The following is a 57,671-nucleotide window of genomic DNA, read 5'->3' on the forward strand; positions in this document are numbered from 1 at the left end:
GATGGATATATGGAGCTTGATGAAAGCTTGTTTCATTGTATGATTTGTTCAAAAAGGTATTATAAAAATGAACTCCGGGCGCCGTGGAAAATAGCGCAAACCGGTTAAGCAGAACCCCGCGAGAGGATTAAGGCTCAACAACCTTCATGAACAATGGTAACAGGTATGGCAATATCGCCTCCCGAAGAACGGGAAGTACCAAACAGATTCCGGTCGTTTAGCCGATCAGGCTACCGGTGGAGGCGAAATGCTGAAAAGAAGTCTGGTATTGGACATAATATCGCGTATTGTCCGGCAAAAGTAAGGCAGTTTGTCCGGACGGCCAACGGAAAGTTTGTTTTTGTACCTGCAAAACAAAATGCCAGACCTGCACCGCAAGTCTGGCATTTTAACTTAAAAACTTCTCTTAATGCCGTGAGCGTACGGCCTTGCAATAGCCTCGTAATCTTCTACATAATCCCCTGCCAGCAACAAAATTTTCATCGACAAATGGTTTAAGGTTAGTGATTAAAGAAGTTGTACTACATTTAAAACTATGCGAAAAAAGGCCGTGCTGTTCCTGAAAAGGCCGATTCTTTACTTTTCATATTCTTTCAGCAGCGTACGGATGTCGCGGATGAGCTCGTAGGTACCGTCGTCGGTAGTGCCGTCGTACATGCCGCGGATGTGGCGGTCTTTGTCGAGCAACACAAAATGCCCGCTGTGCAGGAAACCGCCCGGCGATTTGGCATCCTCGGCCGCGGTAATGAGGTAGTGACGCTGCCCTATTTCGTAGATTTTGTCACGGTCGCCGGTCACGAATTGCCAGGTGGCATTGTTTACCCCGAGGTCGTTTGAATAGGTCTTGAGTACAGCCGGGGTGTCGTGTCCGGGATCGATAGTATGGGAAAGAATGCGTACGTCGGGCCGGTCTTTGATCTCATCGTACACTTTGAGCATATTCTTTTTCATCACCGGACAAATCGTCGGACAAGTCGTAAAAAAGAAGTCGGCGACATAGATTTTGTCTTTAAAATCTGCTTCCGTAACCGCCCGGTTATCCTGATTGGTAAATGAGAATGCGGGAATGGACGGGTAATCCGTTTCTTCAACGGTTTTACCTTCAACGGTCTTGACGATCGTCTGAGCTTCGCCCAAATAAGGCAATTTGCGGTCTTCGCAGGCAGTCAGCATAGCCGCTGCCAGCAAACCGACGATAATGATTCGGGTATGCACGCGCATAGAGTATTTTTTGAAAATAAAAGAAATGGAAGTTTTGGGCGCTACCGTCCGGTGCGCCGCTATCAGGTCGGGAAGTGGCTAACTAAGCCGCGGGAGGATGAAAAATATCCGCGCTCACCGTGCGGGAAAGGAATGGGGAAATGTAATCGAATGCTACCTCCAACTGCCCTTCAAAACGTTCGGGAGATTTGAAAATGAATAGCTTACCCGTATCCATGGCCTGAAAAAGCAGGTTCGCCATGAAAGTTTGCTCCGCCCGGCGCTCGTCCTGCTTTTTCGCATCGACGATTTTTTCGGCGAGGTAGCATTTACCCTCGCAGACGACGATCGGATTCTCGCGGTTCACGCAAAGGTTGGCCATGATGTACTCCTTCCGAAGCTCATAATCCAGGTACACCAACGGGATAACCCATGCTTTCACAAGCATCAGCAGCGTAAAGCCCAGGGTGATCCATTGTTTTCCGGAAGCTTTCAAGGGTTGAAATGCAGATTATAACACACCATAAACACGTCGCGAAACTAGTACCCAAACCCCGAGATACCAAATCGCCCCACCTTCATCCTCCCCTTGCTCCCTTCTTCCAAAAAAATATTTCTGTTTTTATTTTGTACCAATTAGTAAAGTATTATATCTTTGTAACATCAAACAAGGAGACAATGGCAGGCAGACCTAAAATATATGACGAAACAGCGATCCTGGACAAGGCGGTGGAAGTCTTTTGGGAGAAAGGATATGCCAACGCGACTGCCGACGACCTGCTCCATGCCATGGGAATCGGAAAAGGCAGTTTTTATTTTGCATTCAAAGGCGGCAAGGAAGAATTGTTCCGGAAATCCATGGAACGTGTCGTTGAGCTGAACTTCAAAGCCATCCGCGACGGGCTTGCAACCTGCACGGATCCGATACAGTTCATCAGAGATTTCTTTCTCTCGCTCACCGGTAACGAATCACCGGTTGGTAACAGAGGATGCTATTTTGGTAATGCGTTGATACAGGTTTCGGCCGACGATTCTGGCTTGAAAATGATAGCAGCGAAATACCTCCATTTACTGGAAGAAATATTCACGGAAGCCGTTCAGAAAGGCAAAGACCTGGGATTGCTTCAAACCGGAGAACCTGCCGGGGCGCTGGGCGCCTATCTGGTGAACCTCTGGAACGGAATCAACGTAACCCGGAGAATGGAAACGGACCAGCGCAAGCTCGCGGAACTGGTGCGCATGAACCTCACTATCCTGAACTGAAATTTTTTTAACCAATTTTGTACCATATAGTACAGTTTATTTTTAAACCATTTTTCAATTTTAAATTCTAGAAAATCATGAAACGCAAAGCAACAGCCGTATGGAATGGTGATATCAAAACAGGCGCCGGGCACATCACAACAGGCAGTACCGTCCTCAACCAAACACAATATTCGTTCAACAGCCGCTTCGCGGACGGCGTCGGCACGAATCCCGAGGAACTTCTCGCGGCCGCACATGCAGGATGTTTCACGATGAAACTCGACCTTGACCTTACGCAGGCCGGCTACACGGTGGATTCATTGGAAACACAGTCGGTTGTGACGCTGGATAATGGGAAAATCACTAAATCCGAACTGACACTGCAAGCCAAAGTGCCGGGTATTACGGAAGAAGAATTCCAGGTTATAGCCAAGGGAGCCGAACAAACTTGTCCTGTGAGCCAGGCATTTAGCTTTGAAATTGTATTGAATGCTACGCTGGTTTAATTAATCCGGCAATCCGAATGCACACCCGGCACCTGGTAATGATCCATGTGCCGGGTGTCCTTTTTTTACCGTTAGGTAACTGATAAGTTATTGAAATACAAATAAATACTACAAAAAAGTACTAAAATTGAGGGGTTACGGCGCTTTACAATCTCATGACAGATTTCCTACTTTTGTAACAGACGTAATCATTTACCAAACCACACTAGTTATGCAATCCTCGATCACCACCACTAAAAAGCAATGCAGCGGAAACCATTGGAGCTCCGCTATTCCCTCTCTGATTTCCACATCTATGGGCGGGGCCGTAATCGGCGGCAGCATTGCCCACATTTCCGGCGCATTGGCTGGCGGAGCATTTGGTATATTCATCGCTCTTTGCTCCGAATATCAAAACAGGAAGGATATCAATCATTGATTTGAATTGAATTGATAGATTTACTGAACTCGATTATCAGGGATGGTCTTGCTCCCAGAATCATCTTTGTATTGGCCGGATTGGGAAGTATCGCCTACCTGTTTACGTTCTGGTTTCAAAATCGCTTTATTCAGACGAATCTCCCCGATCTGATCAGCACAGGTTTTCAGATTGTGTCGATTACAAGCGGTTTCAAGCTGGTTCTGCATGTATTTACCGACTTATGCAGGCCAGATGCGATCATGGAAATGGACAAATTTTATACTGGCTACGGTGGTGTCGCGGTTTTATGGATTGCCATTACGACGCTGAAAAAACGGTTTCGAAGTCCAGACTGCTGATCCGTACCCGCTACTCGCATCCAATCCGAACCAATAAAATCCAGTTTGTTGTTGCATAATGACAAAACGCGACAAACATGGGTACCTGCTTCAAACAAATGGCCTCGCCAACGGGCACGCTTACGCTGATTGCCAGCGAAAAGGGATTGAGGGCGGTACTTTGGATGTATGATTCCAAAAAATCAAGTATTGACTGCGGCATAGAAGACCCAAGCCATCCCCTGTTGCTCGAAGCGGAGAGACAGTTAAATGAATATTTTGCCAAAAAACGTCAAACCTTCGAACTCGAACTCGATTTCATAGGCAGCGAGTTTCAAGTACAGGTCTGGGAAGCCATGCTCACAATCCCTTTTGGCGAAACCAGGACCTACGGCGACATTGCCCGGCAAATCGGGAATCCCGATTCGGTGCGGGCCGTGGGCGGAGCTGCGAATAAAAATCCGATCCCGATCATAGCGCCCTGTCACCGGGTGGTGGGAGCAAATGGGAAGTTGGTCGGCTTTGGCGGCGGATTGGAGAATAAAGCATTGCTGCTGGAACTGGAAGCCCCGTATCGTCAGACTACAATATTTGATTAAAAACCCACCGAATAGGTAACCGATAGTTAACCTATTACACTTTCAGGATTTCTTTTTACCTTTGCAACATTATTCACCAACCGGAAACACCAGGTGTAAGAGATCATTTCTTTCAGGAAAATAAATGCACGCGGCCGTGAAGGCGGCTGCTATTATTCATTCTCAAAAGAAATTTCTCATGCTTTTTCTTCAAGGTGTTACCTATGCACACCCGAACCGGAATGTGCTGTTCTCTGATATAAATCTTATTGTCAATAAACAGGACAAAATCGCCCTGATCGGCAACAATGGCGCGGGCAAATCGACTTTGCTAAGCATTCTGTCGGGAAAATTGAAGCCCACTTCCGGTAGCGCCGGGGCAGACTCGAAACCTTATTTCGTGCCCCAGCTTTTTGGTCAGTACAATGCGCTGACCGTCTCCGAAGCATTGGGTATCCAGGACAAGTTACTGGCGCTCAAAGAAATCCTGGAAGGGCATTTGACCGACATTAATCTCGAACTACTGGACGACGACTGGGGTATCGAGGAACGGTGCCAGGAGGCTTTCGCACATTGGCAATTACAAGGGATAACCCTTTCTCATCCCATGTCGGCGCTAAGCGGTGGTCAAAAAACGAAGGTATTCCTGGCAGGCATCATGATCCACGAACCGGACATTGTCCTGCTCGACGAACCTAGCAACCACCTCGACGCACCCGGCCGGGCGCTTTTATACGAATACATCCGTTCCACGGGCAATACATTGGTGGTCGTAAGCCACGACCGGATGTTACTGAATCTGCTTGGTACCGTCTGCGAGCTCGGCAAACGGGGCATCACCGTCTACGGCGGCAACTACGATTTTTACGCCGGGCAAAAAGCCATTGAAAACGAGGCATTGAACTTCGACGTAAAGGCGAAAGAAAAGGCGCTTCGAAAAGCCAGAGAAACAGAAAGGGAGTCGATGGAGCGGCAACAAAAGCTGGACGCGCGCGGGAAAAAGAAACAGGAGAAGGCCGGGCTGCCGACCATTGTCCAGAATGCATTCCGAAACAGCGCGGAGCGAAGTACCGCCCGAATAAAGGGCATACACGCCGAAAAAGTGGGCGGGATAGCGCATGAACTCAGCCATTTGCGCAGCGAACTTCCCGCAATCGATAAAATGAAGATCGATTTTGACAATTCTTCGCTGCATAAAGGCAAGATACTGATTTCCGCGTCCCACGTCAATTTCACTTACGACGATCAGCCGATTTGGGAGAAAAACCTTGATTTCCAGATCACCAGCGGTGAGCGCATTGCGATTAAGGGCGCCAACGGTTCCGGCAAAACGACGTTGATACGGATGATCCTCGGCGACCTGGAACCGGCGGTCGGCATTATCGAGCGGGCAAATTTTAAATCCATTTACATCGACCAGGATTACTCACTGATCGACAATGCTTTGACCGTCTACGAGCAGGCTCAAAAATTCAATTCGGGCGCGTTGCAGGAGCACGACATCAAGATCCGGCTGAACCGCTTTTTGTTTACCAGGGAATATTGGGACAAACCCTGCGCCAACCTCAGCGGCGGCGAAAAAATGCGCCTGATGCTCTGCTCGCTGGCCGTCGCCACACAAGCGCCGGATATGATCATCCTCGACGAACCGACCAATAACCTCGACATCCAGAACATCGGCATACTCACGGCGGCGATCGACGAGTACCGCGGCACGCTGCTCGTGGTATCGCACGACGCGCATTTTTTGCAGGACATCGGGATAGAAAGGGATATCCTGCTGGACTGACAAGATCCGGCAATCGAGCTACGAAAGCACCGGAGAATGCAGCGCGCTATCTGAAAATAGCGCCTCATTCTCTGGTCGCATAGCCACTTTTCGGATATTTAACGGCATACCGAAGGCTCAGTTCTTTGCTTTCACCCGCGGGCAACGAAAACGCCCAGGTCAGTTTACCCGTATTCTCATCCAATTTGGCGTCCGGGGCCGATTTGTCAAAAACTTCGACTTCCTTGCTCCGGGCTAGTGGATATTGATCTCTAACCACCACCTTAACCGGTATCGTTTTGGCATTCCGCAATGCAATGCGGTATGTACGGTTTTCGGTCACGTTATTTCCAAGGAACTGCTTTTTAGTATAGCTCTTTACCTGTTCACGCCGAACCGAAACCGATTTATCGACACCGAACGAAAGGCTGAGCGTGTCCGGCGCATTGGCCGGATCGAGGTGCGTTTTGCCGACATAACTGTTTTCCAGATACAGATTGACATCGCCCGGGAGCAGATTCAGGTTCGCCCACGAAGGCAGATAAGCATTTAAAAACACCCCCTGCCTTACTTTTGGAATGGCGAGGTATTCATAATAGCTGTCTGTAATTTGCTCCGTTTTCAAGTCGGCAATGTAAGTTTTCCCGTCGGACAGCAAAGTGTAAGCGACCGGAATTTCATAGGTTACGCTGGTAGGAGCCTCTCGTTCATTGATATTCAAACCAATAGACTCTTTTTTAACAACACTTGCGCTTGCGGCCCTGCCGTCCCGTGCGTTCCTTTTACTGCCTCCATAACCGACAACGACAACTTCTTCCAATGCATTCACATCTTCTTGCATAATGGCATCAATGCGTCGATCTGATATGGGTTTGGATTGTGTTTTAAATCCGATAAATGAAAAATCCAGCACACGCTGCGCCGCCGGCAGGTTAGCAGGGACCGATAACTGATAAAAACCATTGGCATCGGAAACCGCACCCACATTCTTTGCTTTGATTGTCACGGACACGCCCGGCAATGGCTCGTCCTGCCCGTCCTTCACAAACCCGCTGACCTCTGTAATGCTATTATCGCCCGGCAGATCGTCTTTCGTGGCCGCGCGGTATTGGCTATAATCATTCGGCAAGCCCCAGTACCATGTTCTCAACTCGGGCATCAGCGATTTGTCTTTTGGATTCGCAGAGGATAATATCAGTTTTACCTTTTTCCAGTCTTCGCCGGAGTATTGGTACATCCCGGCTTTAAACTGCAATGATAGCGGTGCCGACAAATCCGTCAGTTTTGCATCGTAGCTTGGGTACCAGCCTGCGTCGGCCACATAATAACTCAATTCCAGTTTTACCTGTGCTGCTTTCTTTGATGAAACCGTGACTATAATTTCCATAGTAGCCTTCTGCGAATCGGTAATGAGTGGCGAGAGTTCCTTTCCCACTACTTTGATACTGTCCTCCCACTTTTTAATATTGTCAGAGGTTTCAAGCTTCTTTTGCAGGACTTCAATCAGTCTTTTACGCTGAAAATCGATAGCTTCTTTTAGTTCCAATGTCTTCACAGCAACCTTATCACCACCCAGCTGCTGATTTTTAATGAGCATTTCCTCTTCCTGCTTGTAAATCTGCTCCATACCACGTTCGAAGGCTATCTTTTCTTTAATCGTCGTGCTCTTTGCTTCCAACTGCCTCATTGTCTTCGACTTTTCTCCTTCCTGATTGTAATTCATTTTGGGAAGAACCGACAATACGGTCAAGTCGGCCAGGCCGGAAAGCCGGATACTTTCCTTATCAAGTGAAGCCGATAAGCCTTTGAAAATCAATTCATGCGTCCCCTCGTCCAGCGATACAGAAATGTCCCTCGTTACCTCCGCGCCATTCCGGTAAATCGTGACCTGTTTGATGGTACTATTGACAATCTGTGTCTTTTGTGCATTCACCTGCCCAAGTGACACGAAAAAGGCTGAGATAAGCGTACTGAGAAAAAGTAGTCGCATGTTGGAGTTTTATAAAAGGTGAGTCGGGACTGCTATCACGGATATTGTTCAAAAAATAATCAAAAAAAGTAAAATACAAACACTTTAAGTAACCCTTACTTAACAAACGGCACTCTGCACTTATCCGGCATTCTCTTATCTTTAACCTCAAAAAAACACTGTCATGCTGGATATTGTAATCGAGGCCCGGAAGGCGGCAATCAGTGAGTCGGTGGTGGTGAAGCGGATACTGCCTTTCCGTCTCCGGCGAATGGTCGGGCCGTTTATATTTATGGACCATGCGGGGCCGCTGGGCACCGTTCCGGCCAATCCGTCGTCGATGGATGTGTTGCCGCACCCGCATATCGGGCTTTCGACGGTCAGTTATCTGTTTGACGGACAGGTTACACACCGTGATAGCACGGGCGTGCAACAGATTATCAAGCCCGGCGAAGTAAACTGGATGACCGCGGGTAGCGGCATTGCGCATTCGGAGCGTTTCGAAGATCCTGCGGCGTTGGCCGGCGGCCTCGAAATGATCCAGACGTGGGTGGCACTTCCCGAAAAAGACGAAGAATCCGCGCCTACTTTCAAGAACTACGCTAAAAACGAATTACCGGTATTTACGGATAAGGGCGTATGGATGCGGCTCATTGCGGGAGATGCATTTGGGTTATCCAACGGTGTCGAAACGCTTTCTCCTCTGTTTTATCTGCATGTGGTCCTGGAAGCCGGTGCGACATTCCGGATTCCCGATGGATATTCCGAACGGGCCATTTATCTGGTAAAAGGATCGGTGGAAACCGGAGGACATTTTTACCAGCCGGGACAAATGCTGGTTTTCAATAAAAACGGAGAGCCTGCTATCAAAGCGAGGGAAAACACGACGCTGATGCTGCTGGGCGGCGAACCGCTCGGCGAACGTTTCATATGGTGGAACTTCGTTTCGTCCCGGAAAGAGCGCATTGAACAAGCCAAGGAAGACTGGAAGCAAGGCCGCATTCAGCTCCCGCCTGCCGATGACCACGAATTTATACCATTACCCGAAGACTATTCGCGCCCGACAGGAGCCCCTCCCCGACCGGAGCCGCTTTCCTGAGATTTGCTATATATGTCAATAATGCCCTGCAACCGACTGATTACAGGGCATTTATTTTTAAGATAAAACTTAAACCTCTACTACGCCTGCTAGCCAGCCAACCTGGACGGCGGTACGCCAAACATCTTTTTAAATGCAAACGAGAAATGCGAAAGGTCTTCAAAACCGATTTCGAGGTACACTTCCGATGCTGCACGACCTTTTTCCTTGATCAGGTAATGCGCTTCCTGCAACCGCCGTTGCTGTAACCAGCGGCTGGGCGATGTATGGAATATATGTTCAAAATCGCGTTTGAATGTCGCCAGGCTGCGTCCCGTCAAATAAGCAAACCGGTTCATCTGCACATTGAAATGGAAGTTTTTGTTCATAAACGCTTCCAGGTCGATCTTGCCCGGCTCGCTGAAATCGAATAATATGTCTTTCATTACCGGTGACGAGCGCAAAAGGATCATAATAGCCTCCCGCTGTTTCAGGGCCTGCAAATCCGCGTCGATCAGCTGATCGTCCTCGCAGTAAGGCATCAGCGATTCCATAAAGCCCTTCAACAGGCTCCCGCCCTTCAATGCGACGATCGATCCGGCTTCCTGGCTTCGCGAATGATCGGCCTGGTAGCCGTGCTCCATCGCGAAACTTCTCAGCGTTTCCTGGTCGAGGTACACCGAAATGGATTTAAAAACACCATCTGCCGGGGGTTGTTTGACGAATTTAAGCAGTTGGTTGCGCCGGGTAAACCGGTAATCGCCCTCTTTGAAAACATACTCCTTTTCGCCGTTATTGATCGTAAGCCTCCCGGAAATCTGGTAGCTGAACACGTGCTCGGGCGCAAACTGCTCCCCTTCGCGGTTCCGCGTGAAATAGCAGGAATACGCGATGGGAGATTTTTGTTTGTTGGATTTCAGATCGGCCATGAACAAAGTTAGGAATTACGCATTCTTTTTAATGCCCGTGTACCACTTGCCCATCGACGTTTCCAGGAAATCCTCCGATTCGTGGTGGTCGGTCGAAAGGCTTACGTGCTCCCACGCTTCCATTTCCGCCGTCCGTGCCGCGTCGGCGCTCTTCAATATACCGATGGCCTCACTACCGAGTACGAGGTGCACAGGCGGCGCGGGGTGCGCCGCGAGGGCTACCATCACATCCGCTGCCCTTTCAGGATCGCCTACCGGGACGAATTTGCCGGATTTGAAATAATCGGTACGTTGGTTCACCATTTCATAGCCTTCGATCTCACGGGCGTAAGTCATGGACGCGCCGGCCCAGTCGGTACGGAAACCGCCCGGTTCCACGCTCGTCACGTGAATACCCAACGGCGCTACTTCTTTAGCCAATGCCTCCGTAAAGCCCCCTAACCCGAACTTGGCCGCCTGATACATCGTAAGTCCCGCATTACCCACCCGGCCACCTATCGAGCTGATCTGCAAAATGCGGCCGCTACCCTGCTTGCGCATATACGGCAACACGGCGCGGGTGATCTCGATCGGCGCGTAAAGATTTGTCTCCAACTGGCTGCGTACCTGCTCTTCGGTGTATGCCTCGGCTGCGCCGATAATACCGAAACCGGCATTATTCACCAGTACGTCGATCCGTCCGAAATGCGCCACGGCGTCGGCTACGGCGCGGTAAACCTGCTCGTAATCCGTCACATCGAGTGAGATGGGATAAATCTGATCACCATATTCCGCTACCAGTTCATCCAGTTGCGCGGTATTCCGTGCTGTGGCTACCAATTTATCTCCGCTTTTCAAAACCGCTTCTGCAAGGTTGCGTCCCAATCCGCGGGAGCTGCCTGTAATAAACCATACTTTTGTCATTGTCTTAGTGTTTTAAGTACAATACAAAAGTACCCGGTCCGCTTCGGTCCGGCTTTGTTGAAAAGCTCAGAGTTGCTTTGTTAAAAAGCTCACCGTTTTAATACATAAAAGAAGATCTCCGTACGGATCACAAAGCCCAGCGATTCGTACACGCCTATCGCACGCGCATTGTCCGCCTTCACGTGCAGGAAAGGCTGCTCTCCGTTCTGCTGAATGCGATTTACCTGCCGGAGCAGCAAATGCCGCGCATAACCCTTGCCCAGGTGATCGGGATGGGTGCAAACCGCGCTGATCTCCGCGTAACCCTCGGGATGCATGCGTTGGCCGGCCATCGCAACGAGCCTTCCGTCGTGGAAAATCCCTTCGTAATGGCCGAAACGGATCGTTTCCGTCGAGAATGGTCCCGGCGCGGTAAGGCTGGTCAATGCGATCATTTCGGGGACGTGCTCCGTGGTAAGTGGAATGGTTACCGGGCCCTCTGATCCGGGACGGGCGGGGCCCTGGTAAAGCATCTGGTAGCCGGGTACCGCAGCCAGCAACTGCCACGGACGCGGAATTTCCACGTTTTCATTACTTACAAATATGACGTTGTTGTCAAACGGAATGGCTTCATGCAATGCCGGCAGGCCTTCCAGTGCCGGACCGTCCACTGCCGCGAAGGGCGAAACTTCCGGGAGAAAATAGGCTAGTCCATCCTGCACGTTTCCAAGCGTGCGATTGTGCGTGCGGAGCGCGTGCCAGGCGGGGTTGTCGAGGATTTGTTTCATTTCAAATAATCAAATGCGCAGGCTGGTTTTTATCAGCTGCCTGTAAAGTCCAACAACCGGAGCATTGCCTTTGTTACACATTTTAGAATAAAAACAAAAAAGGTGGCTGCTATGAAAAAGCAGCCACCTTTGCCAAAACACACGAAAACACTATTCGAAACAGAAGGCCGCAAAGCCACTTCATGCTACTCCAATACGGGCCTCAGACCCGTGTTTTGCATACGCAAAATTGAAATGACAAATATCCGAAAAGCGGAACCGAATGGTCCGCACGATCTGTCCGAAGGTTAGGACAATCTGAACATCCTGTCCACTTCCCTTCACACGCTAGCGGGCGCCCGCGCGGAATTCTTCTGGCGTGATTCCCGTCTGTTTTTTAAAGAAACGGGCAAAATAGGATTGGTCGCTAAACCCTAGTCCATAGGCAATTTCCTTCACTGAAAGCTGCCGGTGATACAGTTCGCGCTTCGCCTCGATGAGCATGAGGCGGTAAAGCAACTTACTGACGGTCGTCCTCATTTTTTCGCGGAGCAGCTCATTTACCCTTTTGGGTGTAAGACCGATCTCCCGGGCATAGAATGCAGCCGATTTCTCCTGCCGGTAATGCATTTGCATTAGTTGGAAAAGCCTTACCAGCCGATGATCTTCCGCTCCTGCGATTTGATGGTTATGTTTTCCGAAGCGGTAGAGATGGGTAAGAAATGCTGTGGTGTATTTCAAAAGCAGGGGAATGTCCGCAGTACCTTCGCATTCGAGCAATATAAGGTCGAAAAGGTGCATTAATGGTGCCTGCATTTCGTCCGGAATAGCAAAAGCTACATTCTCGAACGGCAGAAAAAGCCGGCGCAAATGCGGCTCTTCGATGCGATCAAAAATATCGTGCGCGAATACGATCGTACGTGCGCGCGGGAGCATGGGCGCAGGAATGGAATGTACCTGATTGGGGCCGAGCAAAAACACTTCGTTGGCCTTTACAGGGAACGACTCGAAGTCGATGTGATGGGTACCGCCGGTTTCCGAAAACCATACAATGGCAAAGAAGCTGATACGATGGCTGAGGGCATGATCGCCGAATGCGAGTCCACTGTCCGACGCCATAAAACGCGAATGCGGAAGTTCATGCAACGGGAAATCGGTAAGCTGTGCCATGTGCGGTAACTGCCTGTAATGTCGACGCGCCAGGGACATCCCCGGCGCGTCGCACAAATTTACATACCTGAAACCGCTCTATCACTTTTTGACCAGCACTTTATGTGCTAGCTCGGAACCATCGGCGTGTTTGGACACCAGGATGTACATTCCGGGCGTCATGCCTCTCAGATCGATTTCGGTTTGCGCGGTGCCTCGCTGATACACCACCGCCCCGCTTGCCGAGATGAGTTTCAGGCTTTTGATCGCATTCGAAGAACTGGAACGGATGAAAAGCTTCTCGCTCGCCGGGTTAGGGAATACCGAAACGGTTTCTTCCGCATTGCCCTCCGGTTCTCCCTGCAAGGCCAGCCGGGAAGCCATATCTTCGGCGGGTGCCGGGGACACGCTCTTGCCCGCGACATACGCCTGCACGTAACGCCATGGGCCATACATCTGGCCCGTCAACGCGAGTGCGGGCTCGTATTTGACGCGCGCTCTCACCTTTGTATCAGGGTTCAGCTTGGTTACCAGTACTTTCAGCTCTGTTCCCGCCGCGGTCAGATCGGTAAAACCCGGCTGCGAGCCCGTCGACTGAACACTGTTGCTGATCGGTGTATTAGGCTGGCTGGAAAAAGCTTGCCCATTACCCCTGGTTTCCCACACCAGTTTGCCTTTGTTCCGTCCCAGGAACGACCGGCTTTCAAGCCCTACTCCAAAGTTAGGCTGAGCGACATTGGGCACATAGGGGTTTGCCATATCTGCATTATAGAGTCTCACACTACTCTGTTTACCTTGTAAAACATTGAACCAGAACTGATCCTGGTATTCGGCACCCCCGTCATATATATTGACGCCGCCCACTTCCTGAACGATCCCGTCACGACCCGGAATACCGACGACCAGATCGGAAAACCCGTCACCGTTCACATCACCCGCGCCCGATACCGACGCGCCCATCTGGTCCAGCATGGCGTCACCCATGATCTCCCAGTTCGTCGGCGTTACACCGCCGTTAGGTCCGCCGGGGATCACGATAAAACCGCCTCTCTGAGCTGACTGGTGGGATAATTTACTTTCACCCGCGATGACATCGCTGTAACCGTCCCCATTCACATCGCCGGCGCTTGCTACGGAAATGCCCAATGAAGCATTCGCCCAGCTACCCGGGAAAAAGCGCTTGTTGGCTTCGGTAAAGCCGCCCGATGCCCCGAGGTATATTGCCACCGCCCCTTCTTTCGACCCGCCACGGTCAGGAAGACCGATCACCGCGTCGTTGAAACCGTCTCCGTTCACATCGCCGGCAGCAGCCACCGAAGTCCCGAAATGCACATTTGCCAGGTCGTTCTTGAAATAGGTGGTCGTATTGTCGACGCCTGTCGAAGAGCCGTAATAAATCCATGCGGCACCACCTTCTACTCCCGCGGTATTGGTTGTCGGCGCACCCACGATCAGGTCGCCATAGCCATCGCCATTGGTATCGCCCAGCCCTGCGACCGACGTTCCCATGCTTGCATTGATGTTTTTACCCGGCAAAACTTTGGGTACCGTACCGACACCGGTGGGTGAGCCGTAGTACACGTAGGCCGCGCCCCGTGTTTCGTTCACCACTTTGTACTTGGGCGCACCTACGACAATATCCGCGTAATTATCGCCATTGAGATCGCCTGCACCGCTTACCGACGTTCCGTATTTTGTTCCTCCCAGCGGCTCCAAAAGCACCTGGAAGTTAACCATGTCGATTCCGGTTGCGGTGCCGAAGTAGATCCGCACCTCGCCGCCATTAACGGCATTGCCGAAATGCGGATTTCCGATCACGACATCGGCAAAGCCGTCCCCGTTCACATCCCCTGCCCCGGCTACCGCCCGGCCGAATGGTATCTTCGTCAATTTCTGTGAAACATTGTACTGAGGTGCCCTGATCCCCTCGATCGATCCGTAGAGAATGCAGCTCTCACCCGCGAGAAGCGGATCGGTCCCCGGCGCATTGATGATGATGTCGTCGAAGCCATCGGCATTGATATCACCTGCATTAGCCACTCCTGATCCGGACTTGTGCACATACACCGAGTCTATAATCATGTTTTTGGCTGCGGTATGCCCCACGACGCCTCCGCCATGGTAAATCAGCGCGGTACCTTCGTCGGTTTGGCCATTATCGTAAGCATATGCTCCTATCACCACATCGCTGAAACCGTCGCCGTTCACATCCCCCGCCGAAGCCACGGCAGTCCCCATCCATGCATTTTCCTGCTGTCCCGAAAAGACCGCATTTCTGACCGGGAAGTTTTTCGTGGAGTTACCGTAATAGAGAAAAGCAGCTCCTTCATTGGTCTTGGTAATGGTATAATACCTTGCACCAATAATGAAATCGCCATATCCGTCGCCATTGACGTCACCCGCGCCTGCCACGGCCCACCCGAACTGGCCCTCTTTCTGGTATCCCATGAACGTCCGCTTATCGCCGATAATCTGCCCCTGTGTGGAGCCGAAATACAAGAACGCGGCCCCCTCGTTGGTCTGGCTTTGCTTATATTGGTACGCGCCCATCAGCACGTCGGAAAAGCCGTCGCCATTGACATCGCCGATCGTAGCTACGGAATGCCCCAGGCGCGCATCGATCTGGTCGGCTTCTACTTTAAATGGATTGGCGGTAATGAGCCCACCTGCGCCTCCCCTGTACACAAAAACCGCTCCTTCATAAAGCTCGCCGTTGCTGTACAACCTCGCGCCGACTAATACATCGCTGAAACCGTCGGCATTGAGGTCTCCGGCCGACGATACTGCGTAGCCCATCATGGCACCGGCCTGGTTTGCTTCCAGCACTACTGCACCCGCGCCGGCACCGGCTGCACTGCCGTAGTAAAGGAAAGCCGCGCCTTCATTGTTCTGACCATTGTCGTACTGATGTGCGCCCGCGAGGATATCGCTGTACCCGTCGCCGTTGACGTCCCCGGCCATTGCCACGGAAATACCGAAATTCGCGCCATCCTGATTGATTTCCAGCACCTGATTGGGATTGGTATTGAGGCCGCCGCCACCGCCGAAGTACACGAACACCGCGCCTTCATCGTTTTGTCCGGCATCGTAGTACGGTGCGCCCACGAGCACATCGCTGTACCCGTCCTTGTTCAGGTCGCCCGCGCTGGATACCGACGTACCGGCCTGCGCATTCGCCTGGTTGCTTTGTAGAATCGTTGCGGCAAGGCTCAACCCTCCGGCGGTTCCGGGGAACAGGAATGCCGCGCCTTCATCGGACTGCCCGTTATCGTATTTGGGTGCTCCGATGATCACATCGCTGTATCCGTCGCCGTTCACATCGCCGGCACTGGATACCGAGTAACCCACCCAGGCATGGTACTGGTGGATTTCCAGCCTTTTGTTGGCCGAAGCCGGTCCTCCTCCGACGATCGGATCGATCGTTACCGGGAATGCCGCATGTTCCACATCCGTAATGATCTCGATCTGATTGCCGGTGTAGGCCAGGGTCGCGTCGAGGATTTGCCCGTTGGCATCCCAGCATTTCAAGCCGTTGTAAACGAGCTCTTCGGAACGGGCGCCGTCGATAACTTTGGTTATAAAGCGAAGTTCATTTTCACCTTCATCCAAAACCTTCGCGCCCGAAACAGCCAGCTTCACGGCCAACGATTTGACTCCCCCGGGAGCACTCCGGATGATGAAATTCTGGCGGACGCCATTTTCATTGTTAATAAACTCTTCTGAAAAATCGCCGTGATCAATGACCACTTTATTTTCAGAACTGCTTACGCGCCCGTCCCGCGACACCGCGTAAAGCAATTTACCATCACCAAAAACCCCTTGATTTACGAGTTTCAATGTAAAATCCGAACCTGTCGAATCCACCCGTTTTTGGAGCGTCAATGCCCCGGGCGCATAGGTAGCGCGCAGGTTTTGATGGCGGTTAGGGCTTTGGAAAACACCCGTCCGTTCGTCGAAAGTAATGTGGTATTCGCTGGTGGCAATCACGTCCCTGATACCGGACAACGCGCTATCGGGCAGTGTCACGCCGTCTTTTGCGATTGCCGGTATTTCGGGCGTCAGGGTGCTTGTAATGGTGAGCGTTTCTTGAATGTTTTTGTGAAACAAAAGACCCAGTGTCAATAGAGAAACGAAGAGGAATTTGTAGTAATTTTTCATTGGCATTTTTGGATACAAATAGTTGTTAACCAGTTCAGACAAAATCAAATACATTGATTTCGACGAAGGTAATTGCTGCCAATTTTACTACCGTAATCTTATTATGTAGCGGTCAATAAACTGATAATCCGGGTTATAATGCATTGCAAGGATTTCGTAATTGCATCCGGAGATATTAACCGGATACAGTCACGTCCAAAAACAAAACCGGTCATTTTCTGTACCGCAATGGTCTTTCAAAACCAGAAATGCCCCGTATATGGAAACGGGTAAGTAAGGTGATTTCGGTCGTTGCCGGCTATGGATCGGCCGCGTTGGGCATTAATTCAGGTTCAAACCGACGGTCAAACCGAGGTAAGGTTTTCCCTGGTAAATCCAGTATTGCCTGTTTTTATCAAGAAGGTGGTCGAAGCCCAGCGCCAGCCCGAAATTCAGCTTTTCGACGCCCATTAAAACACACAATGCCTTCGACCAGATAAACCCGTCATATTCGACATTGATATTATCGTTCGTCACCCACGGGTTCATGGGCGTAACCCCGACGCCGGTGGCCAATCCCGCCGAAAATCCCAAGTGTGTCACCCTTTGACTAACCTTACCGATCGGATTACTTTTATAAGATAATTCATAGGTATCATTCCGATAACCCAGATACAATGCGCCATTAAGGTGATTACTCAATTGTGGAGTGAATGAGTGGGTCGAAGGGCGGTATTTAAAAGGTATGGTGAGCACATCGAGGTCGAAAGTATTTTTCCAGTATTTGCTCGCGGCAATTTCCTTATCGACAGCCGTGCCCGGAAAAATCTTTGGCTTCAAACTTTTGCGATCCGGCCTGGCCGTTCTCCACCCGGCCCCTAACCGGTATACCAAAACCGAATCCTCTGTATTCTCGATGTAAACCGACGTTTTTCGGCCATCCTCTTTTGTTTTGTATACGCCGTCGGTCAGCTTGTATTTGGGGCTGTCTTTCAATGCGCGGCATGATGAGAACAACGCTAACAAGGGCAGAAAAAGTAGTGTTTTATTCATATAGATCCGGGGAAACTGTGCACGTGTAAATTATCATTAAAGATATGTGCCAGGGCTACAAACGCCGCTGCCGGAATTTCTTAAAAGAGATTCCGGCAGCGGTAATTTAGCGATGATGGATAGCCTGTTAAATCAGGATCGTTCTGCATGACATGGTGCTGTGCGTGGTATCTACCTGTATAAAATCCTTGTTGCCACCGGTTTTGGATATGCCATTGAGCCGCGCTACTGTGAATTTGACCAATTGAAGTTTTGTCTGGGTTGATGCTTGCGTTTTCATAGGGTTGGTTATCGTTTAAAAGTGATTAATACCCTGAAATAAGAGGACAAAAACCTTCTATTTAAACTTTTTATACCAACGTGAGCCAACGTTCGACCAAAGTGTAAATCTCTTCGCGCAGGCTACTCTACTGGTATTTGCACAGAAACTTTGAACTCATTTTCCGTCTCAGATTTTTCAAATTTGTACGATCCCGGATAGTAAATCGCCAACCGTCTGTCCAGGTTTGCCAACCCAATGCCACCGCTTCCCGGCTTTTTCCGTAGTGGCTGTGATGGCTTGCTGTTGGTAATAGCGAAGTTTAACATACCTGCTGAAACAGTAGTTTGGATGTCGACGAACGAATCGTGCCTGTTGGAATGGACGCCATGTTTGAATGCATTTTCAACCAGGGTAATTAGTGAAACGGTGGGAACACGGTGGATCTCCATTATTTCCCCGTGATTCTCTACTGTGATGTGGCAGCGGTGGTTGCTTCTCATCGATTCAAGTTCCACATACAGGTTCATATAGGCAAGCTCAGTTTCAAGTTTGATAAACTCGTCATTCATTTCATACAACGAAAACCGCAGGATTTCCGAGATTTTCTGAAGGTATTCTGCAGCGTCTTCCGAGACAGGTAAAACCTTGGCGTATGCAGCATTTAACACATTGAATACAAAATGAGGGTTAATCTGGGATTTCAGCGCCTTCAACTCCATAGCACGCGCATCGTCTTCGATCTTTTGCCTCATAAACCGCTCATTAGCAGCATATTTAGCTGTTTTCAGGGAGGCAGGTAATATAAAGAACTGCACGTCTGAAATGTCATTACCGAACACAAGCCATGCAGCAGGGTCCCGGAAATTGAAGGGCACAAGATACATGCTGGCATACATTCTATATCTTTCGGTCATGTTTTCAAGCCCAAAAAAATGATCCACGGCCGAATACAATGCCACCGAAAACACGTGGTTTATTGCCAATGCGAAGATGAAAAGGACCAGAAAAAGGAAGAAGCCTTTCAAATAGTCACGAAGCAGATAAAAGAATCCGACGCAGAGATAATATTCCGGAATTACTTTCATGAAATAGCCGAAGCTCGCGATGCTAACGGTCGGATCCGAATTCTTCTTCAAGATCGTAGGCAATGCATAAGAATAATGCAACAAAATGAACAGTACCCAAAACAAAACGTGGTAGGAGATCCGCAATCCCTGCGTCCGCGGGAACAGTAGCCTTTCAATGAGCGACCCGCTCTTGGTGATTGTGTTGTTCATCCGGATTATCTTTCTGTCAACTGCCGGAGAACTTCGTCGCGCGTGGGCGAGACGGCTATCGATACTTTCATGCCGTTTAGCATGGTGACCATGTTTCCTTCGATCATCTTGATCATATTACGATTGACAATGTAGGACCGGTGCGTCCGGACGAACGTTGGGGACGGTAGCCGGGTCGTCATGGCTGCCATGGAGGCCAGCGTCACCAGCACGCCGTCGGTGTAGTATACTTTTACGTAGTCTTTTAATCCTTCCACAAAATAAATGTCCTTGAACCACACGCAGTACATCTTCCGGTCGGCGCGGATCCACATATATTCTTCCTGCGCCGTTTCGGTGCGATGTTCGGAAAGTTGTGCCGCCGGTGCGGGCTGGCGGTCGGTATGGGCCATATCGTTGGCTACTGCGGTAGTCTGCGCATCGGACCGGCTTCTTTCGTGGGCCAGATGGCTGTCGCCGAGGAGCCTTCTGACTTTGGTGACAGCCTTTAAAAACCGGTCGAATCCGACGGGTTTCAACAAAAATGCGGTTACGTCGAATGAAAAGCCGTCTACGGCATATTCCGGGTATGCCGTGGTCATGATCACGTGCGAATCCGGGGCCTGAACAATATTCAGCAGGTCGAGGCCTGATAGCTCAGGCATATTCACATCCAGAAAAATAATGTCCGGTTTGACTTCCGGAATCATTTCCAGTGCTTCCAATGCATTGTAGCAGCTTCCTGCGTAGTTCAACCAACTGAGTTTCGAAATCAGAAATTTAAGGACTTCATGAGCCGGTTCCTCATCATCCACAATGAGGCAACTAATTTTCCCTGTCATACTTAAACCGCGTCCGGGTAGTGACTTATGATCTTACTGTCGGCGCAAAGCAAATCCCGCTAAGCACAAACAAATGTCAAATGTGACACTTTTTCCCTTCTTGCCAACTTAGACTCGTAATATTTTTTCAAATAATGGCATACAACTAACTCATGTTCACGCTGTTGAGAAACAAAAAGCCTGTTCAGAAACATATGTACAAGGCTACCGGCAAGATTGTACAGCGAAACTTCCCTATGCGGGAGGATTGCCACCAGGGAAGCCACGACGCGCGCAGACCGTTCTTCGAACAACGTAATCAGGTCGCCGATACCATTCAGGGAGTCGTCGCCGGGGTCCAGAAAGCTCCCGATTTCGTCGGTATGCTGGCGGTATTTGTTGTTCAGCTGGACGTTGAGATCGGTTCCGCCCCGAAACTCCCGGAAAAAGCGCTCCTGCGATTGCCCGGCGAATATCTTTTTATCTTCCAATGTAAAACCCAGGTCGTTCAGCAGCATATCCACGCCCCGCAACCCGGCCAGCCAGCGAAAATGCTCGCCTTCGTCGCCCGACAGCGTATCCAACACACCGACTGTCGCCGCGCTGTCCGCGAAAAAAATGGATTCTGTTTCTTCGAATGCATGGTGTCCGTAGCGTTCCAGTTCCCGCTTGTAGGTATCGAGTTGTATTTTGTGGACGGTACCATTGGCGAGCAGCGGTTCCATCAGCCGGTGCAGCTCCGCGAGCACGGTTTGCCAGAAAGATTTGTCCTTGCTATGATAAAATCGCAACCGGATGTGGTTATCAGGATCCGAATAGCGGATGAAAAACCATTTTTCGATGGCACTTTCCGCCATCAGTCGGTCGGCGAGCGGCTTGATCACCGCCGTCAGCAGGCGATCGGCCGTGCGGGTACCTGCGTAAATTTTGACATACAACCATTCACTACCGGTCATAAAATCGCGCCTGACCGCCGGCTCGGCCATCGAAGGTTGCGCGCTACCTGATATGGGCGACAATGCTTCTTTTTTATCCAAAAACGGCAGCAGAACCTCATTCACATACCTTCCCCCCGGCGCTCCCAGGAATGCATTCTGCTCGTGTTCGGGGAATTCAGTCAATGTAACTTTTTCATATTTCCTGAGCGAATCGGCGATTACTTCCACGGCAAAATCGGAGTCTCCGTCGATCAGTAATTCGCTATCGCCCTGCCGGAGCTGCACGAAGCGGGGAATGTTCCAGGCATTTCTGACCATCCGCCATTCTTTGGCCGTCATGGTTTCGGTTCCCAAAAGACCGGTTACCATTCTTTTATCGATATTCCAGGTTGCCCGGCTGAGTATCCAGTGCTTGTATTCGATGCGCGGCAGGAATGTATTGGAAGCAAGATGGCCCCAATCCCAGGCCAGGTAACGATAGTCGTGCTGGTAGGTGAGCTCACAGAGGAACCGGTACGCGGGCAGCCCGTCCGCGAAATTGTGCGCATTCGTCAGCCTTGGAAACACTCGTTTGTTCAGTCTTTTCGACCTTAAAATAACCTCTCCCGAAACGGATACCGACACCATCAGGTCTTCCGGCAGGATCTGGTATTCGCGCGGCATCGACGAACCCGAGAGATACGGAATTTCATACGTACGCAAATGTGGTCGCATGAGCACATTACCTACCCGCGCCTCGGGCAGATGGGCGATTTCGGCAAATACCGTGTCCTCCGCCAGGCTTTCCTCTTCCTCGACAGCATTTTTCACCCATTCGGAAAGCTGTTCGCTACCATGGCAAAACCGGCCGATCAGTTTCAGCCCGGACGGCCCTCCCATCGCTTTGAATGCAAATTTGAAATTCCCGTTATCGATATCCTCCCCGGAACCGGCAATGATGTTTCCGAACAGGTAAAAGCTGTCCGGCGTCTGCGCGGTATCGTTGGCGGTCTTCCGGAATTCATTCAGGATATTGTCTGTGAGGCAAATACGGGTGCCTTTTTCGGCAAAGGATTGCTGGTAAAGCTTGTCACGCAGCGCCGCCAATGCGGCATCGTCCGCTTCCGTCCGTTTGGGCCCCTCGGGCCATTGCATTTCGTCGAGCAACGGAAGGTTATCCGCCTTGCCGGCCAGGGCATCGCCATACCCGATCCCGGTTTCACAATCCAGCACTTCCAGCAGCGGCATCTCGCGCTGCTCGTATCTTGCCAGAAAACGCTTTTTAAACTGCTCCATTTCCGGCTGCGAATTCCGGAAGCCCAGGCAGGCCAGATTTTGATATTCCCTGGCCAAAAGGCCGATCGCCTTGTCGCCGATCGTGCAGGATTTGGTTTGAAAAAAAAGGTCGGTCTGTACCAGGTCCTTACTGCCGGTTGTCACAAAATGCTTCGCCAGTACCGATTCCACCTCCCGGTACCGGTCCACGCCCTGCCCTTCCGATTGCAGGAGGCCGGCGATTTTGTTCAGCCTGCGCAAGTCTTCCGTTGCCCCTTTTATTCCCCGCAGTTTATCGACGATTGTAAAAAAGAACTCCTCGCCGGTAACCGTGGCCGCGAGTTCGGAAACCAGGATTTGCGCATCTACGATCGCCTCGACGAACTGCTCCGCCTCCGTCCGACTGATATCCTCCGACAGAATGCTATCGGCCAGCTCACCGATCGTCGCGCCGTGGCGGGCGGTCGAAATGACCCTGTCCAGGTATGCATTACGGTCCACCGATGCCAGTATGTACAACCGCTTCTTGTTATTCAGCGAACCTTCGACGTACCGGTAGCTGTCGCCGATCGGATAGAGACTGGTATTGGGGAAAAACTTCACCTGCCTGCGAATGGCGGGCTTTTGCAAAAGCCCTTCCGCCAGCTCGGCCACGTAGTTCATATCGAGCCGCACGTGTTTACGGAATGGCGCGGCATCATCGAACACAATGCAGGTTTCGGGCCCCATCTGCCCCACAGCGCATCCGGCAAAAAGGCCGTATGGCGTGCTCCGTGAAGCCATTCTGACCAGATATTTGTATAAGGTTTTCAACAGCTTGTCAACGCCGGTTTTCACCCTGCCCTCGATCAGGCCGGTAAACGAACCATAAAGTTCCGGCGACGCTACATAGAGCGCCTCCAACATGGCTGGTTGCGAAAAAAAACGCATGAGTTCGCGTTCAAACAGTTCCGGCCGGTTGGCGGCCCGATCGTTGAATGCATGAAGGACGTCCAGAGGCAACCGGGGACGTCGCAGTACGAAGAATCCTTGGGATACAACAGACATATGATAGGAAGGTTTACAATCTCTGCTTGAAGCTACTAAGCAGAACTAACTGAAACCAAACTATTTATGCCAACATCAGGCTTTCATCGACAAAGCCTGCGGTATGTCGGACTGCGCTTTCCGGGGGTTGCCACGCAGTTCGTCGAATTAGATACATAGTTGGTCTAAAAAGTTCTTTCACCCCATCCTCCTTTTTCACATTTGCAGGTAAAAACCAACGAGTACCATGACGACATCAACAGGAATATCGGGGCTATCGGCGATGATCGCCGCTGCCAAAATCGATGAAATCTATGAAGTTGTAAGGACACACAAAAAGCAGTTGAGCAGTTTCGGTTTTACCCGGGGTTACCTGGGAGTTTCTGTGTTCACTTACTTATATGCCGTGCATTCGGGGAAAAAGCAATACCTCGACGATGCACGCGACGCGTTCGACCACGCGTGCGACCTGGTCGACAGCGATCCGCTGAAAGCCTACCCACAGGACTTTGCCGGCCTGGGCGCAGTGGCGCAATACCTTTGCCAGGTAAGCGTGCTCGACCTCGACCCCAATGTTTTCCTGAGCGATATCGACGCCGTTTTGCTCAAAAAAATGCGCGCCGAGCTCTATACCGGGAACCTGGGCGGCTTTGCGAACGGGGCGCTCGGCTACGGCCTCTACTTTCTTCAGAGAAGTTATTACAACAGGCCATTCGCACAGCCGGTGATCGAAGAGCTGGTTCAGGGCATCGTGCGTTACGCGATACCTACGGGCGAGGGTTGCTACTGGAAGTCGGGCGTGAACGGGCATCATACGAGGAGCCCCCTGTATTCCCCCTCCGAAACCACGGCAGTACTCCTTTTCCTCGCCAGGTCGATTGAAATGGGGCTTTGCCCGGCCGATTTTCTGGAAGGGATCGTCAACGAGGCGATCATATATATTGATAACCAGCAGCCCGACCCGAATGCGGAGATCGGGTATGCATTGCTGCGGACCGGTGCGGCATTCGGCAATCCTGCCTGGACGCGTGACGGGCTGGATATGCTGCGGAAATATGCCAAATGCCGCCAGGAACATTCCAGCAGCATGAGGGACGCCGGTTTACATTACGGTGCCGCCGGCCTCGCATTGCTGTTCGACCGCGCTGCACGGCTCACCTACGATCAGACGCTCGAAGACGCCGCCAGTTTCTGGTACCGTCAAATCCTCCGGTTCGATATGCACACCGACGGTTTTGCAGGCTACAAAACATCCGAAAATCCCTGGAACATGCAAAAAAATCTGGCATTCTGCGAAGGGATCGCCGGTATCGGGAGCGCATTGGTCAAAGCGCTGCATCCCGACAAGGTCAATTTCGACGACCTCATTTGGCTTCTTTAAAACCTCATGCTTCTTCAACATAAGTCCCAAAATAAAACAGGCACCAGGAAATTCCCGGTGCCTGTTTGCATAAAGAGGTTTAACACATGAAGCGTTTATCTTGCAATCATGATCTTCTGTGATTTCACTCCCCCATCATTGTCAACAACTTTCACGAGGTACATCCCGGCTGCAAGGCCATCGACGCGGAAGCTTCCGCCTGCCGCGATACCCGCTTCTTTCACGGTCTTGCCGTTCATGTCGATCACCGAAACGCTCTTCACATGATCCGCATCCTGAATGTACACGATGTCACGCGCAGGGTTCGGGTAAGCGAGTTGTTTGGCCAGATGATCGAAGGTTACACTTTTGATGGCGCTGTACGCGAAGGTTTCGTCCTTATCGACCATTCTCAGGCGGTAAAGGTTTTCACCGCCCAACGGGCTTGCATCGCTGAATTTGTAGTTAACGAGCACCTTGCTTTCGCCGTTGGAAGCCACGGTACCGATCTTGCTCCACGCCTTGCCGTTCGCACTGCGCTCGATCTCGAAGCGGTCGCTGTTGGTTTCAGCAGTAGTAGCCCAGTTCAGCGAGGTCGTCGAACCTTCCTTGCGGGCGTCGAATGCTACCAGGGTTACCGGAAGCGCTTTGTCCACCCCGAAAGTAATGGCCGAGTATTTAGTTGGATCTACGCCCCTTGCGGTAATGGTGCCAGCCGTCAGCGTACCGGTAACATCTCCTGTGTTGCCTCTTCCGAGAGATTCCCATTTGTTAGTACTCGTGTTGTATCCAACCAGGATCAGCTGGAAGAAGAGCGAATTGGTCAGCGTTGTCAGATCACTGGCGGCATCCCATGCAAGTTTCACGTCAACCGGCGCTGCCCCTTCCAGGTCCCAGTATTCCACTGTACTTACATTGGCGTCTGCCGGAGCTGGTGCGTCGGAAAAGTATGCGGCCCGGTACACATTCGCTATCGGAGTAGCCGACGAAATCTCGATCGTACGCAGTTTGGTTCCGTCACCGACGGGGAAAGTAAAATTGTTTCCCACCTTGGACACGTAGCCATCAACATGGTTGGCGTCGTTGGCCCCTGTGTAGGTCGCTGTCGGGCCGAAACCAAAGATGCCGGGCGTCGCACTGCGGTCGGTTTTGATGATCCCGGGCTGGGTGCCGGTGCCTCCCGCCAGGAAGGTGTGTGCACCAAACACGGTCACCTGCGTGCCGCTTGCGATGCTCACATTACCCTGACTGCCGGACTGCGCCACCACCGGATCGGTCATCAGCGAGAGCGACAGGCACATAGCCGCGCTCAGGCCGAAGAGCTTTTTATGGATGATTTTGTGCATAGTGCGCTTATTTTGAGATGGTAGCCTCAGATGATTTCTCCCCGGCATTGCCCAACATCGCCTTGATGCTGGCTACTTCTGCTTTCAAAGCATTCATTTCGCTCAGTTGTGCTTTCAGCGATTCGATCTCTTTTTGCTGATCCTGAACTGCTTTTACGAGAAGCGGCGTTACTTTGTTAGCATCCACTCTCCATGGGTTTGTTTTAGCATCCTCGCCGCCAACGGTAACCGCTTCTGGGAACACTTTGTAAAGATCCTGAGCAATGAAACCGATTGTACGCTCCTTCGAAGGGTTGGTTATGTAATTGTATTCAACCACTCCTATTTTCATCAAATCGTTGATGGAATAATGTGTGCTTTTGATGTTCTCTTTCAAGCGACGGTCAGATGTTGGAGCAGGGAAACGTACATCGCCATTGTTATCACGGAAAATTCTACCCTGTTCTGCACCATTCACGCGGAATACAACGAACGGGTCTTGGGTAGGGTTAGGTAATGTCCTTTTCGTTAGCACCAGGTTTGCAAAATTATCGCCAGACTGAACGATAACCTGGGCTTTGTTAGTAGAGCCACCTTCCTGAAAAAGTCGGTAACCACTTAGGTCCGCAGTTCCCTGGGCAAGTCCAGCTGCATCGACTTCTTGCTCAGATCCTTGGAGCGAGCCGTTGATATGGACCAGGTTTGGCGCTTCAACGAGTGTAACACCGATACCGAGTTTACCACTAGGAGTAAGCATCATTCTCGGCAGTGGAGTATCGCCAGGAGCCGTGGTGTGGAACACCAATCCTCCATTACCATTTTGAACGGTAGGTCGTACCGCAATGCGGTATTGAAGTGGATTGCCCGCAAGGTTTGTAAAATCGATTGCCCCACCATATCCGGCGTCGATGCCAGCACCTCTGTAAAGCTGAATGATACCTCCCGGTGTAATTGTTACTTTACCCGAGTTAACCGGCAATTCGCGTCGCACTACGATATGACCGAATCGAGAGATCAATCCACGCTTTGCACCACCTGCGTCGTTCGACGTCAATCCTGCAAAGAAAGGTGTTTTGGTAGGAGATGAATAAGTCACCCAGGATCCTCCGATACAGTTCCATTGCTGGCCATAAGTACCACTGGTTTCGAGTGTATCGGTATAGATAGTTTTTGCAGGGCAACTACCTGTTGGAGCACCAGAACCTTCGGTATAGTTGAATACGTCGTTCGAGTTCAACCTTACCCAGGACGAACCATCAAAGAAATACTCACCCGCTTGCAGTTCTGCGTTATCCGTCGTGTTGTAAACGTGCATACCTGCCACAGCATTGGTTACCGGCGCTGCGCTGTTGACAGACGTTAGCGCAACTCTCGGCAACAAGAGCCCCTTGGTAGCACTTTCCAATTCCAGAATAGAACTCGGATTGATCGTGTTCGGATCTCCACCGATCTTCATCTGCGCCATCAATGGCGAGCTCGCAAAAAGCAATCCGGCGGTGACTCCGAGTGCACCGGCTGTGCGTGTTAGTAGTTGTTTCACTTGCATGTTTGTAATTTGTTTTAATTAATAAATCATTGAAAAAGAGTATGGAATTGATAAGCGATTGAATTTTTGATCAAAAAAAGGGCGCACCCTTACCGGTCGAAAACAGGGCCTGTTTCTAAATGGGTACTATGATCTGTTTTTAAATGAATGGGGCTCAAATGGCACTCCGACCCACCAGGATCGTGGCCTTGCAGGCAGCGCATCTGCCTTGCAAACTATATCTACAAAGTAGCGGGAAAATTGTATCCGAATTGAGGGAGCACAGGGTTATGCGAAATCTGCATTTTCATCAAATACCTTATTATCAATAAGTTAATAAGATCATTTTTCTCAAAGTATCGAAATTATTCTATACTTAACCATCAGCAGATATCGAGCACAAATGGAGGTATTTGTACCCACGGATTCGAGGAAAAAGGGGAAGCTATTTGGAGAGGTGGTAAAGTTCGACGCGTTTAGCAAGGTCCAGCAGATTATTAACGCCAAGCTTTTTAAAAATACGTGCCTTGAAAGTGCTGACCGTGGTACTTTTCAAATTCAATTGGCCGGCGATGTCCTTCGTCCATTTGCCTGCCAGCAGCATTTCCATCACCACCAGCTCTTTGGCCGACAAAAGTTCGGCGGGGTCGGAGGCCGCCTGTTGCGTCATCGAATTCAGCAGTTGCTCACGTACGACCGGGCTCAGGTATTTTTGGCCTTTCAGCACAACGCGGATCGCTTCCTGCAAGTCGGTCGCCTTTGATTCTTTGGAAACAAACCCCGCAGCTCCCGCACGCATGCAATGCACGCCGTACAATTCTTCCTTCTGGCCAGAAAACACGAGGATCAGCGCCGCTGGCTGCAACGAACGCAACTTTTCGATCGTGAGCAAATAATCGGTGCCGGGAATGCTCAGGTCGAGGATGATCAGACGGTAGGTGTTCGATGAAACGGCCTGAACGGCTTCTTTGAAATTGCTGGCGGTATCGATAGTGGCATGACCAATGGTTTCCTGCACGAGTATGCCCGTGGCAATACGCACAATGTCATGATCTTCAACTAATAGGACTCGGGTGGGTGCTGAATGCAATGGTACGGTGGTTCTCAATGATAACACGAATAAACAAAAAACTAAGCGAAACTCCATGGAGGATTGTAGTACTATGTTTACACGTGAAAGCCAACTTGTCTATTGTAGCCCTGTCTCTACAAGCGTAGTTTTGATTCGAACAAGCCGTTCCCGCTGTTGATATGAACTAAATCTACCAGTCAGATGAATGCATTACTAATTGAAGATCATGCCGTTGTGAGAATGGGCATGCGCCTGGTGATACGCGAAGTATTTCAAAACGCATCGATTTTCGAGTGCGAAGATTTTAATGAGGGGCTCCGGCTTGTCCAGGAAAAGCCGATTGACCTCGTTGTACTGGACATCCACCTACCCGGAGGCCAGGATGTAAAGATGATCGACATGATCAAGACCGTTAGAAAGGAATCCAAAATACTGATATTCAGCGGACTACCGGAAGAAAAATATGCATTGAAATATGTACAGGCCGGCGCAGACGGTTATTTATCGAAGCGCTCGGACCCGGAAATGTATGGAGAAGCGGTGTTGGCGGTGGTGAACGAGAAGAAATACCTCAGCGAAGTGGTGAAAGAGCAGCTTGTGACGCAGTTGCCCCAGAATTACAACAAAATCAAGCGCCGGAAATGGATCGGATTGACGGAGCGGGAACTGGAAATCAGCAGGTTATTGATCAAAGGAATGTGGACGAAGGAGATAGCTACCCAGTTGCAGCTGAAATTGAGTACCGTCAGTACTTTTAAGAAGAAGATTTTTAACAAATGCGGCGTGACGAGTGCGATTGAACTCTCGAAAATCATCGACGACGTCGCCGCCACTGCCTAGTTGATCTGTTTCAGGTAGCCTCCATTCGGCAGGCTACCGCAACATTTCCATTTTCTCCGACAAAGCCACCAGGTTACCCACCTGTAACTTCTTGAAAACGTTCGCTTTGAACGTACTGACCGTGCTTTCTTTCAGGTCCAGCATTTCGGCAATAGCCCTTATCTTGTTCCCTTGCAACAGCAAATGCACCACCAGCCGCTCGCGTGGCGTGAGGGTTTGCAACGGGTTATGGTCGGAGGCATCCACATTGGCAATCACCCGCGAGAGCAGGCTTTCCTGAATGGTTTTGCTGAAATAGGTTTTTGATTCGAGTACCATATCGATCGCGATCCGCAGCTCGTCGCCGGTGCCGTCTTTCGACAAAAACCCGTGTGCACCGGAAGAAACCGCCGGAAGCGCATAGGTAGCCTCGCTCATCGATGAATAGACCAATATTTTACCCGCCCGCCCTGTCATCCGCATTTCCCTGATCGTGTGCATACTCCCGCCGGGAATGCCTATTTCGATAATCGTCATGTCAAAAGACTGGTTTTCAATCACATTCATAGCTTCTTCCAGTTGCCCGGCGAGCGTGACCCTGGCCTGGGGTTTGTGGTCTTTTACTTCCCGTTTAATAGCCGATCGCATGAGAGGATGGCCGTCGATAACGAGGATTTTCATAGTTGAAACAGTGGGTTAAGACTTAAAATTGGTGCAAAAAAATGACGGTTGCCCGTAGCGAACGGGCAACCGTACATGCTTCTATTGAATGTGGACGAACTTGTGTGTGTGAACAGATCCGTCCATGTGCGTTATGTGAACTATATAAACTCCTGATTCAAGCCGTGATACATCGATACTGCCCGATTCTACCGGTCCTGAACTGTAAACCCGGATACCCGAAAGATTGTTAATGCGGATTGTTTTGACCTGCTTCCAGCTCGTTACCTGCAAATGGAGCACGGTCGATACCGGGTTCGGATAAACGCTGCTTTTCAACCCGCTGTCGAAACGTACGCTTCGGATGCTGCTGAATGCGAAAGTGCTGTCTCTGTCAATCATTTTCAATCGGTACAGCAATGCGCCGCTAGCACCGCCAGCGCCAGCCTCCGGCTGGTGATCTGTAAATGCATACGTCTTCCGCACTGCACTCTCCCCTTCCGCCTTCACGCTTCCGATCGCATTCCACGCCTTGCCATCGACACTGCGCTGCACCTCGAACCGGTCGCTGTTGGTTTCTTCGGTCGTAACCCAGTTCAGGTCCACCACATTTTCACGCGCGACAGCCAGGAACGACACCAGTTTCACCGGAAGCGGAGCATCCCAGCGCACCGTGTAAGGTACCGGTGACGATTGTTCGCCGGCCTCATCCAGGTAAGCATATTCGAAAGTAACATTGGTATAACCCGTGCCGGTCAGTTTGATAGCCATCAATGCCGGGTCGTAGGCGGGGATCACCTGTCCTTGTGTGACGAGCGTACCGTTGTAATACAGTTCGGCTGTGCCAGGCAATGCCGTGATCACCACCGTACGGTTCTTGCCAGAACCATTCAGCGTGCCATCCTCCGTGTCGCTTCCGGTCAGCTGGTTGGGCGACGATGTGCCCGATCCCCCGCTGGAATGTGTGCCGTTCAGTGTGATCGTGGCATTAGGTATCGGCTGATCGATAAGGAAATCCTTCGAATCGGCCAACGGAGGCCGCTGGATACCGAAATTGGCATTGCTCACACTTTGGCCTGAAACGATGATGCTGGTAAGGATACCATTCACGGCATCATCGCTACCCACGCCTGCGCCCAGGTTTTCGCCCGTGTTGATCCAACCCGCAGGCAGGTTAGCAGAGGTCGAACCTGCTGCATTCTGATGCAATACAATGCTGTAAGTACCGGCATTCGTAGCACCCAGGTCATAGGTACCATCCGCATTCACCGCCACGGTTTTCACTGCCGCCCCGCTTGCATTCACGAGTGTTACGTACAGTCCCGTCGGCAACGCCTGCGCATTGCTCGCATTGACCGTCACATCTTTCAGTCCGTTTCCGTCGTGGAATACATTACCCGACACGTTGGCAGGTGCCAGACATGCCTCAGGTGCATTGATGGCGACATTCACTGTTTTCGTCAGCTGGCATTGGCCTGCATTGTCGGTAATCGTAACCGTATAAGCTCCGGCTGCATTGGCGGTGAATGTCGGGTTCGCAACAAATGCATTGGAAAGGCCGGCGGCAGGGCTCCATGCGTAAGAGTAGTCGCCTGTTGAGGTAACATTCAATGGCAGCGTACCCTGGGTTCCTGCGCAAAGTGCCAGGTCTCCGGTGGTTGCCGCAATGGTATTCGGGCTCACCACCACGATCACCTCCTTGTAGTTGCTACAACCTGTTGCGGTAATGGTTTGGGTTAAACGATAAGTGCGCGTCGCCGAGCCGGTTATCGTCGTGGTAGGGCTGTTAGGGCTTGCCACACCCGCTACCGGCGTCCATTGCCAGGTACTTCCGACCGCCGGGCCAGCCACCGAAAGGGTGGTTACGCCGCCTTCGCAAATGGCAGTGCTACCGGTAATACTGAATGCTGCCGGAGTATTCACCGTCACCACAACCTGGTCGGTGGAAGTACATCCGTCGACAGTCACTTGTACGGTATAAGTAGTGGTAGCCGTAGGTTTCACCGTTGGCTGGGCCACATCGGCCGCGCCCGCGATACCCGCTCCCGTCCATGCGTAGGTAGCGCCGTCGATAGCCGGAGTACCGATCACCACCGATTCACCCGGACATACCGCCACGTCCACGCCCGCATTGGCAGGCTGTGTAACGGTTACAGTGTCTTTGAACACACATCCGCTCGCCAGGGTTACCGTTACAATGTAATCCATCGTACCGGTAACGGTGGCCGTAGGATTGGCTGCCGTCGCATTGCTCAGGCCCGTCGAAGGTGCCCATGCATACGTAGCGCCCGCCGGTGCGGCCGGGTTGCCCGCAGCACCATAACCGATCTCGACCGGTCCTGCCGGGCAGATATTTTTATCAGCCAGTTCCAGGCCCGATTCGCCGTTCACGATGACGGTTACCTCATCGCTCACCGGTGTTACGCAGCCCGGGTAGCTTACTTTTACCACGTAGGTAATGGTTACGGTCGGGTTCAGTACCGTCGGATTGGCGGCGGTATTGCTGCTCAGGCCGGTTGCCGGCGTAATGCCATCGGCCATAAACCATTCGTATTGCGCGGATGCATCCCCTCCGCGTCCGATGGTTACAGGTTCACCCACACACGTGGTGGCGCCTTCGCCCGCATACTCGCCGGCGGTAACCGCATTGCTGAGTATGACCTCGTCGGTAGCCGTGCAGCCCGACAATGGATCGGTGACGGTCAGCTTGAAAGTTTGCGGTGAGGCAGAAGCAAATTGTACCTGCGGCTGCGCGTCGGTAGCGCCCGATCCATTCACCCACGCTGCATTGGAAGGCTCCCATGCATATTGCCAGTTGGTACCGACAGGTGCGGCTGTTCCCAGGGTAACGGTTCCGCCGTTACAGATCGTACGGTCGATACCCGCTGCTGCTACCGGCGTTGCCACATTCACGGTAACCGTATCGCGGAGTTTACAGCCGGAAGCGGTTTCGGTGATCAGCACGCGGAATTCGGTAGTCGTATTGACGGTCGCGTACGGGTTGGCCAGGGCTGCATTGTCCAGGCCGGCCGTCGGCGTCCAGCCGTAGGTAAAGCCATCCACGGGCGTCTGGCCGATGCGTACAGGCACGCCCGCACAAACAAATTTGTCTTCGGCAGTAAATACCGGCATCGACCAGCCCGGCGGATTGATTACGATGGATTTCACACAGCTAACAGATGCATCGTATTTATTGGTAATGGTTACCGTAATGGTCGCCTGCGCCGTGGAAGTAATATTTACCGTAGCCGCACGCGCATTGTCTACCAGGTTGGCAGGGCTCCACGAGAAGTTGTAGTCGGAAGCATTGCTCACGCTGGTTCCCAGTTTCAGAACGGAGCCATCGAAAATCTTGGGACAATCCTGATCGGAAAGCGTCACGATCTCGAAATCACAAGAGCCGGGGCCGCCTGCACAAGGCTGAACGGAAACTTCCGCGCTGCATTCCACGCCATTCAGGCTAACGGTGCGGCGGAAAGTGGTAACGCCGGTATTGCTTTTCAGATACGCGTCTTTGCCGTCATTGCCGGTTTTCAGTATTACGCCATCGCCCGAAACAATGCTCCAAGTATAAACTGCGCCCGGCGCATTGTCTTCGTCCAGATGTTTGCTCCAAACGGGGCCGCAAACAGTTTCGTCCTGATCGGTAATACGGTTATTGAGCACGGTTACTTTCACCTGATCGTTGAAAGTACAGCCGGTTTTCACAGCCGTAACGTTATAGGTGATCGCACCGCCCGTCACACCGGCTGTCCCTGCATTGAAAACAGGGTTTGCCACCTGCGGGTTATCGAGGTATTGTCCCGTTGTCCAGGTGTAGGCAAATGTAGCGTCCTCAGTGCCGCCCAGGGTTACCGAAGTGTTTTTACAAATGGTTTGATCAGCTCCCGCGAATGCTACGGTTCCGCCAGGCGCAGCAACCGGTGTTACCGTCACATTGTTGAATGAGGTACAGGTCGTGCCATCCTTGCGTTGAACCGTCACGGTTACGCGGTATACGGTCGTTACGGCCGGGTTAGCGAGCGGTTGTGCGCAGGTGGTGCAGCTCAATGTAGTGAGCGGATCCCCTGAAACACGTGTCCAGGCATAGGATACCATCGGACTTACAATCGCAGGCGTTCCGATCTGCACGCCGCCGGTTCCTTCGCAGACCGATTTGGCAGGGCCGGCTGCGGCCGCTACCGGCACGATCGTCACCTGGTCGATGTCCGTACAGCCCGCAGCGTCGCTTACCTGCAAGGTGTAGGTAGTCGCCTGCGTTACGGCCGGGGTCGTCCAGGATTCGGTGCTGGCCCGCAGGGTACCATTCACGGAGCTACCTTCGAACCATTGGTAGGTAAATGCGCCCGAGCCGCCCGTGGCCGAGCCATTCAGGGTAACGGTGTTGGATGCGCACACGAACCATTGCGGTCCGTCCGCATTAGCGATCGGGGCCGCATTGGCGCCGATCACCACTTCTGCCACCTGCGATGAATCCACCTGTACAGGCAAACAATCCTGGCCATAGGTTTTCACCAAACGACGGTAGTAAATAGTGGTTTGCGAAGCCTCAGGCTGCAAATCCTTGAAAACTTCGCCCGGGATATCCGCCCACGGACCGGTAGCCGCGTCGGCTTTCTGCCATTGATACGTAAGCTGGCTGCGATAGCCCGCCGGAGCGGTAATGCTTACCGTATTACCCGTGATTATCCCCGGGATACCGAGGATACAGGCGGTTTGCGTCATCGGTGAAACGCTTGTGGCCGAAACTGCGAGACCAGCCGGCAATGCATTCTGGTTGAATTTGACGATCATCCCGTCGGGAGTTCCACCAGAGACTGCCTGATGACTGCCTATGGTAGCCAGGCCGTTACTCGAAGAGGTAAAACCCAGCAAAATACCTCCATCGCTGGCCATGGCCATGTTGTACATAGTTCGAGCCATTCCATTTGCTCCTGCAGTGCCATATCCGCCCTCTGCACCGGCACCGCCGAAGTAAGTCCCCCATAGCCGCTGCCCGGTCGCGATGCTGAATTTGTTAACGAAAATATCCCCGCCTTCACTAGGCGTTACCTGATAAGCGCAATCGCTGGCCAAACCGCCGCCGTTCGCATTGGAAATACCCATAATCAGCAAGTTGCCTTTGCCATCCAACGCACAATCCAACGCTCTCGCAAAAGCAGTTCCGGTAGATATAGCGCCCAGGTAGGTGCCGCTCAGATAATGCCCCGTCAAATCGAAACTGGCCCAAATACCGTCACGAGCTGCCGCCAACGAAGTACGAAAGGCCCCAGATGATGCTACGCCGGTCGTCACAGTAGCGCTTCCCACCACGTGCAGCCTGCTATTGCTTTCATCCACTTTCAATCCGGTAATGGTGGTATTGAAAAACCGCCCCCAGATTCTTGCCCCGCTAACACCGTCGAATTTACCGATATAGCCTTTTTGGACCGTAGTTCCCTCGCCCACCCCTGATGGGAAACCCACGTCGTCGGTTGCATTGGTACCTGTGCCGCCTACATAGACGTTGCCGTCGCTACCCATGTCTAATGCCAAGCCTCCATCCGGAGTAAGCGTAACCGCACTTGCGGTGCGACCAGCTACGTAAGTTCCCCACTGTCTGACGCCAGAAACATCAAACTTGACCAGAAAAGAGGTATTGGTTCCACCAACCGTGCGAAAGGCGCCTGGTGTAGCAATGTCCCCGACACCAATTACACCTACATTAACCCTGCTTCCCCCCAGTGCGAACAGGTTGCCTTGGGCATCGACTTTCAGGCATTCAAACCACCCCGGACGAGCGTTATCACCTGCACCGCCGTAATAGGTAGCCCACACCCGCGCTCCGGTGTTCGCGTCGAAGCGTGCCAGGAAAGGAATTTCTGCCTCATTGGTTATTAAGTTGGCTGCTGCCTGGTGTGCGCCTGGTGTCGCCAAGCCTTCACTTTTAGTATGCCCACCCATGTAAACCTGGCCATTTCGAATGGTGATTCCATAAGCTTGGTCCGACTCATCGCCACCGTAATAAGTACTCCACTGGCGAACTCCGGCGCTGTTGAACTTGGCGATAAAAAAGTCGTTTTCTCCGACGAAGGACCCTTGATAAGCTCCGCCCGACGCAATGTTATTGCTACTGTTGGTATACCCTACGGCATAAATGTTCCCGCTTTCATCCGTATCGATGGCTGTGATTTCGTCGGCGCCGCTGCCACCGTAATAGGTAGCCCATTCAAGGTTAGGCGACGGGTCGATTACCAATGTCTGGCGCTTGTCGTATGCCGGTACGTGAAAAGCAAATACGTCCTGGCCGAGTGCTTTGTAAGAGACGTTGACCGGCTTGCGCTGAGCGCCTACCCAGCTGGCCGGAATGCGCTCCTGCATTTTGCCGTGGGCGGTTTCCATCACAATGCGGTTGCCGCTGAGTGCCACCTTTTTGCTCCCACGGTAGCGCAACTGAATGCGCGAAGGATCGGCACCCGGATGCACGATGAAGTTGTATTCTACATTTTTGTCCGATTTCGGGTCGGTGACAAATTCCAGGTCGATGCCCGGGTAAATGTCGGTGTAGGTAATGCGTTGAAAATTACGGATGTTCCGGAATTCGCCACGCTCGTTGATCACATTGCTGATGGCATTGCCGGGCATATCGGCCTTCAAGACTGCGGCGTTGTTGGCGCCTGCGAGCTCGACGTCTACGCGGTGGAACTTGCGCGAACCCCCGCCCTTGCGCAGGTAAGTATCGTAGCTGAACCCGTTCTGACGCAATTGCACATGCAGCGGGCCGCTTTGCAGCAGGTATTTGACCTGGCTGTTAGCATTTCCGCTTTGATCTGCGAGCTGACCTTTGTTTTCGACGAAGCCGGCCCGGTATTCACTCACGGATTTTGAAAGGGAGGTTTTGGTCTCAATGGCCGTCTTGCCCATGCGCTGCGATTCCGGCGGGGCCGATTTCTGGGCGCAAACGGCAAAGGAAGTCCAGCCGCTGATGACCAGCGAAAGTAGTAATCTTCTTTGCATAGAAGTTTGGATTTGAATTAAACTGATCTCGGGGTATTCTGATGGGTATTCATATTGGGTTAAAAAGGGAGGTGTGTATAGTGCGAAGCTTTCCCGATACCGTCTGCAAAACAAACGGTATTATATATACGCAGCCTTACCTGTCCAGAATTTCTCTGCGGCAACGGCTTGTCATGATTTGTGTCAAAACTAGTTAGAAATATTTCGCATTGCGTCGTCCCCGCTAAAAGTAACCCATAGAAACATTTCTATCATTTCAATAACTGACTGCTTTCTGTGCCAATTCAAAAGTATCGGTGACATTCATCTTTTTGTAGATCCGCTTCTTATAGGTGCTCACCGTGTTGCATTTCAGATTGAACATGAAGGCGATTTCCTTCGTGGTTTTTCCCTGCACGACGTGCGTCATGATCGCCCGCTCGCGATGCGAGAGCCTTTCCAGCGATTCCAGCCCGTCTTTCTGATGGTCGGTATCGATCATGGTGATCAGCGAAGCCTGCAACTCGACGCTCATGTATTTACCTCCCGCACCTACCATGGCAATCGCTTTGGCCAATTCGTCGGGTTTGGCACGTTTCATGACGAACCCCTCGGCGCCGGCCCGCAATGCGGGCAATGCAAAAATCCGCTCCGACATGCCGGAGTAAAACAATATGGAGATGCCGGGTTTGACGGATTTGAGCAGTTTGATGATTTCCGGCGAAACCAGCCCCTCGATTTTGACTTCCGTGATCACCACCCTGATGTCATTGTCCTCTTTGAGAATGGCCCGGGCTGTTTTGAGGTCGGGGGCTTCAAATAGCTGATAATCGGCTGATATAGTTTCGAGAAATAGCCGCATGCCGGTGCGCAGCAGCGTTTGATCGTCGATGATGAGGATGTTCATGATGGTAAGGCCTGATGGCCCGTTCAATAGAGCGATAGCCGCGTCCGGGCGCGACGTAAGGGAGTAAAATAAGATAAGCCGGTGATACCGGTAAAAGTAGGGTGAAACGCTTTTTGTTACAATTACATCATCGTAAATAACATATAGAATGATTTCTATGGTTTGGGAACAGGTATTTACGATTAGATGTCCTTCTTTTATTATTAGCGACGGAATGATTTCGCTTATTTTGTAATAAATATCCCCGAAAGCCCCAGTGTTGAGAGTTATTACCTTGCTATTGTGTATGATGTTTCACGCGGCTATTTCTCCGCTGGACGCCCAAACTATCTCAAAAAATCCGAAATACACTTTACGGCATTATACCAGTGAGGACGGTCTGTCGCAAAATTCGGTCAACGCGATCACCCGGGATCGAGATGGCTTCATTTGGCTTACTACTAACATGGGATTGTCCCGGTTCGACGGCCAGTCGTTAGTTACTTTCGGAAAAGACCGTTTTAAGCTCGAGTATAACGCCTTCATAGGTTTTACCGGGGACATTGAAGGAAAACCGGATCGGCTATATGCGCTGGGTGACGGCGGCAAAAACCATGTCCGGATCGTCGACGGGGAGGCGAACGTCGATAAAAATCCAATGGAAGAACATCTTCTCAAGATATTCAAGCCGGATGAAAAGTCTCGCGGACTGATGTACACGCTGGGCTTGCCAGACCCGTGGCATAAAGACTGGATACCCGAATATTGCGTATTTCTGCTTCCGGAATCAAACGGCGATTTTTTCGTATGGACGACTGGTGGAAAAGTTGAGCTTTACCGTAACTGGAAACTGCAAAAGACATACATGACCGGAATCCCCTCGCCCGTCGGGTTTTTCAGGGTAGGCATAAACTTATATTATGACGACGGGAAGGGCTATATGCGGTTTGTGGCCTCCGCAGGCACGGCTATCGCAGGCGGGGAGGTTTCACTTGTGCCAGCGCCCGGGGAATCGGCAGGGCCTAACCTGCGCAAACAATACAAGGTCTTTGCGGATGAACTTTCAGGTAATTCATTCATTTATCAGGACGGGCAATTATTCCAACTATCGGAGACTTCGCCGGGCCGTTTTTTAACCAAACTTCTGCTGAGCGATTTCGACTTTGATCGTAACAGCGTCACTTCCGTTTTCTATGAAGGCCCTCAGAGACGGCTCTACCTGGGTACGATGAACAGCGGCTTCTACATTTTTGACTTCGAGGTTTTTGAAACCCTGGTTACCGGAGCCGCTGATCCGGGCGCGAACGTCTACTACGCCCAGGCGGCATTTTCGGACAGTACGGTGCTCACCCCGTCTTTCCATATACTTGGGAAAGGTAAGGGAAATCAAAACATTTTAAATGTACTGCCCAACCCGGTTGGGAAGACATTGGATCGGTATATAATGCTCAGGGACCGTTCAGGCGATATCTGGATGGCAGGTTACCGGCGGCTGTACCGCCTCGACAAAAGTAGTCAAAAAGTGAAGGGTAGCTGGCCCCTGGAAAATGATATTACGGTGTTGTACCAGGACGATAGCGGCCGCATCTGGATTGGCACGTATTCGGCTGGCTTGAAATACATCGATCCCGAAGAGCAGGGAGCAACCGTAAGCAGCTATACACCTAGAATGCTGCGCATCGCACACATCATCCGGGAAAACAAAGACATTCTCTGGGTCGCTACCTACTGGGATTTATACAGAGTAAATCTCGCGCGTAAGACCTTGTCCAAAACCCCCGCAGCAGCGAAAAACAATATCAGGAGCTTGTGGCTGGAGCGTCCGGGCGAACTTTGGTTTACTACCTATGAAAACGGCTTTTTCGTACTTAAAAACGGCCATGTCACCCGGTTTCCGCTCGACAGGGACCGCTCCCTTGCAAACGCGCATTGCATTATGAGCGACAAAAAAGGTTACCTTTGGATTCCTACCAATAATGGGCTGTTCCGCGTTCTTCGCCGCGACCTGCTGGACTACATCAGCCATGGTGACAGTACCCGGCTCTACTACCATCGTTACAACAAGCAAAGCGGTTTCCGCACAAATGAATTCAATGGAGGCTGTCAGCCCTGCGCCGTGCGACTGCGCAATGGTTATGTGTCTTTGCCCTCTATTGACGGGATGGTCTTTTTCAAGCCCGAGGAAACGCCCATCGACACACCGGATTCAAAAATCTTCATCGACCGCATCGAGGCCGATTCCAGGCAGATCCAGGCGCGTGGTTCCCGAATCGAACTCTCGGACGTCAACAATATACAAGTATTCGTGTCCTCGCCCTACCTGGGCGACCGCCGAAATCAGCAACTGTATTACATGGTATCTTCGGACGATAAGGCATCTCCCAAACACGTCTGGTACCCCATCGAAAACGAGCAGCAATCTGTTCTCCTGAACAACCTTTCTTCGGGCACATATACCCTGAAATTGCGAAAAAATGGCGGCTTCGGCCCCGATTCGATACGCATGACGACGCTCACGATCGTCATTCCATATGCGTGGTACGAAACCTGGCCTTTCAGAATAGCGTTGGCATTACTGGTTCTTGCCGGGATATATCTTTATGTTAAAAACCGGCTGAAAGAAGCCGACCGGCAGAACAAAATCCTCGAATCACGGGTCTCCGAAAGGACCCGCAATTTGCAGGATACGCTGGGCGTGCTGAAAGCATCCGAACACGAACTACTCCGGCAAACCCGCCTTCAAATGCACTTGATCGCCTCTATCAGCCACGATATCCGGAGCCCGCTGAGATCGATCGAATTCGCGTCCGGGAAGGTGCCTGATCTTCTTCAAAAGGGCGATCTGAATCTGGTGGAAACGATAGGTTCGGGTGTCAACGAGTCTTCCAGAAGAGTGCTTTTGCTACTTGAAAACATGCTTTCCTACATCAAATCACAGATGTCGGGCGGCTCTGTGGCGCAAGATACGTTTGCCGCGCGAAGCCTGGTCGACGAAGTTGCCGTGATTTTCAATGCCTCATTCAAAGTTCAGGGAAACAGGTTTGTCAATAATGTTCCCGAGACGCTCGTGCTCAAATCGAACCGGCAACTGCTGAAAATCATCCTGCACAACCTGATCGACAACGCCAACAAGTATAGTGCCGAGGGTTCGGTAATCGTGACGGCCAGCGAGGAAAGTAATGTCGTCCGAATTCTCGTGACCGATACCGGCCCGGGCTTGCCGGAAACCGTCCTGAACTGGTTCAATGACAACGATGCCATTTACGAGGATTCGCCGGAAAGTGGACCGAGTGTTCATGGGATCGGGCTGGTGATTGTAAAGGAGCTGGCCGGGATGTTGAATGTACGTATCAGGGCAACATCGGCTTCCGGTGCCGCATTTGCTATTGAGTTTTGGGAGCGTGAAGGCTTATGAGATTGATTTTACATATATTAATTCAATTATTACTCGTCCCCGCCGCATTGCAGGGTATCGCCCAGGTGCCCAAATACACGCTCCGGCATTACACCGGCGAAAACGGCCTGCCTCAGAATTCGGTCTCAGCTATTACACAGGGTCACGATGGCTTTATCTGGCTTACTACTTACGGCGGACTGGTCCGGTTTGACGGGCAGTCGTTCGTTACTTTCAATAAAAACAAGCTCGGATTGCAGAGCGGTATGTTCGTGGATTTTCTTCCGGATGCGGATCATTTGTACGCCCTTACAAATGAAAATGAATACGTCCGGGTAGCGGATGGCCGGGCCGTCAAGGATGTTCCATTACCGGTCAGGCGCATTCGTGAGATGTTCAAAATGAAAGAGGGCTACCACGGTTTATTTTTTTCAAAAGGCCACGCCGATCGGCTCAATATGAACTGGTTCCTGCCCGACCAGACGGAGTCTTTTAAAAAGATATGGTTTCCGTCCATCTACGTTTTGATTATTCCGGAATCGATCGGCAGTTTTTTCGTCTGGCATAAAAACGGGACTTTGGATTCTTATGCGAATTGGAAAAAAACGAAAAGTTACGCTACACGGGTAAGCTGGCCGCGAGATATTTTCAGGATAGGGCGCAGTTTGTACAACGACGATCGAGCCGGTAATATCGAGCTACTTGCGCCCGAATCGGGTTCGAACGCCTGGCCCGGGGACGCAAAGCTTACACCCACTCGCCCCCATGACCCCAGGCTGGATATGACGAAGCCATACCTGCTTTACTCCCACGATCTGTCGAAAAACGCTTTCATTTACCAGGGTCACAAATTATATATGCTTTCGGAGGTCAGCCCGGGAAATATCCGCACCAGGCTTTTGCTCGACTACTTCGATTTTCAAAAGAACAATGTGGCTTCCGTATTCTTCGACGAAAAACACAGGAGGCTTTACCTCGGCAGCCTCAGCAACGGCCTCTTCATTTTTGACTTTCAGCCATTCGAAACCCTCACGATCGGCAGCGACCAGCGCGAGGCAAATGTCTATTATGCCCATTCCGCATTCTCGGACAGTACGGTAATCACCCCGTCTTTCAACGTGCTGGGTAAAAGTGCAGCCGGACAGACGGTCGCATACAAACTGCCGCAGCCGATGAAGGAATTTTTGATGAACCAGCGCACGATGCTCATCGACGAGTCCGGCGACATCTGGTGTGTGAGGAACAACATGCTTTATCGTTTCGACGCGCAGGGCCGCCAATTGAAAGGTCAATGGAACGCGGGCGGCGAAGTCTCACATATATATGAAGACCCAACCGGTCGAATCTGGCTGGGCACGCGGTTCGAGGGCCTGCGGTATATTGATCCGTCGGAAAAGGGGGTACCTGTGCATACATTCACACGAAAGATTCTCCGCATTACCTACATGCTGCAAGAAGGGTCAGAGACGCTCTGGGTTGGGGCGGATATGGGGCTGTTCAAAGTGAACCTCCGTCACAAATCCTTTTCGTTGATACCGCATACGGATCGCATTTTCGTGAAGAACCTCTACATCCCCTACAAGGGAGAACTGTGGTTTGCCACGCGTGACCACGGCCTTTGCCTGTATCGAAACGGCCGGTTGACACAGTTTCCCATGGACAAAAATCGCCAAATGACCTCGGCGCATTGCCTCATCCTCGACAAAAATGGCTATTTCTGGATGCCGACCAACAACGGATTGTTCCGGATACTCCGCGGGGATCTGCTGGATTATACCCGTTCTCGCGACAGCACCCGCCTGTATTACCATCGCTACATCAAGCGCGACGGCTTCCGTATCGACGAATTCGACGGCGGCTGCCAACCCTGCGCGGTTCGTTTACGCAACGGCTATGTCTCGCTGCCCTCTTTGGACGGCATGGTCTTTTTCAAACCGGAGGAAACGCCTGTCGACATACCCGATTCGAAAATTTTCATCGACCGTATTGAAAGTAATTCACAGGACGTTCCTTTTACGGGCACAAGGATAAAACTTCCCGTCACCGCCACCGACTTGAAGGTGTTCATCTCTTCCCCCTACCTCGGCAACAGGGAGAATCAGCAGATCTATTATGCAGTTTCGAGCGACAGGCGAGCGGAAACGGGGCAGGTGTGGTTTCCCATTGAAAACGAGCAGCAATCTATCCACCTCAATAACCTGGAATCGGGCACCTATACCCTGAAAATCCGCAAAAACGCAGGCTACGGTCGCAATGCGGAAAGGCTGACGACGCTCACGGTGATGATACCCTATAAATGGTACGAGACCTGGCCATTCAGGATCGTGGTATTGCTTCTTGCGGCGGTGGGTTTCTGGATGTATTTTAAAAACCGTCTCAAAAAAGCCGACCGGCTGAACAAAATCCTCGAATCGCGGGTATCGGAAAAAACGCACAACCTGCAAGAAACGCTCACCGCATTGGAAGCCTCGGAACAGGAACTGATCAAGCAAATCAAGCTGCAAATGCATTTGATCGGTTCTATCAGCCACGACATTCGCAGCCCGCTAAGATCCATTCAATTTACCGCTTCGCAAATTCCCTCGTTGATTCGAACAGGTGATTATGGCCTGGCAGAAAACGTCGGGACCAGCGTCAGCGACTCGTCGGGGCGAATCCTGTCGCTGCTGGACAACATGCTTTCGTATGTGAAATCGCAGGTGTCGGGCGGCCCGGTGACTTTCGAAGAGATAGCCGTGCGCAAACTGATCGACGACGTCGCCGCCATTTTCAAGGACGCTTTCGCCCTCCGGCATAACGTATTCATATGCGATGTACCCGAATCGCTCGTCGTGAAATCGAACCCGCAGCTTTTGAAAGTGATCCTGCACAACCTGATCGACAATGCGAACAAGTTCACGTCCGCCGGTGCGATTACCGTGCGTTCGGGCGAGGAAGGCGGGATGATCACATTGTCGGTATCGGACAGTGGCTCCGGGTTACCGGGCCCGGTGGAGAGCTGGTTTAACACGGGTACTTCCTATCCCGAGTCGCCGGGCGGAGGGCAAGGTATGCATGGCATTGGCCTGGTGATCGTGAAGGAACTGGCCGAGCTGCTGAAACTTCGCTTGCAGGTACATTCGCGCCCGGGGGCGGAATTTGTCATCGGGTTCCCCTAACGCCAGCCCACGCCTACCCCTACGCCCGCATGCGAGGCGAGCGCATTCCGCAGCAATGGCGGCGTGTAGCGTAGTTTAAGCATATAAATCCATTTCCGCGATACCAGGTGAAAGCGAAAACCCGCCACTCCGGAAGGCGTCAGCAACCGTTGCCTGCTCCGTGCGCGATACAGGCCATCGTCATACCTGTCCACCATAAATGCGCCCAGGCCCGCTTCAAAGTAACCCTCGACCAGGTAGCGGCCCGGCTGGGGAATGCAGGATTTGCGTTTGTAGGGATTTAAAATGAGGCAATGCGTCAATGCGGCGGAAAGCGTAGGGCTGCGGAAGTCGTTCCGGGTCATAAAACCAAGTCCTCCCTGAACGTCCCAGAACGACTTTTTGAGATAACCGAAAGCAGCTTCGGCAGCGATGGCTCCCCGCGGCGCAAGACCAAACGCATCGGCGCCAAATGCCCCGCGCACACGTGTGTAGTACGGCTGCGCGGTGGCGTATTGACCACATAAGAAGAGGATTAACAAATATCTGACGAACACGGACAAAGGCTTTTGCCTTGTAACGGAAGAATCGATACTTTAATTATAGTATCGGTTACATTTGATCTACCTGCTACCCTGAACTAGCGGCGCAGCGTTTCCAGATAGTTCTTCAACTCTTCCAGGTAAGGCAGGTAGATTTCCTTGCTTCGTTCGAGCTTGCCGAAGTTGCGGATGCCCCAGTAGCCCGACATGACGAACATCGTTACCTGCCGGGCATTGACGTCGCTACGAACGGCCCCGTTCGTTTTCCCACGCTCGATGACGTCGATCATCGTTTCAGTCCATTGCTGGGTCAGTTCGTTTAATGCTTTGTTGAAATCCGCATTCCAGGAAGTCATCTCGTGGGTGAGGTTAGCGGCCGGGCAGCCGTACTCGACTTTAAGGAATTTGTTTTCTATCAACAGGTTATACATCAGCTGGTAAATGGCGGTCAGCGGATCTGCGGCGGTTTGCAACGGGCCGATAAAACTGCCCGTGAGCGTCGGCTTCAAAAGATCATTGATAATGGCGATGCCCATTTCGTCCTTATTTTTGAAATGGTAGTAAAACGCGCCCTTGGTCACCTGGGTGGTCGCGATGATATCGTCGATGCTCGTGGTTTGGTAACCTTTCACATAGATCAGTTCGAATGCCTTTTCCAGGATATTCAGCCGCGTCGCTTCCGCCTTTTTCATTTCAATCCATCATTTTTCAGTAAACCTACACCGAATTATCTGAAATACGGCCTGTTAGCCAATGGCGAGAACGGCCACGGAATGGCCGCCAGAATGATCAGCAAGCCGATAGCAAACCAGATCAGCATTATCCTGAACTTCTGCCCGTCCGACGCCGCGCGCTTCGCCTTCGCCGACCCGATGGTGATGATGACCACGGCAACAGCCATTAAAGCAGTATGAATAAGCTGAAAGAACACATGTTCGCTCACGAGCGTGGCCCCTGGGGCCTCCGCGCCACCAAACTTCACCACCGGGCTGATCATGTACAGCGAAAGGCCAAGCAGCAACTGAATGTGCGAAATGGTAGCAGTAATGTGCCTGATCGCGTTGTTCCGGCCGGAAAATGACTTGCCGGAACGAAGGCCGGTCCAGGCCATCCAGGTCGCATAAAAAAGGCTTGCGAGGACAAGCCACCTGTTGATGGAGTGTAAGATAAGCAGTGTCTGATACATGGGTGTATGGGTTACCATGCAAAGGTAAGTCAAAAAACATACTAGTTAGTATGTTTTTTGACTTAATGCTATCAATACATTCCAATTTCTCATCTTTCGGATTACATTTCAAAAAAGAGGCCCGAATGTAACCGAAAGGTTGTATACGCCGGCGCTAATTTGTAAATATCAGCGGAGCGTAAGCGCGACGTCCTAGACTTTGTTACCCGATATGCTCCGGTATGCCCTGTAACTCTGCACTATCAGCGCAATAAGTATTAAAACATTGGATACCAGCTGCCACAAAAACGACTCGTGTCCGTTTGGCTGGGTGTTGTACCTGAAAAGCAAAATACCGACCAGAAAAAGCTCGATAAATGCAACGATCACCAGAATGGAAAATCTAACTTTTGGATTCATGATCAAATATTTTGAAACCATTAAATATACAAAGGTTACTTATAAGTAAGACGGCTTTACCAGCTTCTAATTTCCGAAGCCAATATACCACGGCGCGCCTTCGTTGAAGAACGAGAAGGTAAATAACCACAAGACACAATTTTTGATTACCAGACCAATACGACTATGGCAAACAACAATTTATTGAGAATGGACAATGTAGGCATCGTAGTAGAGTCCCTCGACGAAGCCGTTTCGTTTTTCACAGAGCTTGGTTTACGGCTGGAAGGGCGGGCCACTATCGAGGGAGAATGGGCCGGTCGGGTTACCGGGCTGGGTGCGCAGCACGTAGAAGTGGCGATGATGGTTACGCCGGATGGTCACAGCCGCCTCGAACTTTCGACATTTCTCTCGCCTCCCGTCGAGTCGGACCACCGCAATGCGCCGGTAAATGCATTGGGATACCTTCGGGCGATGTTTACCGTTGCCGACATTGACGATACGGTTGCCAGGCTCGCAAAGCATGGTGCTCAGGTGGTCGGCGAGATCGTGCAGTACGAAAACGTTTACAGGCTCTGCTACATTCGGGCAACCGGGGGGCTACTGATCGGGCTAGCGGAAGAGATTGGAAAATAGCGTGTGCGGAAATGTTTGTTTTTCAATTTCCCGCGCGTTTCGCAATAGCAGCACGAACAAGCTCTTCCGCATCGTGCTGATCTTTTAACCACATCCACCAATACAATAGTAAAAATGGGGACATTAAAACAATGGAAAATGCTGCTGAAACAAGGAGTATTCCTACAAAAAGAATGCGCAAAAACTTCATAAAAAACTATTCACAACCAAAAAGAGGGATAAATAAGATTAAGACATTTATTTCCCGATAAAAATTCAATTTACCATTTCAAAGTTAATTGCCACTTGCTATCGTTGCTGATGATTCATATATCATGAAAGGCATATTGAAGCGTCCAAGAAACAATTCCGTTCCGGTTTCCCGACATTTTAAAGCCAAACATTTCATGCATTAAATCAATAAATTACCAGAATAGTACCAGTATTATATTCAAACTTGCCATGCACCTAAAACCGCGCAATCAACCCATAACCCGGCAAGCAAATCAAATACATTCAGTTTATTGCATGAATTTTCAGTTGCAAAAGCCTAATTTTGTGCTATGCTTCAAAGTATCCAGACACTTCGCGCATTGGCTGCATTGCTCGTAGTATTTGCCCATTTCGAATATATCAAGCCGGCCGTAGGAGGTTTTGGAGTAGATATATTCTTCATAATCAGCGGCTTTATAATGGCCTACATTGTCAATAAATCCGCCGAAGGTTTCCTGTACCGCCGGATCATACGCATTGTACCGCTCTATTACGCGATGACGTTTCTGTCCGCCGGATTGTACCTGGCCAAGCCATCATGGTTTCGGAACCTGATCCTGACACCCACTACCCTCGCCAAATCATTGCTGTTCATCCCCTATCACATTAAAGACAGCGGGCCCGTTCTCACGCTGGGGTGGACGTTGAACTACGAAATGTTCTTCTACGTGTCTATTGCCGCTTTCATTGCCATTTTCGGGAGCAAAAAGGGGATGATCGCCTGTCTTATCGGATTATCGGTTTTCGTCTTGCTATCGGCTTTCGCCTCCTGGGAAAACTATATGTTTCGCTTCTGGAGCAGCCCGATGATCATGGAATTTGTGGGCGGAGGGATTTTGTATTATTTCTGGCAACACCGGCTCCGGTCCGCAAGCCGGTCGCTCAGAAATGCACTAATTGTAGTCGGGTTTGCAGCCCTGGTGTTTTTACCCTACGCCGAATACCACTACGGCCTTGCTACTCAACGCTTCCTGCTCTTTGGCGGGCCTTCGCTTTTGGTAGCATGTGGTTTTCTCTGCCTGGAAGACCGCTTCAATCCCCAAAATAAAATTCATTCAACCATGGTATTGCTCGGCGATTCCAGTTATGCCATGTATCTGGTTCACCCGTTCGTCATTTACGCGTTCCTGCGATTGGTATATACGCGGATTGGTATGCAAGGTCCCGTGCTTGATTTCCTGGGCATGGTACTTTCCATGACATTGGTTTGTCTCATAAGCATTGCCATGCATAAATGGTTTGAAAAACCGATGGTCAGTCTGCTCAGGTCTGCATTTGATAAACAATTTGAACCCGCAAAAGCGGTGGCTGGAAATTAATAATGTCCGTTTTAGTTTTTATTGACTTTTTTAACGATTACCATCTCCGAATTAGTTATTTGGAGTAAGATTATTATGCCTAATATCGTTTTCTTTATTTACAATATCTCCTTAATTGGCGGTACGGAACGTGTAGCTTCGGTCATTATCAACGAACTCGCCAAAAGAAATTACAATATCCATTTGTTGAGCCTGAATGGAGATCCCGACAACATATTCTTTCCATTGGAACCGAATGTAAATGTAACCAGCTTGCAAATGGATGATAGGAAGGGATTTAAAAAAGTCCTTCATTCGCGACGGAGAATTCGGCAATTGGTTAAGAGCAACGACATCGACACCTTTGTTACGATTGAGTCGAATATGGCCATACATTCCGTTCCCTCTCTTGCATTCACCGGGGTTCGGCATGTTGTGTGGGAGCATTTCAATTTCAAGGTAAGTCTGGGCCTGGCCTCCCGATCTCTGGCCCGCCAGCTCTCACTTTCTTTTGCCGACAGGATCATTACGCTAACGGCCCGTGATAAGCAGTTTTGGGAAGAGGGTGCGTGGTACCGCAATGCGCGGGTAACTCACATTTCTAACCCGATGTTCCTGAAAGAGCAGGTATCCCATAAAAAACCTTCCCGAACGGTCATATCCGTTGGAAGGCTAACTTTCCAGAAAGGTTTTGATCTGTTAGTGGACGCCTGGGGCCAGCTACCCGAGCGACTTCGGAAAGAATGGAAATTGCTTATCATCGGAGATGGTGAAGATAAGCCGCTCCTTGAAAAGAAAATTACAGAACTCGGCATCGGGGATTCGGTGCAACTGGTCGGTGCCACAAAGAAGGTTCTCAATTATTTCGAAGACGCTTCTGTGTACTGCATGAGTTCGCGATTTGAGGGGCTACCCATGGTACTTCTGGAAGCATTGGCATTCCGCCTTCCGATCGTCGCCTATCGCTGTGATACCGGGCCCGAAGAACTCATCGAAGACGGACGAAACGGCATCCTCGTTGAAGCAGAAAATGTAACCAAAATGGCTGAATCGCTGGCAACCGTCATGGAAAACGACGCCCTTCGCGAGGGCATGAAGAATTACAAATCCCAAAGACTTCCATCGCTCGAACTAGGCATGATTATTGACGAGTGGAGCCGTGTATTGAATTAGGCTGATAGGTGCGCGTCCCAGGCAGCTGATTCGGGATCACTCATTATTTCACTGTTAGTCCAACAAAAAAGCACTTAGAAATTAATCTAAGTGCTTGATTTTCAAGTGATCCCGTTGTGATTCGAACACAAGACCTACTGCTTAGAAGGCAGTTGCTCTATCCAGCTGAGCTACGGGACCGATACTTCAAATGTGAACTTAATTTTAAAAAAATAGGCAGTCAGCGATTCACAGTTTGCACTGCTACGGCTTACTGCCTTATCTTTTTGTCGGGGAGACAGGATTCGAACCTGCGACCCTCTGGTCCCAAACCAGATGCGCTACCGGGCTGCGCCACTCCCCGAATTTTATCTTTCTACTTTAAGAAAGAGCCCTTTTTGAACGTTCAGAAACCGCGTGGAGGAAGCGGGATTCGAACCCGCGGTACCCTTGCGAGTACGGCAGTTTAGCAAACTACTGGTTTCAGCCACTCACCCATCCCTCCGTTCTTCCGTCGTTCGGGAGTGCAAATATAGCAGGTCTATTTTCAGAAAAGCAAACATTTCAAGAAAAAAAACTTCACCAGAAGCCTGAAATGCCTATTTTTGCCCAAGTCTAATTTACACAATGCGTTCATTATGAACTGGAATTACCCCTTTGAGAGCACTGAATATTTTTTTATATTTTTTTTCATTTTCGCTTACACAGCCTATATCATACGCACTGTTCGGGTCGCCCGGCAACTGCAAACGACCGCTCGGACGCTTATCATCAAACTCTTTTTACGCAGCATTACCTTCTCTCTTTTGATCATCAGCCTCCTCGGGCCGTCGTTCGGCGAGGCAGAGCGCGACATCCAGGCAAAGGGTAAGGATATATTCATGGTCGTCGACCTCTCAAAGTCGATGGACGCGGCGGATGTGACGCCCTCGCGATTGGAAAAAGTGAAGTTCGAACTGAACCGGTTTGTGGAGAACGAGCGGGCGAACCGCGTCGGGATCATTATCTTTTCCAACGACGCGTACATACACGTACCGCTCACGTACGACGTGGCCGCGCTGGAACTTTTCATCCAGTCGCTGCAAACCGACCTGCTCCCGACGAACGGCACCAACATCTGCGGGGCCATCGAAATGGCATACAACAAACTCATGAATGCCGCCGACCCGACGAGCCGCGCGAAGATGATGGTGCTTTTTACGGACGGGGAAAACAGTACCGGTTGCAGCAATGCATTATTCAACAACCTCCGGCGCTTCGGCATCGGGGTATACTCGGTGGCTGTGGGCACAAAAGTGGGCATCAGCATTCAGCAGAACGGCAAACCGCTGATGGACAAAAACGACAAGCTGGTGATCAGCAAGCTCGACGAAAATTTCCTTCACAGCATTGCCAATTCCGCCCGCGGGACCTATTACGAGCTCAATAATTCGAAGAACGATATTCAGAAGCTGATCAGCGACATCAACCAGGCAGAGGGTGCATTGGTGGATTCCCGCACGATCACGGTGGTTTCAAACAAATACTATTATTTCCTCGGCGCGGCATTGGTACTGATCCTGCTCGACGTACTAATTACGATCGGAACGTTTCGACTCTAAGCGTAATTCCCTATTTTTGCCCCCAAATGTGAACCGATATGACGTCTCTGATCCTCTATGTGCTGCTCTGGCTTTGGGACAACCGTACGTTCGATTCCATTACCAAGGCCAACCAGCGAAAACTCGATGCGGAACAGGCATTCCAGAAAAAAGAGTTTACCAAATCGGCCGAGCTGTACCGGCAAATCACCTATGGCTCACTGTTTTCGGACCCTGCTGCGCGGCTGAACCTGGCCCATTCCCTGTACAAGGCGGGCGATTACAAGCAGGCTTTGAAACATTACCGGCTGCTGAGCGACATTGATAATAACAGCATCGCCTCGGTAGCCAATGCGCAGATCGCATTGATCCTCGTCAACAGAAAAGATACCGCCAGCGCATTGACGACCCTGCGGACGGCATTGCGCCTCGAACCGGGAAATGCATTGGCACGAACCAATTATATCATACTGAAAAAGAGCTTCTCGGGCGTAGACGAGCAGTCGGACGTTACGACGCGCAAACGCCGCTCGAACCAGCAGCAGAATACGCAAGTCCAGCCGGCACCGCCTCCCGCCCCGCCGCAGGAAATACGCGAGGTGAGTGAGGATGTCAAAAAAGAGGAATTGCTCAAAAGCCTGAAAGCAATGAACATGTCGGAAGAGCAGGCGCGGGCGATCCTGGATGCCATGAAATCGAACGAATCCCAATATATTTACCAGCTCCGGCGCAAGCAGTACAATACCAGGCCCGGACAAAAGAGCGAAATCGAATGGTAATTTTACCGATAATCTAATGAACAGCATACCAGCAACCAACTTCCAGTTCCCCGGCCAGACGGCCTTCTACAAAGGGAAAGTCCGTGACGTTTATTCCTTCGAAAAACGTCTGGTAATGATCGCCACCGACCGTATTTCGGCATTCGACGTGATCCTGCCCCGCGCTATCCCCTACAAAGGCCAGGTCCTGAACCAGATCGCCGCCCACTTCCTGAACGCCACTTCCGATATCGTGCCGAACTGGCTCGAAGAAGTGCCCGACGCGAACGTAAGTATCGGTATCAAATGTCAGGCTTACCCGGTGGAAATGGTCGTGAGAGGTTACCTCGCAGGCCACGCATGGCGTGAATACAAAGCCGGAAAACGTGAAGTATGCGGCGTAGCATTGCCCGAAGGCCTGAAAGAGAACGACAAACTCCCCCAGCCTATCATTACGCCCACCACCAAAGCGCATGAAGGCCACGACGAGGACATTTCGCGCGAGCAGATCCTCGCGCAGGGGCTCGTGAGCGAGGACGAGTACGAGCACCTCGAACGCTACACGCTCGCATTGTTTGCGCGCGGAACTGAAATGGCGGCCGACCAGGGATTGATCCTCGTGGACACCAAATATGAGTTCGGCCAACTGGATGGCACGATTTATTTGATCGATGAAATCCACACGCCCGATTCCTCAAGATACTTCTATAAAGACACTTATGAGGAAAATCAGCGCGCCGGTGTGGCCCAAAAGCAGCTTAGCAAGGAATTTGTAAGGGAATGGCTCATCGAGAACGGCTTTCAGGGCAAAGACGGCCAGACCGTGCCTGAAATGACCGACGAAAAAGTAGCCTCGATCTCGGCACGCTATATCGAGCTGTTCGAACAGGTTACCGGCATGAAGTTCCAGAAGAACAATCTGGACCACCCGCTTGAAAGAATCGAAAAAGCCATCCTGCGCGCAATGGCCTGAGGCGAACTACTCACTTAACAAAATAATTGTTCGACAAAACGACAACCGAAATGGATTTTAAACTGGAAAAGAAAGAGCAATACGTCTACCTCGAAACGGACGCAGCAGCTTTCGCCGACGACGTACCCGCTGCTTTTGAAGAAACGGCGCGTGGCCTGTTTCGCGAAGGTTTCCATAGCCTGATCGTCAATATGCAAACCGTGAAGTCGCTCGACGCCACGGGGATCACTACCTTAAAGAAGGTAAACCGCCTTTGTGCGAACGACCTCGGCCTGCTCGTGATCGTGACCCGCGACGACGATTTCATGGATACGCTGGAAGATCTCCGCATTCCCGATCTCACCGTTTTGCCTACCAAAGAAGAGGCGATCGACGCCGTTTTCATGCACAGCCTTGAAAACGAGTTCGGTGCGGGCGATGATGATTACGACGACGAAGATTATGAGGGCGTGAGCGAATCGAAAGAGCCTTAATATTTGAATAATATAATTTTCAGCCATTTGTACGAACGTCCCGCCGAGCCCGGCGGGACGTTTTTCTTATCTTATTCTAACACTTTTTATATTTTCCTTAGGCGGTTTTTGTAATCCTCCAAGTCACCGAAAACGGCGTTTGCAGCTTATCAAAATGGTAAGTAACAGAGGGTTTTGTTACACGATTATCAATATTCTGATAATAATTGTAATTAATCGGCCAAATGCATATTGGTGATATAAAATTTTGCCATTCCCATAATAAGCCAAATATTTTTTATGGGTATATTGCGTGGCTTTACCCAAAACATCACACACTGGCGTTTTCGCTTTCCTTTTAAAGTGCTTATTTAAACAGATTCTAATTACGAATTTGTTAATTACCTACAATTCGATAAATGTCGCAAATGTCTGAACAAATGGTAGAAAATCAGGGACTGTACCGCCCGGAATTTGAGCATGATGCATGTGGAATCGGTTTCCGGGCCAACATCAAGGGTCGTAAGTCGCACCAGATCGTGGCTGATGCCATTCATATGCTCGAAAGGATGGAGCATAGGGGTGCAACTGGTTTTGACCCTAACACCGGTGACGGTGCTGGTATTTTAATTCAGATCCCTCACGAGTTCTTTGTAGAAGAATCTACCAAGTTGGGCTTCCACCTGCCGCCGGCAGGTGAGTATGGTGTGGGGATGATCTTTTTCCCGGGCGACGAGCTTGCCAGGGAAGAGAGCAGGGATATCCTGAACCGAAAGATCAAGAAGCTGGGCCTGCAACTGCTCGGCTACCGCAAGGTACCTACCCTGAACAATACCCTGGGTGAAGGCTCTCTCTCCGTTGAACCGGCAGTAGAGCAGGTTTTCATCAAACGTCCGGACGACATTACGGACGATATGGCGTTTGAACGCAAGCTGTTCATTCTCCGCCAGGTCGCTGCAAGATTGATTAAAGACACGGTTAAAGGCGCGAAAAACTTCTATTTCTCGTCGCTTTCATGCCGCACGATCTCATACAAAGGGCAACTTACAACTGCCCAGTTGAAATATTACTTCCCGGATCTGGAAAACGAATCGGTCGTATCTGCATTGGCAGTGGTACACTCGCGTTTCTCGACCAACACCTTCCCTTCATGGGAGCTGGCCCAGCCATTCCGCTACATTGCGCACAATGGAGAGATCAACACCGTAAAAGGTAACGTGAACTGGATTCGCGCCGGGGAAAAATCTTTCGAGTCCAAATTCTTCTCGAAGGAAGAAATGGATATGCTCCTGCCCATTTGCGACAGGAACCAGTCCGACTCCGCCAACCTCGATAATGCGATCGAATTGCTGCACCTTTCGGGCCGCTCATTGCCGCATGTAATGATGATGCTGATTCCCGAAGCATGGGACGGCAACGAACAAATGGACCCTGAGCGCAAGGCATTCTACGAATACCACGCTGCGATTATGGAACCATGGGACGGTCCTGCGTCGATCTCTTTCACCGACGGTAAGATGGTAGGCGCTACGCTCGACCGCAATGGTCTGCGCCCGTCACGTTACTGGGTACTCGACGACGATACCATCATCATGGGCTCGGAAGCGGGTGTACTCGAAGTGGATCAGGCAAGAGTTGTTACCAAAGGCCGCCTGCAACCCGGACGTATGTTCGTGGTGGATATGGAGCAGGGCCGCATTGTGCCCGACGAAGAAATCAAATCGCAAATCTGTACCGCGCAGCCTTATCAGCAATGGCTTGACGAGAACAAGCTGCACGTGGACGCGCTCGATCACCCGATCCGCACGTACCGCGCATATGACGAAAATGCATTGCTGAAACGTCAGGTAGCATTCGGTTATACTTCGGAAGACCTTCGCATGATCCTCGGGCCAATGGCCCAAACGGGTATGGAAGCGATCGGTTCGATGGGTACCGACTCTCCGCTGGCCGTTCTTTCGGATCAGTCGCAGCATTTGTCTACCTATTTCAAACAGCTTTTCGCACAGGTTACCAACCCGCCGATCGACTCGATCCGCGAACGTGCGATCATGTCTTTGATCTCTTTCGTAGGCAGTACCGAGAACATTCTCACAGAATCACCAAAACATTGCCGCCAGATCGCATTACCGCACCCGATCCTTTCGGTGCAGGAATTCGACAAGCTGCGTTTTGTAGATAAAGACGGCTTCCAGGCCAAAACCATTAATACCTACTTCCGCGCCGACGAAGGCGGAAAAGCACTGGAAAGAGCATTGGAAAGAATCTGCCGTTACGCGGTAGACGCGATCGAAGACGGATTTGAGATCCTTATCCTCTCCGACCGCGCCATCGACTCCGACCACGCGCCGATCCCTTCATTGCTCGCAACGGCAACCATCCACCACCACCTGATCCGCGAAGGATTGAGAGGACGTGTAGGCTTGCTCGTGGAAGCGGGGGACGTTTGGGAAACCCACCACGTAGCGACATTGATCGGCTACGGTGCTGCGGGTGTTTGCCCATACATGGCATTCGAAACGCTTGCGTACATGAACCGCAAGAATATGATCGAAGGCGAGTTCACCGACGAAAAACTGCATTACAACTACATCAAAGCCGTTAACAAAGAGCTTTTGAAGATATTCTCTAAAATGGGAATCTCTACCCTGCAATCCTACCAGGGTGCGCAGATCTTCGAATGCGTGGGCTTGAACAAGGACGTAATCGACAAATATTTCACAGGAACCATCTCGCGTATCAGCGGTATGGGCATTCCTGAGATTGCACGCGAGATCCTGGTGCGTCACAAAGTGGCCTACCACGAAAGTGCGGAGCAAAAGCCAAGACTCGAAGTGGGTGGTGTTTACCAATGGAAACAACGTGGTGAAGCACACATCTTCAACCCGCAGTCGGTGCATTTGCTGCAACAATCTACCCGCAATGCGAGCTACGAGCAGTTCAAGAAATACTCTAAACTGATCGACGACCAGAGCCACAAAGCGCTGACATTGCGTGGTCTTTTGAGATTTAAAAAAGGTAATGCCATTCCTTTGAGCGAGGTAGAACCGGTTGAAAACATCTTCAAACGTTTCGCTACCGGTGCGATGTCCTTCGGATCGATCTCCTGGGAAGCGCACACTACCCTGGCGATCGCGATGAACCGCATCGGCGGTAAATCCAACTCAGGTGAAGGTGGCGAAGACGAACTGCGCTACAACCCGCTCGCGAACGGCGACAGCATGAATTCGCAGATCAAACAGGTTGCTTCGGGACGTTTCGGTGTAACAAGCCATTACCTGAGCAATGCGGGTGAGCTGCAAATCAAAACTGCCCAAGGCGCAAAACCGGGTGAAGGTGGTCAGCTTCCGGGCTTCAAAGTGGACGACTGGATCGGCCGCACCCGACACTCGACGCCGGGCGTAGGCTTGATCTCCCCTCCTCCTCACCACGATATTTACTCGATCGAGGATTTGGCGCAGCTGATTTTCGACCTTAAAAATGCCAACCGTGCGGCACGTATCAGCGTGAAGCTGGTATCCGAAGCCGGTGTAGGAACCGTGGCATCCGGTGTAGCGAAAGCACACGCCGACCACATCCTGATCTCGGGTTACGACGGTGGTACCGGAGCATCTCCATTGAGCTCGATCCGCCACGCGGGTCTGCCATGGGAGCTTGGTTTGGCCGAAACGCACCAGACTCTGGTAAGAAACAAATTGCGCGGACGGGTAACCGTTCAGGCCGACGGACAGCTCCGTACCGGCCGCGACCTCGCG

Annotated in this window: 43 protein-coding genes and 3 tRNA genes (2 of these 46 cut by a window edge); 18 read left to right on the top strand and 28 right to left on the bottom strand. The window is 51.1% G+C overall.

From position 1 onward, the window contains the following. The 3 genes from BMW93_RS24555 to BMW93_RS24565 all read right to left on the bottom strand — a co-directional run. Positions 1 to 36, bottom strand: partial view of a DMT family transporter gene (locus BMW93_RS24555; protein ID WP_090382572.1) — the start only. The gene continues 867 nt to the left of window position 1, outside the view; 36 of the gene's 903 nt are visible here — the first part of the coding sequence; its start codon is at positions 34 to 36; its stop codon lies off the left edge, out of view. 540 nt (positions 37 to 576) lie between these two features. Next, entirely contained in the window at positions 577 to 1,221 is a 645-nt protein-coding gene (locus BMW93_RS24560) for an SCO family protein (RefSeq protein WP_090382576.1), read from the bottom strand. Positions 1,222 to 1,303: 82 nt separating this feature from the next. Further along, entirely contained in the window at positions 1,304 to 1,696 is a 393-nt protein-coding gene (locus BMW93_RS24565; protein WP_229240775.1) for a hypothetical protein, read from the bottom strand. 182 nt (positions 1,697 to 1,878) lie between these two features. Between BMW93_RS24565 and BMW93_RS24570 the strand changes: the two genes are divergently transcribed. From BMW93_RS24570 to BMW93_RS24580, 3 genes are all read left to right on the top strand, one after another. Continuing rightward, a complete protein-coding gene (locus BMW93_RS24570; protein WP_090382578.1) occupies positions 1,879 to 2,463 on the top strand; it encodes a TetR/AcrR family transcriptional regulator in 585 nt (194 codons plus the stop codon). Positions 2,464 to 2,540: 77 nt separating this feature from the next. Further along, a complete protein-coding gene (locus tag BMW93_RS24575; RefSeq protein ID WP_090382580.1) occupies positions 2,541 to 2,951 on the top strand; it encodes an OsmC family protein in 411 nt (136 codons plus the stop codon). 211 nt (positions 2,952 to 3,162) lie between these two features. After that, on the top strand, positions 3,163 to 3,369 hold the full coding sequence (locus BMW93_RS24580) for a hypothetical protein (RefSeq protein WP_090382583.1): 207 nt from the start codon (positions 3,163 to 3,165) through the stop codon (positions 3,367 to 3,369). 20 nt (positions 3,370 to 3,389) lie between these two features. On the opposite strand, the gene BMW93_RS35725 is transcribed toward BMW93_RS24580, so the two are convergent. Then, complete coding sequence (locus BMW93_RS35725) at positions 3,390 to 3,578, bottom strand: hypothetical protein (protein WP_218147732.1); 189 nt, start codon at positions 3,576 to 3,578, stop codon at positions 3,390 to 3,392. A gap of 209 nt (positions 3,579 to 3,787) precedes the next feature. Here BMW93_RS35725 and BMW93_RS24590 point away from each other — a divergent pair, with 209 nt between their 5' ends. Beyond that, the gene (locus tag BMW93_RS24590; protein WP_090382589.1) at positions 3,788 to 4,288 is read left to right on the top strand and encodes a methylated-DNA--[protein]-cysteine S-methyltransferase; all 501 of its coding nucleotides are present in this window, start codon (positions 3,788 to 3,790) and stop codon (positions 4,286 to 4,288) included. Positions 4,289 to 4,466: 178 nt separating this feature from the next. Further along, positions 4,467 to 6,056, top strand: a complete 1,590-nt coding sequence (locus tag BMW93_RS24595; protein WP_090382720.1) for an ABC-F family ATP-binding cassette domain-containing protein — start codon at positions 4,467 to 4,469, stop codon at positions 6,054 to 6,056. A gap of 64 nt (positions 6,057 to 6,120) precedes the next feature. Here the strand turns inward: BMW93_RS24595 and BMW93_RS24600 are convergent, their stop codons facing one another. After that, on the bottom strand, positions 6,121 to 8,025 hold the full coding sequence (locus BMW93_RS24600) for a mucoidy inhibitor MuiA family protein (RefSeq protein WP_090382592.1): 1,905 nt from the start codon (positions 8,023 to 8,025) through the stop codon (positions 6,121 to 6,123). 163 nt (positions 8,026 to 8,188) lie between these two features. Between BMW93_RS24600 and BMW93_RS24605 the strand changes: the two genes are divergently transcribed. After that, on the top strand, positions 8,189 to 9,103 hold the full coding sequence (locus BMW93_RS24605; protein WP_090382595.1) for a pirin family protein: 915 nt from the start codon (positions 8,189 to 8,191) through the stop codon (positions 9,101 to 9,103). 89 nt (positions 9,104 to 9,192) lie between these two features. On the opposite strand, the gene BMW93_RS24610 is transcribed toward BMW93_RS24605, so the two are convergent. The 10 genes from BMW93_RS24610 to BMW93_RS24655 form a co-directional block, all read right to left on the bottom strand. Further along, on the bottom strand, positions 9,193 to 10,011 hold the full coding sequence (locus BMW93_RS24610) for an AraC family transcriptional regulator (RefSeq protein ID WP_090382597.1): 819 nt from the start codon (positions 10,009 to 10,011) through the stop codon (positions 9,193 to 9,195). A 15-nt stretch (positions 10,012 to 10,026) separates the two neighbouring features. Next, positions 10,027 to 10,914: an oxidoreductase gene (locus BMW93_RS24615; protein WP_090382600.1), complete on the bottom strand. Its 888-nt coding sequence runs from the start codon at positions 10,912 to 10,914 to the stop codon at positions 10,027 to 10,029. Positions 10,915 to 11,003: 89 nt separating this feature from the next. Further along, complete coding sequence (locus tag BMW93_RS24620) at positions 11,004 to 11,681, bottom strand: GNAT family N-acetyltransferase (RefSeq protein ID WP_090382602.1); 678 nt, start codon at positions 11,679 to 11,681, stop codon at positions 11,004 to 11,006. A 327-nt stretch (positions 11,682 to 12,008) separates the two neighbouring features. After that, positions 12,009 to 12,830 carry an AraC family transcriptional regulator gene (locus BMW93_RS24630; RefSeq protein ID WP_229240777.1) on the bottom strand — a complete coding sequence of 274 codons (822 nt, stop codon included), beginning with the start codon at positions 12,828 to 12,830 and terminating at the stop codon, positions 12,009 to 12,011. 81 nt (positions 12,831 to 12,911) lie between these two features. Then, on the bottom strand, positions 12,912 to 16,967 hold the full coding sequence (locus BMW93_RS24635) for an FG-GAP-like repeat-containing protein (RefSeq protein WP_177194185.1): 4,056 nt from the start codon (positions 16,965 to 16,967) through the stop codon (positions 12,912 to 12,914). A 321-nt stretch (positions 16,968 to 17,288) separates the two neighbouring features. Then, a complete protein-coding gene (locus tag BMW93_RS24640) occupies positions 17,289 to 17,999 on the bottom strand; it encodes a hypothetical protein (RefSeq protein ID WP_090382611.1) in 711 nt (236 codons plus the stop codon). A gap of 127 nt (positions 18,000 to 18,126) precedes the next feature. Further along, positions 18,127 to 18,279, bottom strand: coding sequence for a hypothetical protein (locus BMW93_RS35560; RefSeq protein ID WP_177194186.1), 153 nt, complete (start codon positions 18,277 to 18,279; stop codon positions 18,127 to 18,129). Between the two features lie 122 nt (positions 18,280 to 18,401). After that, positions 18,402 to 19,538: a sensor histidine kinase gene (locus tag BMW93_RS24645; RefSeq protein ID WP_090382613.1), complete on the bottom strand. Its 1,137-nt coding sequence runs from the start codon at positions 19,536 to 19,538 to the stop codon at positions 18,402 to 18,404. Between the two features lie 5 nt (positions 19,539 to 19,543). Then, positions 19,544 to 20,359 (bottom strand): LytTR family DNA-binding domain-containing protein, encoded by an 816-nt coding sequence (locus BMW93_RS24650; protein ID WP_090382616.1) that lies wholly within the window; start codon positions 20,357 to 20,359, stop codon positions 19,544 to 19,546. Between the two features lie 59 nt (positions 20,360 to 20,418). Next, positions 20,419 to 23,577: a lantibiotic dehydratase gene (locus BMW93_RS24655; RefSeq protein ID WP_090382618.1), complete on the bottom strand. Its 3,159-nt coding sequence runs from the start codon at positions 23,575 to 23,577 to the stop codon at positions 20,419 to 20,421. A gap of 226 nt (positions 23,578 to 23,803) precedes the next feature. On the opposite strand from BMW93_RS24655, the gene BMW93_RS24660 reads away from it, so the two are divergent. Next, positions 23,804 to 24,937 carry a hypothetical protein gene (locus BMW93_RS24660; RefSeq protein WP_143061717.1) on the top strand — a complete coding sequence of 378 codons (1,134 nt, stop codon included), beginning with the start codon at positions 23,804 to 23,806 and terminating at the stop codon, positions 24,935 to 24,937. A gap of 95 nt (positions 24,938 to 25,032) precedes the next feature. Here BMW93_RS24660 and BMW93_RS24665 read toward each other — a convergent pair whose 3' ends face one another. The 3 genes from BMW93_RS24665 to BMW93_RS24675 form a co-directional block, all read right to left on the bottom strand. Next, positions 25,033 to 26,262, bottom strand: a complete 1,230-nt coding sequence (locus tag BMW93_RS24665) for a T9SS type A sorting domain-containing protein (RefSeq protein WP_177194187.1) — start codon at positions 26,260 to 26,262, stop codon at positions 25,033 to 25,035. A 7-nt stretch (positions 26,263 to 26,269) separates the two neighbouring features. Further along, positions 26,270 to 27,787, bottom strand: coding sequence for a tail fiber domain-containing protein (locus BMW93_RS24670; protein ID WP_090382625.1), 1,518 nt, complete (start codon positions 27,785 to 27,787; stop codon positions 26,270 to 26,272). Between the two features lie 424 nt (positions 27,788 to 28,211). Beyond that, complete coding sequence (locus BMW93_RS24675) at positions 28,212 to 28,913, bottom strand: response regulator transcription factor (RefSeq protein WP_090382627.1); 702 nt, start codon at positions 28,911 to 28,913, stop codon at positions 28,212 to 28,214. A gap of 126 nt (positions 28,914 to 29,039) precedes the next feature. Here BMW93_RS24675 and BMW93_RS24680 point away from each other — a divergent pair, with 126 nt between their 5' ends. Next, entirely contained in the window at positions 29,040 to 29,678 is a 639-nt protein-coding gene (locus BMW93_RS24680; protein ID WP_090382630.1) for a response regulator transcription factor, read from the top strand. A gap of 33 nt (positions 29,679 to 29,711) precedes the next feature. On the opposite strand, the gene BMW93_RS24685 is transcribed toward BMW93_RS24680, so the two are convergent. From BMW93_RS24685 to BMW93_RS24695, 3 genes are all read right to left on the bottom strand, one after another. Continuing rightward, complete coding sequence (locus tag BMW93_RS24685; protein WP_090382631.1) at positions 29,712 to 30,338, bottom strand: response regulator transcription factor; 627 nt, start codon at positions 30,336 to 30,338, stop codon at positions 29,712 to 29,714. A gap of 81 nt (positions 30,339 to 30,419) precedes the next feature. After that, positions 30,420 to 37,313 carry a T9SS type A sorting domain-containing protein gene (locus BMW93_RS24690; RefSeq protein ID WP_090382634.1) on the bottom strand — a complete coding sequence of 2,298 codons (6,894 nt, stop codon included), beginning with the start codon at positions 37,311 to 37,313 and terminating at the stop codon, positions 30,420 to 30,422. Between the two features lie 256 nt (positions 37,314 to 37,569). Beyond that, positions 37,570 to 38,199, bottom strand: coding sequence for a response regulator transcription factor (locus BMW93_RS24695; RefSeq protein ID WP_090382636.1), 630 nt, complete (start codon positions 38,197 to 38,199; stop codon positions 37,570 to 37,572). A gap of 286 nt (positions 38,200 to 38,485) precedes the next feature. Between BMW93_RS24695 and BMW93_RS24700 the strand changes: the two genes are divergently transcribed. Beyond that, entirely contained in the window at positions 38,486 to 41,593 is a 3,108-nt protein-coding gene (locus tag BMW93_RS24700; RefSeq protein WP_090382639.1) for a HAMP domain-containing sensor histidine kinase, read from the top strand. Further along, entirely contained in the window at positions 41,590 to 44,730 is a 3,141-nt protein-coding gene (locus BMW93_RS24705; protein ID WP_090382641.1) for an ATP-binding protein, read from the top strand. Before BMW93_RS24700 ends, BMW93_RS24705 begins: the two co-directional genes overlap by 4 nt. Here BMW93_RS24705 and BMW93_RS24710 read toward each other — a convergent pair. The 4 genes from BMW93_RS24710 to BMW93_RS24725 all read right to left on the bottom strand — a co-directional run bounded on the left by BMW93_RS24710 (position 44,727) and on the right by BMW93_RS24725 (position 46,836). Further along, a complete protein-coding gene (locus BMW93_RS24710; RefSeq protein ID WP_143061718.1) occupies positions 44,727 to 45,266 on the bottom strand; it encodes a hypothetical protein in 540 nt (179 codons plus the stop codon). The two genes, BMW93_RS24705 and BMW93_RS24710, sit on opposite strands and share 4 nt — an antisense overlap. A gap of 83 nt (positions 45,267 to 45,349) precedes the next feature. After that, positions 45,350 to 45,943 (bottom strand): TetR/AcrR family transcriptional regulator, encoded by a 594-nt coding sequence (locus BMW93_RS24715; protein ID WP_090382650.1) that lies wholly within the window; start codon positions 45,941 to 45,943, stop codon positions 45,350 to 45,352. 35 nt (positions 45,944 to 45,978) lie between these two features. Beyond that, a complete protein-coding gene (locus tag BMW93_RS24720; RefSeq protein ID WP_090382651.1) occupies positions 45,979 to 46,437 on the bottom strand; it encodes a hypothetical protein in 459 nt (152 codons plus the stop codon). 192 nt (positions 46,438 to 46,629) lie between these two features. Further along, complete coding sequence (locus BMW93_RS24725) at positions 46,630 to 46,836, bottom strand: hypothetical protein (RefSeq protein WP_090382653.1); 207 nt, start codon at positions 46,834 to 46,836, stop codon at positions 46,630 to 46,632. 165 nt (positions 46,837 to 47,001) lie between these two features. Here BMW93_RS24725 and BMW93_RS24730 point away from each other — a divergent pair, with 165 nt between their 5' ends. From BMW93_RS24730 to BMW93_RS24740, 3 genes are all read left to right on the top strand, one after another. Then, the gene (locus BMW93_RS24730; protein ID WP_090382656.1) at positions 47,002 to 47,451 is read left to right on the top strand and encodes a VOC family protein; all 450 of its coding nucleotides are present in this window, start codon (positions 47,002 to 47,004) and stop codon (positions 47,449 to 47,451) included. Between the two features lie 542 nt (positions 47,452 to 47,993). Next, on the top strand, positions 47,994 to 49,022 hold the full coding sequence (locus BMW93_RS24735) for an acyltransferase (protein ID WP_090382658.1): 1,029 nt from the start codon (positions 47,994 to 47,996) through the stop codon (positions 49,020 to 49,022). A gap of 75 nt (positions 49,023 to 49,097) precedes the next feature. After that, positions 49,098 to 50,174 (top strand): glycosyltransferase family 4 protein, encoded by a 1,077-nt coding sequence (locus BMW93_RS24740; RefSeq protein ID WP_090382726.1) that lies wholly within the window; start codon positions 49,098 to 49,100, stop codon positions 50,172 to 50,174. 106 nt (positions 50,175 to 50,280) lie between these two features. Here the strand turns inward: BMW93_RS24740 and BMW93_RS24745 are convergent. From BMW93_RS24745 to BMW93_RS24755, 3 genes are all read right to left on the bottom strand, one after another. Beyond that, positions 50,281 to 50,354, bottom strand: a tRNA-Arg gene (locus BMW93_RS24745). Between the two features lie 89 nt (positions 50,355 to 50,443). Beyond that, positions 50,444 to 50,517, bottom strand: a tRNA-Pro gene (locus BMW93_RS24750). Positions 50,518 to 50,571: 54 nt separating this feature from the next. After that, positions 50,572 to 50,658: transfer RNA gene (locus tag BMW93_RS24755), tRNA-Ser, on the bottom strand. Positions 50,659 to 50,791: 133 nt separating this feature from the next. Here BMW93_RS24755 and BMW93_RS24760 point away from each other — a divergent pair. The 5 genes from BMW93_RS24760 to gltB form a co-directional block, all read left to right on the top strand. Further along, positions 50,792 to 51,754, top strand: coding sequence for a VWA domain-containing protein (locus BMW93_RS24760; RefSeq protein ID WP_090382729.1), 963 nt, complete (start codon positions 50,792 to 50,794; stop codon positions 51,752 to 51,754). A gap of 38 nt (positions 51,755 to 51,792) precedes the next feature. Continuing rightward, on the top strand, positions 51,793 to 52,512 hold the full coding sequence (locus BMW93_RS24765) for a tetratricopeptide repeat protein (RefSeq protein ID WP_090382660.1): 720 nt from the start codon (positions 51,793 to 51,795) through the stop codon (positions 52,510 to 52,512). Positions 52,513 to 52,528: 16 nt separating this feature from the next. Further along, positions 52,529 to 53,464: a phosphoribosylaminoimidazolesuccinocarboxamide synthase gene (locus BMW93_RS24770; RefSeq protein ID WP_090382663.1), complete on the top strand. Its 936-nt coding sequence runs from the start codon at positions 52,529 to 52,531 to the stop codon at positions 53,462 to 53,464. Between the two features lie 50 nt (positions 53,465 to 53,514). Further along, positions 53,515 to 53,937 carry an STAS domain-containing protein gene (locus tag BMW93_RS24775; RefSeq protein ID WP_090382732.1) on the top strand — a complete coding sequence of 141 codons (423 nt, stop codon included), beginning with the start codon at positions 53,515 to 53,517 and terminating at the stop codon, positions 53,935 to 53,937. A gap of 398 nt (positions 53,938 to 54,335) precedes the next feature. After that, positions 54,336 to 57,671, top strand: the 5' portion of a protein-coding gene (gltB, locus tag BMW93_RS24780) for a glutamate synthase large subunit (protein ID WP_090382665.1). It continues 1,245 nt past the right edge of the window; 3,336 of the gene's 4,581 nt are visible here — the first part of the coding sequence; its start codon is at positions 54,336 to 54,338; the stop codon falls past the right edge of the window.

It is taken from the genome of Dyadobacter sp. SG02, assembly GCF_900109045.1.
Taxonomy (GTDB): Bacteria; Bacteroidota; Bacteroidia; order Cytophagales; family Spirosomataceae; genus Dyadobacter.

Bases quoted from the DNA above. Each gene is read 5' to 3' on its own strand.
- BMW93_RS24560 (WP_090382576.1), bottom strand. From the start codon at position 1,221: ATGCGCGTGCATACCCGAATCATTATCGTCGGTTTGCTGGCAGCGGCT.
- BMW93_RS24570 (WP_090382578.1), top strand. From the start codon at position 1,879: ATGGCAGGCAGACCTAAAATATATGACGAAACAGCGATCCTGGACAAG.
- BMW93_RS24575 (WP_090382580.1), top strand. From the start codon at position 2,541: ATGAAACGCAAAGCAACAGCCGTATGGAATGGTGATATCAAAACAGGC.
- BMW93_RS24580 (WP_090382583.1), top strand. From the start codon at position 3,163: ATGCAATCCTCGATCACCACCACTAAAAAGCAATGCAGCGGAAACCAT.
- BMW93_RS35725 (WP_218147732.1), bottom strand. From the start codon at position 3,578: ATGCAGAACCAGCTTGAAACCGCTTGTAATCGACACAATCTGAAAACC.
- BMW93_RS24590 (WP_090382589.1), top strand. From the start codon at position 3,788: ATGGGTACCTGCTTCAAACAAATGGCCTCGCCAACGGGCACGCTTACG.
- BMW93_RS24595 (WP_090382720.1), top strand. From the start codon at position 4,467: ATGCTTTTTCTTCAAGGTGTTACCTATGCACACCCGAACCGGAATGTG.
- BMW93_RS24600 (WP_090382592.1), bottom strand. From the start codon at position 8,025: ATGCGACTACTTTTTCTCAGTACGCTTATCTCAGCCTTTTTCGTGTCA.
- BMW93_RS24605 (WP_090382595.1), top strand. From the start codon at position 8,189: ATGCTGGATATTGTAATCGAGGCCCGGAAGGCGGCAATCAGTGAGTCG.
- BMW93_RS24610 (WP_090382597.1), bottom strand. From the start codon at position 10,011: ATGGCCGATCTGAAATCCAACAAACAAAAATCTCCCATCGCGTATTCC.
- BMW93_RS24615 (WP_090382600.1), bottom strand. From the start codon at position 10,914: ATGACAAAAGTATGGTTTATTACAGGCAGCTCCCGCGGATTGGGACGC.
- BMW93_RS24620 (WP_090382602.1), bottom strand. From the start codon at position 11,681: ATGAAACAAATCCTCGACAACCCCGCCTGGCACGCGCTCCGCACGCAC.
- BMW93_RS24630 (WP_229240777.1), bottom strand. From the start codon at position 12,830: ATGGCACAGCTTACCGATTTCCCGTTGCATGAACTTCCGCATTCGCGT.
- BMW93_RS24635 (WP_177194185.1), bottom strand. From the start codon at position 16,967: ATGAAAAATTACTACAAATTCCTCTTCGTTTCTCTATTGACACTGGGT.
- BMW93_RS24640 (WP_090382611.1), bottom strand. From the start codon at position 17,999: ATGAATAAAACACTACTTTTTCTGCCCTTGTTAGCGTTGTTCTCATCA.
- BMW93_RS35560 (WP_177194186.1), bottom strand. From the start codon at position 18,279: ATGAAAACGCAAGCATCAACCCAGACAAAACTTCAATTGGTCAAATTC.
- BMW93_RS24645 (WP_090382613.1), bottom strand. From the start codon at position 19,538: ATGAACAACACAATCACCAAGAGCGGGTCGCTCATTGAAAGGCTACTG.
- BMW93_RS24650 (WP_090382616.1), bottom strand. From the start codon at position 20,359: ATGACAGGGAAAATTAGTTGCCTCATTGTGGATGATGAGGAACCGGCT.
- BMW93_RS24655 (WP_090382618.1), bottom strand. From the start codon at position 23,577: ATGTCTGTTGTATCCCAAGGATTCTTCGTACTGCGACGTCCCCGGTTG.
- BMW93_RS24660 (WP_143061717.1), top strand. From the start codon at position 23,804: ATGACGACATCAACAGGAATATCGGGGCTATCGGCGATGATCGCCGCT.
- BMW93_RS24665 (WP_177194187.1), bottom strand. From the start codon at position 26,262: ATGCACAAAATCATCCATAAAAAGCTCTTCGGCCTGAGCGCGGCTATG.
- BMW93_RS24670 (WP_090382625.1), bottom strand. From the start codon at position 27,787: ATGCAAGTGAAACAACTACTAACACGCACAGCCGGTGCACTCGGAGTC.
- BMW93_RS24675 (WP_090382627.1), bottom strand. From the start codon at position 28,913: ATGGAGTTTCGCTTAGTTTTTTGTTTATTCGTGTTATCATTGAGAACC.
- BMW93_RS24680 (WP_090382630.1), top strand. From the start codon at position 29,040: ATGAATGCATTACTAATTGAAGATCATGCCGTTGTGAGAATGGGCATG.
- BMW93_RS24685 (WP_090382631.1), bottom strand. From the start codon at position 30,338: ATGAAAATCCTCGTTATCGACGGCCATCCTCTCATGCGATCGGCTATT.
- BMW93_RS24690 (WP_090382634.1), bottom strand. From the start codon at position 37,313: ATGCAAAGAAGATTACTACTTTCGCTGGTCATCAGCGGCTGGACTTCC.
- BMW93_RS24695 (WP_090382636.1), bottom strand. From the start codon at position 38,199: ATGAACATCCTCATCATCGACGATCAAACGCTGCTGCGCACCGGCATG.
- BMW93_RS24700 (WP_090382639.1), top strand. From the start codon at position 38,486: ATGATGTTTCACGCGGCTATTTCTCCGCTGGACGCCCAAACTATCTCA.
- BMW93_RS24705 (WP_090382641.1), top strand. From the start codon at position 41,590: ATGAGATTGATTTTACATATATTAATTCAATTATTACTCGTCCCCGCC.
- BMW93_RS24715 (WP_090382650.1), bottom strand. From the start codon at position 45,943: ATGAAAAAGGCGGAAGCGACGCGGCTGAATATCCTGGAAAAGGCATTC.
- BMW93_RS24720 (WP_090382651.1), bottom strand. From the start codon at position 46,437: ATGTATCAGACACTGCTTATCTTACACTCCATCAACAGGTGGCTTGTC.
- BMW93_RS24725 (WP_090382653.1), bottom strand. From the start codon at position 46,836: ATGAATCCAAAAGTTAGATTTTCCATTCTGGTGATCGTTGCATTTATC.
- BMW93_RS24730 (WP_090382656.1), top strand. From the start codon at position 47,002: ATGGCAAACAACAATTTATTGAGAATGGACAATGTAGGCATCGTAGTA.
- BMW93_RS24735 (WP_090382658.1), top strand. From the start codon at position 47,994: ATGCTTCAAAGTATCCAGACACTTCGCGCATTGGCTGCATTGCTCGTA.
- BMW93_RS24740 (WP_090382726.1), top strand. From the start codon at position 49,098: ATGCCTAATATCGTTTTCTTTATTTACAATATCTCCTTAATTGGCGGT.
- BMW93_RS24760 (WP_090382729.1), top strand. From the start codon at position 50,792: ATGAACTGGAATTACCCCTTTGAGAGCACTGAATATTTTTTTATATTT.
- BMW93_RS24765 (WP_090382660.1), top strand. From the start codon at position 51,793: ATGACGTCTCTGATCCTCTATGTGCTGCTCTGGCTTTGGGACAACCGT.
- BMW93_RS24770 (WP_090382663.1), top strand. From the start codon at position 52,529: ATGAACAGCATACCAGCAACCAACTTCCAGTTCCCCGGCCAGACGGCC.
- BMW93_RS24775 (WP_090382732.1), top strand. From the start codon at position 53,515: ATGGATTTTAAACTGGAAAAGAAAGAGCAATACGTCTACCTCGAAACG.